Origin of the sequence: Haloarcula japonica DSM 6131, from assembly GCF_000336635.1 — an archaeon.
In the GTDB taxonomy this organism is placed as follows: domain Archaea; phylum Halobacteriota; class Halobacteria; order Halobacteriales; family Haloarculaceae; genus Haloarcula; species Haloarcula japonica.
This window is the reverse complement of sequence record NZ_AOLY01000037.1, coordinates 282,998-336,791: the sequence shown is the minus strand read 5'-3', so window position 1 is coordinate 336,791 and position 53,794 is coordinate 282,998. Positions and strand designations below refer to the sequence as shown.

Here is a 53,794-nt window from a genome sequence, read left to right as displayed (position 1 = left end):
TCGCCGTCGAACCCTGTCTCCACGACTTCGTTGCCGCCCGGACTGACGTCCCTGTTCCACGCATCCTCGTCTACGAGGACGACCCCGACGCCGACGTGCCGCCGTATTTTGTCACCGAACGCATCCACGGCGAGAACCTGGCCGAGGAGTTCGCCGGGCTTTCGACCGCGGACCGACAGCGGGTGCTCGCCCAGTCCGGTCGGATACTCGGCGACATGCATTCCGAAATCGGATTCGAGGCGTTCGGCCGACTCACACTCCACGACGACCGGATCATCGTGAGTGACTGGATGGGTAACTGGCGGGAGTACTTCGAGAGCCTCACCAGGTCCCACCTCTCTCACCTCGACGGGACACCATTCGAGGACATGGCGGGTCGGGCGCGGGACTGTATCGAACCGGCCCTGAGTATGGTGCCAGAGGACGGCGTTCCGCGACTGGTGCACGACGATTTCAGGCCGGCAAATCTGATGTTCGAGCAGACGGCGGACGCGCCGATCACGGCCGTTCTCGACTGGCAGGACGTGCTCGCGGCGCTGCCGGAGTACAATCTCGCACAGACCGAGTTCCTCTTCATCGACTCGTCGTTTCAGGACCCGGAACTCCGTGACTCGCTCCGAGCGACGTTCCGCGAGGGGTATCAGGAGATGCGCCCGATGGAGTTCGACGAGGGCTACGAGCAGCGACGGCCGCTCTATCAGCTATCGACGCTCCTGTGGCGGATGGCCGGCTTCGAGGCCGTCTTCGCCGACGAGTCCGGCCTCGCCGCCGCTCGCGCCGAAGCCCAGTACCGCCAGCAGTTCGAACGGCTCGTTGAGGAGATACAGGCGAACTAGGCCGGCGCTGGTGAGTGCCCGCTGTCGACGAGCGCCCACACTGACTCCCAGTCGAGCGTCGTCTGTGCGCCGGGCGACTGCGCCGCGAGTGCGCCACAGGCGTTGGCGACCGCGAGCGCTCGTTCCGGGTCGGTCTCCTGTGCGCTGGCGAGCAGATACCCGGCAGCGAACGCATCACCTGCGCCTGCAGTGTCGACAGAGTCTATGGGATACCCGTCGTTCGTGACTGTCCGGTCGTCGATATGTGCCGTCGCGCCGCAGTCCCCGTGTTTGACGACGACTGTCGGCACTGTGTCGAAAAGGCCGCTGTCCTCGGCGTGGTCAGCCTCCCGGTCGTTGCAAAACAGGATATCCGCGTGTGAAAGCACCGCCGAATAATCGCGGTACGGGAGCCGACGGCCGGGGTCGAAACTCACCGGGACGTCAGCTGCCGCAGCGTCGCGTGCAAGCGTTGCGGCAGTCACGGGATCCTGGCCGGTCAGGTGGAGATGGTCCGCCTCAGCCAGGGTTTCGACCGGGAGATCCGACGCACAGAACGCCTCGTTGGCCCCGTCGTTTCCAAGCACCGCGACGTCGCCGTTCTCGTCCACGATGAGGTATTTCACCGCCGTCGGTTCGTCCGACTCGATCAGTAGCGTCTCGACGCCGGCCGCCGCCAGTTGGCTCCGGGCCATAGTTCCGTGGTCGTCCCGGCCGACGCTACCGAGGACTAGCGGGTCCGCATCGAGCCCGGCGAGTGCGACGGCCGCATTCGATGCACTCCCTCCACTGGACTGTGACCGGTCAGTGATACGCCCCTCGCCGTCGGGTTTCGGGAGGTGGTCGACATGGAGCGTCACGTCCCAGTTGACGTGGCCGGCACAGATGACGCGCATATCCACCGCTGGGAGGGGCGCTGTGATAGCAGTTTCCCACTGATACGGGCTGTTGTCGTCCCGTCCAACTCCCGGTGAGGGACATAGCGACAACAGTCCGTACGAAAGATATGCAGCATATTTAACATTGACCGGAACGGACCGCTGCGTATGGTAACGGTCCCCGATAGCAGCCTCCCAATGAGTTGTTGGACTGGCATACGATTACTCCACCCAGAGGTGATTGCGTGATGCGTCACGGTGTGGCTGTACTCGCTTGCTTAGTCGTCGTCGGCTCGCTTCCGCTGTCAGTCGCCGGTGCGAGCGTCAACGCGTCGATATCGAACGTCGATGTGTCGCCGCCATCGCCAGCACCGGGCGAAACCGTCACGTTCGAAACGACGGTACGAAACCTCGAAAACAGCGACGCCCCACTCGAAATCAATGATATCGCGCTGCGGAAATCGGGTGGTCGTGGTGTCACCGAGTACGAGCGCGTCTCGAATCTCGGTTCGATCTCCCCGGGCAGCACGTTGGAAGTGCCCCTGACTGCCTCCTTTGATTCGGCTGGAACTAGGGACCTCCGCGTCATCGTGTACGGTCGTGACCGCGGGACAGGTGAGAACGTCGAACTCAGATATCCGGTGAAGCTAAACGTCGAAGAGCGGCACCCACAGGTGGATATCACGGCCAACGACTCCGTCGCCGGCGTTGAATCGACCGGCGAAGTCACCGTCGCAAACGGGCTCGATACCCAGATAACGAACGTCGAAGTCGTCGTCGAGGGCGACGGCGTCGAGATGACAAAGAGCCGGACGGTCCGGTCAAGCATCGCACAGAACGGGTCGATTACAGCCCCGTTCCGGTTCCGACCTGAATCCGCTGGCGAACACTCGCTGACCGCAACGATCAGCTACACGGTCGACGGAGATACCACCCGCACCACGACTCGGACGACAGTCATCGATTCAGACCCACTCCGGAACAGTGTGGAACTCGATACGACAGCAGTCGGTAGCGGCACCGACCGCGCGCTGCGAGTCGCCGTCTCTAACGGGGGCAACGCTCCCCTCTCGGATGTCATGGTCAGTGCAACGTCTGAGAACGCGTCGTTCCAGCGTGTGCTGCTTGAGAACATCTCTGCCAGCACGACCCGGCAGGTGCGACTGAACGCTACGATGGACGAACCTCGTGCGGACGTTACCGTCACCGCCGACTACGAACTCGGGACCGAAACGGAGCAGACGACCACCGAAACGACGCTCCGATCAGTCCCCGGAACGATAGACCTCACCGGTCTGGACGTGATCCGGCAGGGCGGACGCCTCCAGATTTCAGGGAGTGCGAGCAACGTCGGGTCGACGGATGCGGATAGCGTCCTCGTCAGCGTCGTCGACACGGAGAACGTCACTCCAGCAACCCCGAACCGCGATTACTTCGTCGGCACGGTCCCGGCCAGTGACTTCGTCTCCTTCGACGTGTACGCCCGGACGACGGGCAACGTCACGTCGGTACCACTGGAGGTGACCTACATCGTCGACGACACGCGGAAGCGACAGACGTTCGATGTCGACACCAACCAGATGGGCGGTTCGGTATCGCAGCCGGAGCAGGATGGCGACAGTGAGGGCGGTGACCAGAACAGCATGCTGCCGGTGTTCGTCGCCGGTGGTTTGGCGCTACTGGTCGTCGTCGGTGTCCTCGTGCGCCGCTACCGCCGCGGTGACGACGATATCGAGGTATGACGGTCATCGACGCACAGGGACTGGTCAAGCGCTACCGGACCGGCGGCCAGACCCTCTATGCACTGGCAGGTATCGACTTCGCCCTCGAAGCCGGCGAGTTCGTCTCGATTATGGGTCCCAGCGGCAGTGGCAAGACGACCCTGCTGAACATCCTCGGACTGCTGGATACGCCGACCGAGGGAACAGTCCTGCTGGAGGGCCAGGACGTGACCGGACTCGGCGACAGCAAGCGGACCGCTCTCCGCAAGCGAACGATCGGGTTCGTGTTCCAGCACTTCTATCTCCTGCCGACGCTGACCGCCGTCGAGAACGTCGAAGTACCGCTGCTGCTGGACAGTGATCCACAAGTCAAAAAACGGGCTCGAACGCTCCTGGAGCGACTCGGACTCGGTGAGCGACTCGACCACAAGCCCGACGAACTCTCCGGCGGGCAAAAGCAACGCGTCGCCATCGCGCGCTCGCTCATCAACAGCCCGAAGGTCGTGCTCGCCGACGAACCGACGGGCAATCTCGACAGCGAAACCGGGCGGCAGATACTCGACGAGTTCCGCCGCATCGCCGACGAGGACGACGTGGCCATCGTCGCCGTCACTCACGACGACTTGGTCAACGAATACGTCGACCGGACCGTCCATCTGGTCGACGGCACCATCGGGAGGGAACGGAAGAATGGCGGGTAGGTTCTTCCCGGCCGCGCTGATGGCGCGGCGCAACCTCACGCGGACGAAGATGCGGTCGTTGCTGGCGTCGCTGGGTATCGTCATCGGCGTCGTCGCCATCGCTTCGCTGGGGATGTTCGGCGTCGCGCTCCAGTACTCGTTCACACAGAACCTGGGCAATGTCGGAAACCAGCTCACGGTGTATCCGAATTCCGGCGAAAACATCACTGAACTCACCGAACGCGATATGCGTACGATCCGCAGAGAGGCGAGCCCGACGGCGACTGTCTCGCCGGTAAAGACACGTGTGGAGCCAGTGTCGTACAACCGCGAGGACGCAGTCAGGGAAACGATATACGGCATTGAGAACCCGGGAGAGTTGTACGAGGCAAAAGAGGGTCGGGTATCGCCGTTCCGATCCGGAGCACTTGTCGGTTCAAGTGTTGCTGAGACACACGACCTGCATCCCGGGAGCCAGATCACTATCAACGGAACCAGTGTCCGTATCCGTGCAGTTCTTGAAGAGGGCGATGCGTTCTCCTCGACGAACCCCGACAACCGAGTCATCGTACCAGCCACTTCGTTCAGCCAGAGTGGCTACTCGGAAGCGTACGTAATCGAATCCACTGGGACGCAGGCTAACGAAACGGCCATGGGGATACGCGACTCGCTCAACGACCGCGAGCAGCGGGTCTTCGTGCAGGAACTGGGTTCGCTCGTCGACACCATCGAAGAGCAGTTCCAGATCATCAACACCGTCCTCGCCGGTATCGCATCGATCTCGCTGCTCGTGGCTGGCATCTCGATTCTCAACGTCATGCTGATGTCCACTGTCGAACGCCGGGAGGAGATCGGCGTTCTCAGAGCGGTCGGCTACCAGAAGCGGGATGTCCTCAAAGTGATGTTGATGGAAGCGACGCTGCTCGGGTTCCTCGGTGGGATCGCCGGTGTCATTCTGAGCCTCGGTGCCGGGCTGGCGATAAACCACTACGCCGTCGGTGACGCGATGGCCGTCTTCAGGCTACCGAACGCCTGGTACGTCGGTGCGGCGTTCGCCTTTGGGGTGCTGACGAGTATCGTCAGCGGGCTGTATCCGGCCTGGAAAGCAGCGAGCGAAGAACCAGTCGACGCGCTACGTGGCTAAATCGTCGCGTCGACGCCCGGTTCCAGCAGCGGGTCGGTCCGGTCGACCGACAGGGAGTCGAACTGCGCGAGCCAGTCCTCGTCGCCGCGCTCAAAGGCCTCCAGCGCGTCGCCGACGGTGTAGGTCCGTTCCTCGTCCGAGCACGGGAACACACCCTCTAGGTCGTCGCCGTCATAGATAGCCAGCGAGACGACCGGGAACACGACCACGTCGTCGACGCGGTCCATCCCGACGTAGCTCCGATTCCGTCGCTCGAATGCCGGTTCGAGCGAGTGATCATTCTCGCTCGCCCAGTCTTTGAATTCCTCGTAGGTCTGGATGGCTTCCGACCGCTTGTCCTCTGCCATCGTTCTGATCCGTTGCCACTCACCGGCGACCATCGACTCACTGAACACGCCGTTGGCCTCCAGTCGTTTCACCCGATTGAGTACCTGCTGTTGTGCGTCGAACGTGCCGTAGGTATCTCCACGAAGATACAGTTCCGCCCGAAGATGTGTGTCCCCTGTCATAGCTTTCTCATCGCTAGCTTCTGCAGAAGCCCTCAAAACTCTTTCCCAGATAACCATGCTAACACATCACGCATAACGGAACACAAGAATTTACCGTATGAAGTCCTCTATATGGATAATATGGAGTATTTGCCTGTATATGAAAGTCCCTTATATTATTAGTACGGCAACAGTTATTTTCCTCTTGGGTCGATGTTAGTTTCGATAGTTGTCGAACAAACGCCCAGTAGATATTTTCCAGTTTAGACGGGAAATTCGCCAATTCATAAGCAAATGAATAGTTGTTTGTTGGAGGCTTTGGTGCTCACACATCCCTGTGACTCCCTGTTCAAGAGCTTGTTAGCCAGAGGAACCACAGGTCTTGCTTGCTCCTGCACCCGGTATGGCCGCTGTCCCTGTCCGCTACATTTGCCGGTTCCGGGACCGGTGCGCCCGAGGATATTCGATAGCTGCCGAAATTGTAGCCACCTTTCGTCGAAAATACGGTCAGTTCTGCCCACCACGAGCGGACTCTTATCGGTCACCCACATCACGCTGTTCGCGGGGCGTTTCGTTCACTTTGGAGCGCAGGACACATCGCACTTCCCGCCCGCTAACCGTCCGCTACAAAAACGGCGGACAGCTCGTGGCCAAGCCCCCTCGCCGATTTAATCGTCTGCGTGTGCTTGCGTACCACTCGCAACAATATCGATCTCGCCGGCGTCCAGCTCTTCTTCGATTTCGCGGGCGGCCTGCACCATGTTCTCCATCTTGCCGTAGGCGACTTCCCGCGGCAGGAGCTTCACGCCGCAGTCCGGAGACACGGTGAGGCGCTCCGGGGGTACGACTTCCAGCCCTTTCTTGATGTTCTCCTTGATCTCCTCGACGGACTCGACCTCCGCGGTGTGTGCGTCCAGTACGCCCATCGCGAAGTCCTTCGTGAACTCGTGTTCCTTGAACACGTCGAGCTGGTCGTAGTCGCCGTTGGCGAGTTCCAGGTCGTACTCGTGGACCGGATAGTCCAGAATCTCGGGGTAGATGCGTGAGTAGTCGCCGTAACAGACGTGCAGGCCGAGGCGCACGTCGTCGGGGATCTCGTCAACGATGCGTTCCAGACACTCGCCGACGATGGCGTGGTCGTCCGGCGTCGTGGCGAGGGCCGGCTCGTCGATCTGGATGTAGCGCGCGCCGGCCTCGACCAGCGCCTCGATCTCCTCGTTGACGAGGTCGGCCAGTTCGTAGGCTAGCTGCTCCTCGTTGTCGTACACTTCGTTGAACGACCAGTTGGCGAGGGTGTACGGGCCCGTGATGGGGACCTTGACGGGTCGCTCGGCGACCTCGTCGGTGAACTCGAACTCCTCGACAAGCCACTGCTCGCCGTACTCGACCTCGTCGGCGACGCTGGGCTTGTCGAAGTAGTTGTGGCCCCACACCTTCACGCGGCCGTTGAACTCGTAGCCGTCGATGCGATGGGCGAAGTACTCCACCATCTCATTGCGGCGCATCTCACCGTCACAGATGACGTCGAGGCCCGCCCGTTCGTGCTCGTGGGTGATGAGTCGCGAGGCGTCGTCTTTCGATTCCTCCCACTCGTCCTCGCCGAAGTCGGCGTCCTCGTCCGCGAACAGCTCGCGGGCACGGTCGTGCCACTTGGGCTTTGGGTAGGAGCCGACGACGGTCGTCAGCAGGAAGTGGTCGTTCGGGTGGTCCGCCGGTTTGAACTGGTCTCGTGGTCCTGTCATCGTTATGCCTCCGCCGCCTCCAGATCCGCGGCGTTTGCGAGCGCTCTGAGCTTGTCTTCGAACTTGTTCACCGGGAGATAGAACGTTTCCGTGTTCGCCGTCGCGTACACGGTGTCGTAGGTGGAGTTCGTCTGCTGTTCGAACCAGTCGATGCGGTCCCGGATCGTCTCCGGGGACTCGACGAGCGTGTTCTGCCCGTCGACGACGCCCAGTGCCACGTCGTCTTTCGTGCCGTACTCCTGGACGTTGTAGACGGTCTGGTCGTGGTTCGCCACGAGGTCGAAGCCGATGGCGTCCACGTCGGCGTCCATCAGGTGCGCGTAGGCCTTCTCCTCGATTGCGCCCCAGTAGGTGTGGGCAACGACCTCGGCGTCGGCGGCCGAGGCGACAGCATCGATAGCGTCGGCGGCACGCTCGTCCTCGCCGTCCTCAGGCGCATTCTCGACGAGCGACGGTTCGAGCAGGAACAGCGTCTCCACGTCGGGGAAGGACTTCACTTCCTCGACGAGGAAGTCAGCGATGGCATCGAGGAACGCGGCGTCGTCGCCGTAGTGCTCGTCCGTAGCGAGGTCCGCAAGCGAGTACGGTCCGGGGAGGACCGCCTGCAGTCCCGAATCGACGTGGTCGGCGGCCGCGGCACCGAGGTCCGCGGCGACGTCGCCGCCGTCAGCACTGAGGGCACCTTGCACGACCGGCTCTCGGTAGAAGTTGTTGTTGTCGTAGTAGCGGACGATACCTTTCGTCTCTACGCTGTCGTGGACCGCGAGTGGGTGCGCGAGCATGTCGTCCCAGCGAAGTTGCCCCTCGACGACGCGGTCGAGTCCGGCGTCCTGCTGGACCGAGATGACCTCTTCGCGTGCTTCGTCGTAGGCCGCGACGACCTCGCCGGACTCGTCGCCCGAGATGAGGTCGGTCTTCTGATGGCCCTTCAGATCTGCCAGTTCGTCCTTGGCCCAGTCCGGAAGCGGAAAGAGTCCAGGGGTCGTGGCGATTACCTGTGTCATTGCCCTGCAGTAGGAAATGACGGGCTTTAATATTTCCTATTCGATAAAATGCTCAGTAGTAATCAAACTCGATAGAATCGCAGGACGACGAGCGCTTCGTATGGGTGTTTCTCACTCGCAAGCTGCTCGCTCGCCAGCCCCTGTTCGCTTGCGTACGCCCGCACCGCATCCGGGTCCGTGAGACTGCTGACGAGCATGAGCCCTTCGCCGCCCGGGGCCAACACGCGCTCGACGGTTTCGAGGAACGGGTCGACGAGCCGGCGACCGTCGTCGCCGCCCGACAGCGCGTGTTCCATCCAGTCGTCCCACTCCTGTTCGGATGGTGTCGGCAAATAGGGCGGATTGAACGTCACGATATCGAACGCGTCCCTTTGGAACGGTTCGACGAGGTCGCCGCGGACGACTGGGACACCGTTGTCGGCCGCCTCTCGACAGGCCAGCGGGCTCACGTCGACCCCGACTGCCCGTCGTGCCCCAGCGTCGGCGAGCGTCGCGGCGACGTAACCGGAGCCGGTCCCGACATCGAGGACGGTATCGCCCGCCTCGACTCGCTCACGGGCTGTCCGGGCCAGCAGGTCCGAGTCCTCTGCCGGCTGGTACACCGACTCTACGCCCCGCTGGTCAGCTAGCGAGGGGCGGTCCTCACCGTCACCCATCTCAGGCCTCCGGCTGGCCGACTTCGTAAGCCAGTGTCGCCAGCGTGGCGAAATCGGCCGGTGTGAGCTTGCCGGCGCGGGCGCTCATGAGGTCCTCGTCGGCGGCCTCGACCACTGCGTCGGGGTCGCCCAGCCCGGAGATGTGGGCCGTATTGCGGACGGCGTTGCGCATGGTCTTCCGGCGCTGGGTGAACACTGCCTTCAGGAAATCCATGAAGAACTCGTCGCTGGGAACGGTGTAGTCCGGCGTCCGCGGTGTCGTCCGGACGAGTGCGCTCGTGACGCGCGGCTGCGGGTCGAACGCCTCTGGTGGGACCGTCTCGACTATCTCCACGTCGGCGTAGTGGCCCGCCGTGACTGACAGCCGGCCGTAGTCGTCCGTCGCTGGCTCGGCGGCCATCCGCTCGGCGAACTCCTGCTGGAACATCAACAGGAGCGGGCGCTGTTCCGGCAGGAGCCGGAAGGCGATCTCCGAGGACGCGCCGTAGGGCAGGTTCGAGATGCTGGCGGTGAACTCGGGCAGGTCGACGTCGAGCGCATCATCCTCCACCACAGTGAGGCGGTCCGCCGAGATTTCCTCGGCGAACTCCTCGCGGAGGTGCGCCGCGAACTTCGGGTCGCGTTCGACTGCGGTCACTTTCTCGGCCGCCGCGAGCAAGCGGTCCGTCAGTGCGCCTGGACCTGCGCCGATTTCCAGAACGTGCGAGAGGTCGACACCCGCGTCCGTTGCGTACTCCGGGATTCGGTCGAGTACCCGGTCGTCGACGAGGAAGTGCTGGTCCTGCCGGGTGTCGGCCCGTTTGCCGGCCCGTCGGACAAGCGCGTCGGGGTCCCGAGTCCCTGTTTCGGTCGTAGTCATTAGCGAGTCGTAGCGGGTCGCGGTAGAAAAGGGTCGCCTTATGCTGGTGGCTGTACGCTTAGCTGCTTACAGCCGACAGCGTTACGAGGACTGTTCCTCGCGGCGGACGAACAGTCGGTACTTCAGGTCGTCGTCCTGTAGCTCTTCGAGTATCCGCTCGACCAGGGTCTCTTTGGGGCTGTGGAGGCCGCTGACGCGTTCTTCGAGGTCGTCGAAGCTCTCGAAGGGCTTTCGCTTTCGCTCGTCGAGAATCGTGTTCCTGAGCTTCTTCCCGATGCCCGGCAGGAGGTTCAGCTGGTGGAGCCGTAGCGTGATCGGCTGGGCATCGTTGTAGAAGTCGACAAATCGCTGTTCGTTAGCCTCGACGATTTCCTCGACGGCGTAGTCGAGTTCCGAGCGGGCACCACTTGGGATGTCCTCGAACTCGACTTCCGCCACGCGGCCGAACTCCGTCAGGTCGACGCGGTCGCCGAAGGCGATATCAGCGTCCTTGTCCGCAAGCTGCAGCTCGTAAATGTAGAACTCACCAATATCGAGCGCGTACGCAAGCGGCTCCTTCTGGTGCTGTGGCCGGTCGTCCCCGGGCCGTCCGTGCGGGAGGACATCGAGGACAGCCGCCATCATAGTGTCGCCGCCGCTCTCCGATTCAGTCATGACAGGCAGTACGAGTACAGCACACTTAATGCCGGTGGATGCCCCGAACCGCTTCACGGGACGCCGTCGCTAGCTTCGTGTTCGGTTCGACGGCGGCGGAAACGAATACCGTTGGCGTAGCTGGTCGCCGGCGAAATCAGAGAAAGAGCGGCGGTAGCCGAACTGACGGCGTCGTTACGCGTACTGCTTGACGATATTGATGATCTCGTCGAGTTCGTCGCCGTCGAGCGTGTACCGCTCCTGAGCGAACACGGCGCGGAGCTCGTCGCGGTCCAGCGGCCGCAGGTTCGCGATCTTGTAGGCCGTCGGCGTATCGACCTTCTCGAGTTCTTCGAGTTCTTCGACCAGCTGCAGCGACTCCTCGGGGTCGAGGAGGGCGAAGCGGTTGACGTGCTCGATTGCCCGCTTGAGCTCGTAGCGCATCTCGCGGTCCTCGTCGGCGGCCCGCTCCATCTCGAGGTCTTGGAGTATCTCCTTGGTCTCCGCGACCGTCAGGAACTCCTCACTGACTTTCTCTTTGAATATCGTCATTCTTGCCGGCGCAGGTGCGCAGCGGTGACGATGATGGTCTTCGCCTTGCCACCGTCGACGATATCGACCTTGTACGCGTCACCCTGCTTCCCCTCGACGGTTCCGGTCTGGCCGTCGAACCGCGGGTGGAAGCGCCCGTTCGGCACGGACGGGTCGATCTTGAGGTGGACTTTCTCACCGTCGTCGAACTCTTCGACGGCGCGCTGGGGCGGCGAGGTGCCGCGGTCGCGGGGCTTGTTCTTGAGCTTGTCTCGTGTTCCTTCGAGAGGTCCGTTTGAACTAGGCATTCTTGCTCTCCGCTAATCCGGTCGCCCTAATAAAACGTGCGTTCCGCGGCCGTCACTGCTCACGCGCTTGCGGCCGCTACGGAATCCGCGGAGAAAACGACAGCGACGAGTCGATTACAGGCGACCGGTGCTCTCGACGGAGACCGACTCGACGTCATCGACGTTCGCAAAGGCCTCTTCGACGGCTTCCGTGCCGCCAGTGTCGTCAGGGACGATGACCGTCGGCGTCAGCGCGACGAGGCCGAAGGCGACGTCCTCGCGCTCGAACCCGTTGATCTTCGTTCCTTCGGGAAGCACGCCCTCGAGACGCTCCTGCAGGTCGTCGAGGTCGACTTCGGGGCTCTCCGGCATGACCTTGATCTTGGCTGCTACTTTCCCCATTGTTATGGCCCCATGAAGCCGCAGTCCGGGCATTTGTAGAGATTGCTTTGCTTCCGGCAGGTGGCACAGCGGTAGATCTGCTGGCCACAGTCCGGGCACTTGAACGCGGCGGCGTTCGTGCCGGCGATGTTGATGCCACACGAGACGCACTTGCGCGCCTGTTTCTGTTGGCTCTCGCTCATACCACTCCGTATCCGACCGCGGCTTTTAACGATTGCCAAACGCGACCGCCACCGCGAGTGACTGCCATGGCCCTAGTTCCCGGGCAGAATGTCCCCGAGCGCAGCGCCGATTGCCATCGGAACGAACGCGACAGCACAGATGCAGGCCGATTCGTAGACGACTGCGGGGTCCGCCGACCACTCGACCAGTCCCCAGCCCGTAAGCAGGGCGATGGAGACGACTAGCGCCGTTCCGGTGACGCCGACGAGTCGCCGGGGAATCAGCCCGAAAATCGGGTTCGCCACCCGCACGTCCTGGAAGTCGGCGACGTACAGAATCGAGACGACCAGGCCGATGGCGATGACGATAGTCGCCGCAAGATACAGCGGGTGCTGGGCGATGTGGCGGCCGGCGTCAACTGTCCCGCCCTCGACAGCCATGGGAATCCCGAACAACAGCGAGCCAAGCAGCGCCTCCGCGAGGTCGGACCGGCCAAAGCCCCAGACGACCCGGCCGAAGGTCGCAGGCTCGTGGTCCTGAGAGTCTGCGGCCGCACGCATTGCGTCCCGAACCTGCTGTCGCTCGTCCTCTGAGTCGACGAGCTGTTCCAGTTCTTGGAGTTCGTCGAACAGGTTCGCGAACTCGTCGTCTTCCACGTCCATGTCGGCCGGCGGGCGGTTTGACTGGCTCATTTGAGATCGGGCTCGCTGTCTCGCGTCGGTACGTCCGGGTCCGGGTCGGCGCCGGTCGTCGGCTCGCCGTCCTCCCAGACGTAGAACCCCTCGCCCGTGACGGCACCGAGCTGTCCGTCCTCGACTTTCTGTCGGAGCAGCGCTGGCGGCTCGAACCGCTCGTCGAGCCGGTCGGCGAGGTCCGAAAACGCCGCCAGCACCGTCTCCAGGCCGTGTTTGTCGGCGCGGACGAGCGGCCCATCGCGGTCTGACTCTCCGCGCTCGAAGGTCCGGTCGATGTCGCGAACCCCGGCGACGCCGTCCTCGACCATCCGGACCGCCTCGGCGATGGTGGCGAGTTCGAGGCGGAGCGCGGCGAACCCCGGCGTGTCGCGCACGACGATCGGCGACGCGTCCAGACTCTCGACGAAGTCGGTGACTCGGTCACGGGTCGCCACCGTTGTCTGCTCGGCGATGACGACCTCGACGATAGCGCCGTCCGGCGGATCGACGGGGTTGAGGCCGACTGCGCGGTCCGGGCTCCGCAGGCCAGTGGCGACGGCAGTCACCGACAGCGACGTGTCGCTGACGGCGATGAGCGTCTCGTCCTCGATCATCGTCTCCGTTTCGGCGACCACATCTCGATGGCTCTCCGTCCCGCCATCGGTTGCGTCGATGACGATATCGCTGCCGCTGACGGCGCTTTCGAGCCCGGTGGTTCCGTCGATACCGGCCGAGACATCCCGGTTGAGTGCACGCCGGATCTCGTCGACCCGGTCCATCACGTCCGTCGCATCCGTCCCCCGAAGACGCACCTCGTGGCCCGCACGGACACATCGCTGTGCGATATCCCGCCCCCGTCGTCCGGTTCCGAGTACGGCCACAATCATGACTAAACCACTGTACGCTCCGGGTTAAGCCTTTACGCCACCGTCTGTCATTGTCCCGTCTCCGGTCCGTGTCGCTTGCTGGTCAGACAGATGGACGGTGGGGCCAGCGGTACGTTTTTTTACAACACCGGTTGTATCGCCGGGCATGGACATCGGTGTACTGACAGTTCCACTCGGTGGACAGTCGCTCGACGAAGCACTGGCGTATCTCGACGACCTGGGCGTCGATGCGGTCGAACTGGGGTGTGGTGGCTTCCCCGGCGACGACCACCTCGACCGGCAGGCGTACCTCGACGACGAGGAGAAGCAGGCCGAACTGCAGTCGCTCTTGGACGAACACGACCTCCGAGTGAGTGCGCTGGCGACTCACAACAATCCGCTCCACCCGGACGACGAGCGCGCTGCCGAGGCAGATCGGGAACTCCGGGAGGCGATCCGGCTGGCCGACCAGCTCGACGTGAACACCGTCACGGGGTTCTCGGGCCTGCCCGCCGGCGGCCCGAACGACGAGGTCCCGAACTGGATCACCGCCCCGTGGCCGACCGAACACGCCGACGCCCACGAGTACCAGTGGCGCGTCGCCGACGAGTACTGGTTGGACCTCGCGGCCCACGCGGGCGCACACGACGTAAATGTCGGTATCGAGATGCATCCCAACATGTTGGTGTATGAACCCCGCGGGCTGCTGGAACTCCGCCGGCGGACGAACGACCGCATCGGGGCGAACTTCGACCCCTCGCACCTGTACTGGCAAGGCATCGACGTGACCGAGGCCATTCGCCTACTCGGTGAGCACGACGCCATCCACCACTTCCACGCCAAGGACACGAAAGTGTACGACTCAAACGCCCGCGAGAAGGGCGTACTGGACACCGCGCCGTATACGGACGAGGCAGACCGGTCGTGGCTGTTCCGCTCAATCGGCTACGGCCACGACGAGTCTCACTGGAAAGACGTCGTGTCGACGCTGCGGATGGTCGGCTACGACGGCGCGCTCTCTATCGAACACGAGGACTCGCTCACCAGCGCCCGTGAGGGGCTGGAGAAAGCAGTCGATGTGCTTGATCGCGCCGTCTTCGAGACCCAGCCCGGTGACGCCTACTGGGCTGAGTAAGCAATAGAACCATCGAAGCGGCTTTTTCCGACACTTACGCTTATATAGTGTCTGTGAGATACTACGACTGGATTATTCGATCCAGTGATACTATATGGACATCGAACTCACACACAAGCCCTCGTACACGCACGTCCGCGCTGCCCTCGACAGCGGCGAATCGATACTCGCCGAACCCGGCGCGATGGTCAGTCACTCGCCGACTATCGAAATCGAAACGACGACCAGCCGGGACGGCCTCCTCAGCTCCGCGAAGTCGATGCTCGGCGGCGAGTCGCTGCTCGCAAACGAGTTCACTGCCAGGGGCGGCCCCGGAACCGTAACCCTCGCGCCGCCGACGCCAGGCGACGTCCACCACCACGAACTCACTGGCGAGACGCTATACGCGGTAGACGGGGCGTTTCTCGCGGCCGACCCTGACATCGATATCGACTCCGAGTTCGGCGGTATCAAGTCGATGCTGGCCGGCGCGAGCATCACGCCGCTAGCGCTGAAAGGGACCGGAAACGTCCTCATCGAGGCCTTCGGCGGGCTGGAGACCGTTGAACTCGACGCCGGCGAGTCCTATACAATCGACAACGACCACGTCGTCGCTTGGGACGAGTCAGTTTCATTTGATGCTCACCGCGTCGGCGGACTGAAGTCGACGTTGCTCAGCGGCGAAGGACTCGTGATGGATTTCACCGGTCCCGGAACGGTCTGGTACCAAACCCGCGGCCTCGACTCGTTCACGTCGGCCATCGCCGACGCACTGCCCGGAACGGGCGACAACGACGGCGACGCGTCCGGCCTGGACGACTTCATCTGAACAGCCGACGGGAGTCGGCCGGAAAACAGCCGCGTTCAGGAGAGCGCTTGCGTGATGTCCGTCGACGACACCATGCCGACGTAGTCCTGGTGTTTGTCGATGACGGGGAGGTGCTTGATGTCGTAGGTCGTCATCATCGCGGCGGCCTCGCCCAGTTCGAGCGAGGTCGTCACCCGCTCGACCGGCGACGTCATCACCTCACCGACGGTCGCCGACGAGAGGTCCTTCCCGGCCGCGACGGCGTCGACGATATCAGTGGTCGTGATGATACCCGCCTGCGCCCCCGGCACGAAGATGCCGTTGATGTTCTGCGCTTGCATCTGCGTCGCGGCCGCTTTGACGGTTTCGTCGGCAGATATCGTCTCTAACGGCGTCGACATGATGTCCTCGATACGAACGGTCGTTTCAGTGGCCATGCAGGAGCAACGCGCGCATCCGGTTTCGTCTTTTCCCTCGCGGCGGCCCGCCGTCCTGCCGTCACCCTGAGCGTTATTTCGCCCCCGAGTGAACAGCCAGGTATGACCCTCGATATCGGCATGCTCGGCTACCGCTTCATGGGCAAGGCCCACGCGAACGCGCTGGACCGCCTGCCCATGTTCTTCCCCGAAGCACCGGCCGTCAACAAGGACGTGCTCGTCGGCCGCGACGAGGACGCGTTGGCCGACGCGGCCGACCAGTTCGGCTTCGACCGGACCGCGACGGACTGGGAGGCTGTCATCGACGAGGTGGACGTGTTCTACAACCTCGGCCCGAACCACGTCCACGCCGAGCCGTCAATCGCGGCGCTGGAAGCCGGCACGCCGACGTTCTGTGAGAAGCCGCTCGCGCCGACGCTGGATACGGCCGAGGAAATGGCCGAGGCCGCCGCCGACGCTGATGTCCCCGCGGGCGCGGCGTTCAACTATCGCTTCGTCCCGGCGATCCAGTACGCCAAGGGGCTCATCGACGACGGGGAACTGGGCGAGATTCACCACTTCCGCGGACAGTACCTCCAGGACTGGCTGGTCGACCCCGACGCACCGTGGTCCTGGCGCAACGACGCGGAGATGGCCGGCAGCGGGGCGCTGGGCGACCTCGGGTCGCACACGGTCGACCTGGCCCGGTTCCTGCTGGGCGACACCGCCGGCGAGATAACCGATGTGAGCGGGCATCTCCGAACGTTCACCGAGGAGCGCCCCGTGGAGGGGAGCGACGAGACGCGCCCGGTGACCGTCGACGACGCCTACAGCGCCCAGATTGCCTTCGACAGCGGTGTGATGGGAACGCTCGAAGCGTCACGGGTCGCCAACGGCCACAAGAACGCCCACACTATCGAAATCGAGGGGTCGAAAGGCGCAATCAAGTTCGACCTCGAACGGCTGAACGAACTACAGGTGCTCACCGAGGGCGACCGCGGCTTCCAGCAGGTGCTCGTCACCGACGCTGACGACCCCTACGTCGACCACTGGTGGCCCCCCGGCCACGTCATCGGCTGGGAACACACGTTCGTCCACGAGAACTACGAGTTCCTCTCGGCCGTGGCAGACGGCGGCGAACAGGAGCCGTCCTTCGCTGACGGCCTCGCCGCACAGCAGGTCCTCGACGCTATCGAACGCAGCGACGAGCGCGGCGAGTGGATCAGCCTGTAGGTCCGAACCGAAACCCCCTTTCGGCGGCTACTGGTAGAGTCTGCCATGCTCTCTATCGCGCTGGCCGGCAAACCGAACGCCGGCAAGTCTACTTTCTACAAGGCGGCGACGATGGCCGACGTGGACGTGGGGAACTACCCGTTCACGACCATCGACGCCAACCGCGGGGTCAGCCACGTCCGCACGGACTGTCCCTGTCTCGACTTAGAGGAGCGCTGTGGCGACGACAACTGCCGGGACGGCAAGCGCTACGTCCCGGTGGAACTCATCGACGTGGCCGGCCTCGTCCCCGGCGCACACGAGGGCCGCGGCCTCGGGAACCAGTTCCTCGACGAGCTGTCGACCGCCGACGTGATCCTCAACGTCGTCGACGCCTCCGGCGGGACCGACGCCGAGGGAGAACCCGTTGAAGTCGGCGAGCACGACCCCGTCGAAGACGTCCACTTCATCGAGGAGGAGATGGACCTGTGGCTCGCCAGCATCGTCGAACGCAACTGGGAGTCCATCGAACGCCAGTCCCGCTCGCCGGACTTCAAACTCGACGAGTCGCTCGTTGACATGTTGGCCGGCGTCGGGGCCTCGGAGCTCGACGTGGCACGGACGCTCCGTGACCTGGAGTACCCCGAGGACCCCATCGCCTGGACCGACGAACACCGCGAGGCGCTGGCGACGGAGATCCGCCAGCGGACGAAGCCGCTCGTCGTCGTCGCGAACAAAGCCGATATCGCCCCGGAGGGGAACATAGAGGCCCTGCAGGAAGCCGCCGACGTGGTCGTGCCAGCGACGGCCGACGGCGAACTCGCGCTGCGAAACGCCGCGCAGGCCGGCGTCATCGACTACGACCCGGGCGATCCGGACTTCGACATCGTCGGCGACGTAAGCGACCAGCAACGCGAGGGGCTGAACCGCATCCGCGGCGTGATGGACGAGTGGGGTGGCACCGGCGTTCAGGGCTCCCTTGACACTGCTGTTTACGACCTGCTGGACCACCTGACGGCCTACCCCGTCCAGAATGAAACACACTGGACCGACGGCCAGGAGAACGTCCTCCCCGACGCGTTCCTGCTGCGACGGGGTGCAACCCCCAAAGACCTCGCCTACGCCGTCCACTCGGACATCGGCGACGGCTACATCCACGCCGTCGACGCTCGCGAGAACCGGCGTATCAGCGACGAGACGGAACTCGAAGAGGGAGCGGTCATCAAAATCGTCAGCGACGCGAACTGAGTACACGCTGACGGCGCTACAACCGACTTCTCGGCCACCTATTTCGGCAGCAAATCCTGTAGCGTTGCCCGGATATTCTCACTTCCGGGACTCTGTGGCACCTGCCCGAGCACGTCTCGTCCGAGTCGTTCCGTCGCCGCACCGACCGAAAGCTCGTCCAGCAGACCGCCGTACTTCAGCGCTAGCCGCGGTGACACGTCGAACAGCAGGTCGCGCTTCCCGATGAGCGAGTGGGTTATCGACAGAACTTCGACGGCGTTGTCGACGTACTGCTGTCTGGCGTCGTTGTCACCGTAGTCAGCTATCGCGGCCAGCAGGAACTGTTCCAGTTCGGCCTCACGGTCGTGAAGCGCCGGCGGGTCCGAGAGCATCGTCGTTCCATCAGGCCGTTCCGGGACCATACTCCGGCGAGGGGCATATGAAAGGACAGCGCCGGTGGTGGGCGTGGTTGCAGCGGGCAGTGGTGCTTCCAGTCGCTTCGACGGGTTCGTATCGGTGAAGACGACGTGGAGGTTCGCCGGTTCGCCGCGCACCGGCTCGTCCCAGCCGTCAGGGCTGTGCTCATAGCCGCGCCGGAGCGCCTCTCGGAGCGTCCGTGGAATCCGCCCGCCTTCGCCCTGTAGGTCCAGATGGAGCACGACGGGGCCGTTGCCGCTCTCGTCGATGAGCGACCACAGGGCCGGAATCGCATCCGCAGCGCCGGCCGAGAGTTCGTAGCAGGCCGCGTCCCGTTCTGCCGCCAGCAGTCGGGCGAGTGTGCTGCCACGCCAGCCGGTCAGGTCAGCCACGTAGAACCACGGGAGCGTGTGTATCGGGCCGACTGCGGCGTCGCCGGCCGCCGTATCGATGGTCGGCGGGACCGTTTCGAGATAGCTCTCAATGGTCGCTAGTTCGGGCGCAAAATATTCTACCGTCGCTGGGGACAGATCGGTCGTCCGGCGACGATGGTCGTCGACTGAATCCATACCGGGTGTAGGCCCGAGTGCCGGAAAACGGTGACGAGGGAGTGACCGGCCGTTAGTCGCGATATCGCGACTGGGCCCTATCCCGGCGCGCCTCAGTTCCGGAGCACCTGCTGCTCGACGGCTACGGTGTGTTGCTCCCTCAGTCCGATTTATTGCCGTTGCCGGCCGACGAAGGGAAACCCGTTTTTTGCCCCGTCCCGAATCAGGCGTATGAACGTACGGACGATAGCCGACCTGGGTCCCGATGAACGGGCCGCTTTCTTCGACCGCGACGCCGGTGTCGACGCCGTCAGAGACGACGTGCGCGATATCGTCTCACAGGTCCACGAGGAGGGCGACGTGGCACTGCGGCGCTTCGCTGAGGAATTCGACGATGTCTCGGTGGGCAACATCGATATCACGGATGCCGCCGAGCGAGCCTACGAGGAGATTGACGACGACGTGCGCGAGGCCATCGAGGACGCCGCGGCGAACATCCGCGCGTTCCACGAACGACAGGTCCCAGAGGACTGGCGTGACGACTTCGACGGGCGCGAACTGGGTCGCCGGTTCCGCCCGCTCGACAGCGCTGGTGTGTACGCGCCCGGTGGCACGGCGGCCTACCCCTCCAGCGCGCTGATGGGCGTCATCCCGGCGAAGGTCGCCGGCGTCGAACACGTCGCTGTCGCCACCCCACCGGCCGATGAGGTCAACCCAGTCACACTGGCCGCCATCCACGTCGCTGGGGCCGACGCCGTCTACCAGGTCGGCGGCGCACAGGCTATTGCAGCGCTGGCCTACGGGACCGAAACCGTCAGCGCGACGGACATCGTCGTCGGCCCGGGCAACCGCTGGGTCACGGCGGCGAAGGCCGAGGTCCGCGGCGACGTGGCAATCGACTTCCTCGCCGGCCCCTCCGAGATCATGGTCGTCGCCGACAGCGACGCGGACCCGGAACTGGTCGCGGCCGACCTCGTCGCGCAGGCCGAACACGACGAGAACGCCTCGGTCGTCGCCGTCACCGATGACGAGGACCTCGCTGAGCAGGTCACAGTCGCCATCGACGAGCAGGCAGACGGCCGGGAACGCGAGGCGGTCATCCGCGCCGCACTGGACAACGACGCGTCCGGCGTTCTTCTCGCTCGCTCGATGAGCGAAGCCGTCCTCTTCGCCGAAGAGTACGCCGCCGAACACCTCTCGATTCAGGCCGCTGACGACGAATCGCTCCTCGAACGGATTCCCTCCGCCGGCTCCGTGTTCCTTGGCCCGTACAGCCCCGTTGCGGCCGGCGACTACGCGACAGGGACGAACCACGTCCTGCCGACCGGCGGCAGCGCACGGGTCACCGGCGGTCTCGCCGTGGATACGTTCGTTCGGTCGACGACGGTCCAGCGCCTCTCCGAGGATTCGTTGGACGACATCGCGGACACGATCACGACCCTCGCCGACGCCGAAGGGCTGGAGGCTCACGCCGAGAGCGTCCGCAAACGGTTCGAGGAGTAACGCGGTTCCCCCGGCGTACCGGTGGGACATAGCTGACATTCTTGGCGCTGTCCCACCGGCGTCACTGTTAACACGTTCGGGCGTCCACGTAAGTGTATGAGCAGCACAGCGGACGACGGCGATCCGAACCTCGGGGGCGAGGACGTAGCCGTTACCGAGCAGGCAGCGGGAGAGGCACTGGACCTCCTCGAAAGCGAGGGAATGGACGTCGACGAATCCGGGCTCCGCCTGTACGTCCAGCAGGGCGGCTGTGCCGGTCTCTCCTACGGGATGCGGTTCGAACACGAACCCGAGGATGACGACGAGGTGTTCGAGCGCAACGGACTCCGCGTGTTCGTCGACGACGCCAGTATCGACTACATCGAGGGGTCAGTACTCGACTACGAGGGCGGCCTGCAAGGGGCCGGGTTCCACGTCCAGAACCCGAACGTGGTCAGCGAATGCGGCTGTGGCGAGTCCTTCCGGACGTAGCTACTCTTCGAGTTCGAACGCCACGACGACCTCAGCTTGGTACTCGCGGCCCTCGACGCCGGCGATCTCGACGCCGAGTTCCTCCACTTCGACCCACTTGAGATTGTCAAGTGTCGCCTCTGCGCGCTCGATGGCGTCGTCAGCGGCTTTGTCGAAGCTTTCCGAACTGGTCCCGATGAGCGTGATCTTCTTGAAAACCATTTGCATGAGGTTTGTTCACACAGCCGTGTCATAAAAGTACGGACAGGTCACTGCATCGTGTTCAGATTAGCTGATTCCATGCGAAGCTGAATGACCTGAGCCAATCGTCAGCTGTTTCCGCTTCGGCGTTGCTGNGCATCGTGTTCAGATTAGCTGATTCCATGCGAAGCTGAATGACCTGAGCCAATCGTCAGCTGTTTCCGCTTCGGCGTTGCTGAAACAGTTTGAGAAGCAGGCAGTTCGTCGTTTTATTTCTCTGAAGACACGTTCGACAGCATTCCGATTTCCGTGTTTTTCGTATCTGAAATCGAAGCCGTGTCGGTGACACGCAGCTTGTAACGATCTAGAGCCATCAACGAGAAACACAGCGCCGTCGATGTCGTGTTTCTCACTAAGTTCGGTGAGAAACGAACGAGCTAGAGCCGTTGTTGTAGTTGGTCTAAGCTTCGTATGGAGCAATTTGTTCGTTTGTGGATCGACAGCGGCGTACAGCCAATATTTCTCGTCATTGAGTTGGATCACAGTTTCGTCAACCGCAACGTGATCTGGAGACCGCCCATTTTCGGGCTGTAAATCTGCCTTGTGAACCCAATTATGTACGGTTGATCGAGCGCGTTGGACACCAAATATTTCAAGAACTGAAACAGTATTCGAAAGTGACAGCCCAGCCAGATGCAACTGAATACTCAGCTTCATCAGCAACTCCGGTGTCGCTTCTCGCTCCACAAAATCTAAGTTAATCTGGTCGAGACTACCGCTGAGGCCGGCGTTTTTGGGCATAGACACTTCAAAACCGCCGTGCCTCACTCTTCAATCCTNATCTAAGTTAATCTGGTCGAGACTACCGCTGAGGCCGGCGTTTTTGGGCATAGACACTTCAAAACCGCCGTGCCTCACTCTTCAATCCTCATCTGAACACTACGGGTCACTGAGACTGCCGGTCGAGCAACGTCTCGACGTGACCGACCACGCCGGTGAGGTGTGCAGTCCCCCAGATCGCCACGATAATCGCACCGATAGCGTCGAACACGAGATCGAGCATCGTGTCGCTGAGCCCGAACTGTGTCAGAATCGTGTCGTTCCCGGTTGCCGACGCGGCGAGCGTGATCGAGAACTCGATGACCTCCCAGAACACGCCGAAGGCCATCACGAACAGGAGGAGGAACACGAACATGAACCGCGAGGGGATCGAAATCTCGTCGGTGTGCTCGTCGAGCGCACGAACCGTCGTGTACCCGACCGCGGCGACGACCGACGACGAGAGGGCGTGGGTGAAGTGGTCCCACCACCAGATGGTGACGTAAAAGTTCTCCTCTGCACCCGGGAGGCCAACAGTTCCGAGTGCGTGAAAGAATGCCGCTGACGTAATCCACAGCGTCAGTGCGGGGTCGAGTGTGATGCCGTAGTCCCGCTCCAGCAGCGCCGGGAGTTGCGTGACGAGGATGGCGACGCCCGAGTTGACGATGATGCCGACGTTGCCCCGCTCGACACCGACCGCGAACAGGCCGATGAGTGCGAGTGACAGGACCCGCGAAAGCAGTTGTTGGGTCGCCGTGCTGATCCGGAGGTGGTCACGGACCCTCATACGTCCGGCTGGACCTCCTCGGGGACGCGGTTGGTGCCGACCTGCTGGCGCACGTAGTACGCGAAGACTACGCCGGCCCCGATACCGGCGATAGTCGACGCGACGAACTCCCACATCAGCGCCTCCTCGATGACGTGTTCGGACACCGTCGGGTCGAGGATGAAGGAGGTCCCGAGGAACTGGTCGGCCACCCAGCGGACGACAGCCCAGACGCCGGCGGTGGCCATCGTGGTGATGGCGACGAAGACGACGGCGAACCGGGGGGTCATCCGGACGGGCGTAAAGAGCTGGAGTTCGACGGCGAGAATGAGCGCGATGGCGGCGACTGAGAGGTAGGTGGCGAGATTACCGGTCATCGAGAGCGTCGCAAACAGGCGGCCGACAACAGGCGACGCCGCCAGTAGCAGAATTTCCCAGGGAAGCATCGCATAGCGGTTGAGCAACAGGACCGGCGGGAGCAGCGCCAGCGCCGCGACGGCGGCCGCGAACCCGGCCCACAACAGGTCGCCTTTACCGGCGCTCGTTACCGAGACAGCGGCGAGCATGGCGACGATGCACCACGCCGCCAGCGCGTTGACGCGCCTGTCTCGGACCAACTGCGTTACGTCTCGGCTCATACTGTCTGGTGAATCGCGACTCGAAAAACCCTATCGACCGATGGTATGGACTGTTCAGATAGCCCCATACGCCATGGCGTACGCGAGCGCAGCGATGGTCACTGCTGCCAGCCCCGTCACGACCGTCTCCAGCCAGTCGACGCCATCACTGAACGGCCGGGTCGGCGCGCCGACGACGCCCAGCGCAAGGACGCTGAACACGAAGTGCGCCGACTGTTCGAGCGTCGGTGCGGGCATGAACAGAACGGCCGCTGCATACCCTAGCCCCAGTGCTGCCCGGGGGCGGACGAGTTCCGTCAGCGTGTACCCGCGGAGGTGAACGTACGTCCACACGGCGAGCCACACCGTCGCAAGTTCGATAGCGAACGCCGCCAGGAGGTGCGTGGTCGGGTCGGGGTGGAGTAGCACCCGTTCGGCGACGAGGCTCACGTCGAAGGGATAGAAGAACGGGGGCGGGCCGCCGGTGAAGAGGTCGCCAAACGGGTGGCTAAGCAGTCCCAGTAGCGCCAGCCCGGTCACCGTCCGGGGGCTGATATCGCGGGACTGTGCGACTGTGGCGACACCAAGCACGGCCAAGACGAACACGAGCATCACGAGTCCCGCGATGGGGCCGCTGATTGCGGCCGTAAGCACGGTCAGTGCGACGCCGATGGACAGCGCGCCGGCTCGGGCAGTGCGTGAGTTACTTGCCCAGAGGCCGGCCGCGATGGCGAGTGCGGCCCCCAGCAGGAGTGAGTGTGTCGGTCCGCGGTGGACGACGTCCGCAACCTCCCAGAAGCCATCCGCGGTCAGGTTCTCGGCGGCCCCGACGAGTAGCCCGAAAGGGGCGTAGACGATGTCAACGTCGGGAACTGCGGCGAACAGGCCGGCGACGACGCCTAGCTGGACCGCTCGCTCACGGGAGAGCCCGAGCCACCACGCGGCGAGGGCTCCAAGGGAGAACGCGAGCAGCGCGTGCCCGACGAACATACCTCAAATATGGTGCCGATAGGCTTAAACACCACGTGTGAACGGGTAGCGCGGCGCTTGGCCCCGCTCAGGACTCGGATCCGACTTTCGTCCAGCGTTCTTCGATGGCCGCGTTGGCCCTGACGACGGTGTCATCGTCGACACGGAACCGCGTCTTCCGGAGTTCGATTGCGACCACCTCACCGGTGGTATCGCCGGCTTTGACGGTATCGCCGGGATTAAAGTCGGGGTCACGGAGGAGGTAGACACCGGCAACGGCGTCTTTGATCATCTCCGAGAGCGCGTAGGAGACGCCGAGTGCAAGGAATCCGGTCGCGGTTCCGAGCGACGCGGCGATGGCGGTCAGGCCGACGATAGAGAGAAACGACAGCGCGACGCCGAACCACAGGAACACGAGTACGATCACCGATAGAAACTGTCGGTACACGGGCGATTCGCCGGGCAGCGACCGCTTCAGAACCGCTCGGACGACGACCATGATGGCTTTGATGCCGACTGCAGCGACGGCGAGAAAGACGAACCCGGTTATGAGCTGAGGGAGTGCGTCGACAACGTTCGTGACTAGCTGTTCGAGCGCTCGATTGATGACACCGACTTGCACGCCGGATGGTGGACGGAGAGCCCCCTAAGTGTTGGCGTCAGTCGACATGGCTGTGTCGCCGGGGTGACGGACTACCTCGTAATCACCGTCTTCGGTAATGCCGATGACAGCCCAGTCATACGAGACGTCTCGTCGAGTGAGACGGCGGCTGAGATGCATTGCCTCGCCCGTTCGTGTGACGAAACAGCGCAAGTCGCCGCCGTCGGGTATCGGGTCCTGCGAGTCGAGCACTGAGACAGTGACGACGCGCCAGTCGCGTTCCGCTCGCAGTTCGGTGCCAGTGCGCGACACGGTGTATCCGAGGTCGTCGAATATCGACCGAGCCTGCTCGTCGAGTGATGTGGTAACGGCCCCCATCTGAGAACCAGTACCACTGGCTGTCTGATAAACGTTCCCACTAACTACTTAGCTGATATTTCTTGCGGGGAAACTGACAGGGAGACGAACGGATGAGGGCGGCACCGCTGGGCCGTCTACACAGAGCGTTACTCGTGGGCGGCGTCCCACTCCTCGGCTTTGCGAAGGTTCGAGCAGTCGTTACAGCGGATGCGCCCCATCGAGTCCATCGCGTTGTTGAATGTCTCGCAGTTGCCACAGAAGTAGCCCCAGCGACGCTCGCGGTCGGTGTCGCGATAGACGACGTGAAACGCGCCCTTTGTGCCGATGTCGCCGTCGCTCTTGTCGACATACAGCGTCTCTCCGTCGGGACCTTCGAGTGCGTCCATACGTGGTCATGACGGGCCAGCGGCTAAATCACTGCGGAAACCATTAGTGGCTGGTTCCCTTGCACTGTGGGTGTGAGTCCCCGGATCATTCAGTACTCCGACGTGGAGAAAGCGTACGATACACCCGAGCGAATCGGGCGGTTTGCGGGGACGGTGGCCGCCGTCGACGGCCGAGATGCGCTGGTAGTCGGCACCGGAGACAACACCGGTCCGGGGGTGTTGTCGCTGGTCACCGACGGCGAGCAGTCGCTCGACCTTTTTACCGCGATGACGCCCGCGTTCGAGACGCTGGGGAACCACGATTTCGACCACGGACTCGACGCGACGCGGGAGATTATCGCGAGGTCGCCACAGACGTGGCTGACTGCGAACGTCGAACAGGACGGTAAGCGGTTCGCCCGACGGTTGACCCGACCGTGGGCGAGTCGAACCGTCGACGGGGTACAGGTCGGCTTTGTCGGCGTCACTAGCCCGGATACGGCTTCGGCTAATCCACAGGCGACGACGCTGACGTTCACTGATCCTGTCGAAGCCGTTGCCGAGGCGACCACAGCGCTTCGGGATGACGGGGCAGAGGTTGTTGTCGTGCTCTCACACCTGGGGCGGAGTGACGAGAAACTGGCTCGCGCCTGCGACGTGGACGTGATCCTCGGCGGGCACGTCCACGAGCGCCGCATCGACCGCGTCGCCGGCACGCTGCTCACGAGACCAGGAGCCAACGGCCGGGCCGTCGTCGAGGTCGATCTCGGCGGGACCGTACCCACCGCGCAGTTCCGAGAGACGGCCGACGGCCCCGTCGACGACCGGGTCAAAAGGGCTGTCGCTGACCGGCTGTCGGCGGCGGGACTGGACGAAGTCGTCGGGCACGTCGACGACCCTATCGACCGGCGGCAGGCGACGACCTATGGCGGCGAGTGCCGGCTCGGCAACCTCGTCGCGGACGCGTACCGGTGGGCGACGGGCGCAGATGTTGCCCTCCAGAACAGCGGCGGCCTCCGGAACGACACGGTCCCGCTCGACGGGGCGTTGACGGTCGCCGATCTGATGTCCGTCGTCCCATTCGAGGAACCCCTCACCGTCGCCGAGCTAACGGGTGCAGAGCTCCGGACGCTGTGTCGACAGGGAAGCGGGCAACAGGTCGCGTTCGGGGAACCGCACTGGTGGCACGCCCACCTCAGCGGCGTCAAACTGGTCTGGAACGATGACATGCAGACTATCGAGCGACTGCGGGTCGACGGGCGACCGGTCCGTGACACCGAGACGTACACGCTCGCGACGAGCAACTACCTCTACCATACCGAGCTGGAGTTTCCGGTTCTCACCGAGTCCCACCGGGTCAGCGTCGCCGACGTACAGTACGATGCGCTGTCCGACTACGTCCGCGAGACCGATATCACCCCGACCGTCGACGGACGACTCACCCGTCGCTAGCGATTTAAACCTCGATACGGTACATCTCGCCGATGCCACAGGTCGTCGTCCCAGTCAGATACCCGCTCTCGGAGAACTCCCGAGCCACGCTTGCGGAGGCCATTCAGATCGCCGACGAGGAGGACGCGGACCTCACCGTTCTCCACGTAAACCTATACCAGAACAGCCACCATGTCGACCGGACAGAGCTCAAACGCGCCGTCGAGCAGTCGTTCGGCCACGTCCCGCGGACGCGGTACGTCGTCCGGTCGGGAATGCTCGTCGAAGAGACGATTCTCGACGAGGTCGCCGCACAGGACGCCGACATCGTCGTCATCGGGAGCAAACAGGCGAGTCGCTGGCGACAGATGATCCGTCGGTTGGTTGACGACCCCGATGTCGAACAGTTTCTCCGCGAAGAACTCGACTGCGAAATCGTCACCGTCGAGCCGGATGCCCGGCCCAGCCGTCACTCGTCAGCAAGGTCGTCGGGGTCCTGACGCGGCGGGACGGGTGAGTCACCGGAGGCCGCGTGTGTCCGGTCAACGCCGTTCAATCCGCTCAGTCCGTCATTGAGTGAGACGTTCATCTCCCCGCTAGTGTCGTCGAAGTACAGGTGTGAGTGGGGGTATGCTATCTCGACGTTTGCGTCCTCGAGCCGCCGCCAAACGTTCGTCTGGACCTTCGAGCGTGCAGCGAGCAGTTTGTACGGTTCGGTCACCCAGTACCGGAGCGTCAGCAATACACCGTGGTCGGCGAACTCGTTGATATACACCGTCGGCGAGGCGGGATACCGAGCCGCGCCGACGCGGATGTCCGGCCCGCCGGCGATGACGTTGTCCACTTCTCGGGCCGCGGCTTCGATGAGGCTCCGCGCGGCGGCGATGTCGCTCTCGTATGTGACCAGTACGTCGAGCGAGAGCCGTGTCCGTGAGTCCTCCGCCGAGTAGTTGACGACGTCCCGCTGGCGAATCTCCCCGTTGGGGATGACGAGAAACGTGTTGTCGAGGGTGAACATCTTCGTGTGTCTGAGCGTGATGTCCTCGACGAACCCCTGCTGGCCGGTGTCGACGAGTTCGATCATATCCCCGATCTCGAAGGGCTGGTCGGCCAGCAGGAACACGCCGGAGATCAGGCTCCCGAGAATCGGGGCCAGTACGACACCAACCACGGCCGTGAACACGGTTACAGAGAGGGCGATGTCACCCAGTTGCAGGCCGTAGATGTTCAGAATGGCTAGCAACGCGAAGATGAACACCCCGACGCGGATACCCCGCAACGCCGTTCGAGTGAGGCTTGGCCGCCGGAACTGCTGAGCGACGCGCCGGCCGAGAAGGCGGACGAGAACGCGGGAAACAACGATTGCCAGCCCGATGACAATCAGAGATTCCCCGATGTTGGCCACCCACCTCGGAATAGCGAAGGGGAGCAATCCACCAATATCGGTGGCCACTTCTGTCGCCACTTCCGTCGCGGCTTCGGTCGGTACCGGAGTGGGTGTCTGCAACGGCCAGACAGGGCCAAAACGCATGACAGGGATTCAACCCCGCCACGAGAAAAGGATTCCCCTCCCGAACTACTTAATCTTCTCACTCCATCTACATGGATATGTCTTCCGACGACATCTCCGTGGTCCTCTCGGACGGCCGACCACCGGTCGATACCTTGGCAGTCGGCGTCTCTGAGTACGGTCTAGCCGGCCTCACAGCCGTCGATTATCTGGCCGACCAGGAGTCGATGCGCGAAATCGGCCATCTGCGGACGCCGGGGCCGCCGTTTATTACTCCCTTCGAGAACGGAACCCCGAGACATCACACGCGGCTGTACACCGACGAGGCGGCGTCGTTTGCCGTGTTGGTGGGCGAGCGGTTCGTGCCGCCGGCCCAGGCCGGGTCGCTCGCCGAGGCAATCGCGACCGCCGGGAGAGAACTGGACGTTTCGAACATTACGATGCTTACCGGCGTCCCCATCGCCCACGGCCCGGACGACCACGCCCCGTTCTACATTGCAACGCCAGCGTATCAGGAAGCGTATCTCGACGACACCGACATCAGACCGATGGGGAACGGGTTCCTCGAAGGACTGAGTGCAGAGCTTGTCACCCGAGGTATCGATGAGTCGCTTCCGACAGGCGTGTTCACGACGCCGACACATCCGCAAGCCCCCGACGCCGCGGCCGCAATCAGACTGCTCACCGCGCTGAAAGAGACCCATGCGATCCAGATTGACACCGGCCCGCTGGAGGCCTTCGCCGCAAACATCGAGGCCCACTACCAGGCGCTCGCAGAACGGATGGACGCTGCCGATACCGACTCACTCCCAGATGACCGAATGTATATGTAATTGCGAAAATGTGGGACGCCCATCCATGTTTTCGGGAATTAAAACTATATCAATTCCACATTATGGGTGAACAATCAAACATTCTGCCGACACATTTTTGAGCGTACAGCGCGTTCTTTTCTTTGATGACCTCCACCGAAATCTACACGACCAGCACGGTCGACTCAGACCCACCACCGCAGACGCGGTCCAAGACATCGCTGTTCTGCCCCGACTGCGGTCACGAGAGTGCAGTCACGGGCGACTGGACCACTGAAGCAACCGAGAACAGTTTACAGCTCCGGTGTCCCAACTGCGACACCGTCGTCCAACAGCGGTAGACTACGTACTTACCTCTCGTCCTCTGTAGACGCGGACCTTTCAGGGTTTTTCAGCAGACGGATTCACGTTGATGAACTCCACAACGAGATACACCACTGAGGCGGTGGCCAGTATGAGCAAGAAACCCGCTTCTGAAGAGCCCTGCAGACTCACACCAACAGTGGCAAGCGTTGCAACAAGTACGGCGGTACACCGACGGATGGTTTGACGAAGGAGGGCGGTATCGTCCATACAGGGCTTCTTCACTGCCAGCAACAAGAATCTTCGACCCTGCCTTCCGTTACCGGGACCCGTCCTGCTGCCCAGCGATACCGGAACGTACGGCAGTCCGTCTCAGTACTCGTGGACTCCGTCGTCAGTGACAACCGTATCCAGCAGGTGCGTCGGCGTGGCGTCGTAGGCCGGGTTCGCGATCTTGAATCCGTCTGCGGGCTCTCGGAGCACCTCCGACGGTGACCGAATCTCGTTTTCGAAGGCGAAGGCCCCGTCGACGTACTTCGCGGCGGCCCCGACGACCGTCACCGGAACGTCGTTGTCCGCTGCCGCCGTCGCAATCGGATACGTACCGATGCGGTTGTACAGCGTGTCGTCGACGATGCAGTCCATGCCGACGAGTACGCGGTCGACCTCTGGCATGAAGTGCCCGGCCGCGCTGTCGACGATGAGCGTCACGTCGACCCCGTCCCGGTCGGAGAGGTGGCGCGTCATCTTTCGACCGAGGAAGCGCGGCCGGGACTCCGTAACGTACACCTCGAAACTGTGGCCGGCCTCGATGGCGTCGTCGATGGCTGCAAGGACCGTCGAGGAGAAGTCATGCGTCAACAGCACGTCGTCGTCGGCGATCTCCGACACGGCGCGGGCAGCAGCGCGGTCTTTCGACGACTCGACCGAGTCGATAACGTCATCGATAGCCTCGTTCGTCAGTTCCTTGGCGGCCGCTACGTTGTCGGGCTCCGCATCCGAGACGGTGTTCACGATTCGGTGCTGGGTCGTATGGAGGGAGGCGTGCGAGGGGTTCGCCCGCCGGAGGGCGCTGCTGTTGCGGCTGAGCGAGCGGAGGTAGTCCTCGACCGTCGGGTACTCCCTGTCAGTCAGGTCCCGGAGCGCCTGAGCGGCTTTGACTGCGACCACGGAGGAACTGTGGGTCTGCATCTCCGAGATCTCCTCGACAGTCTCGTCTATCATACCGGTGGCTGTGAGTTGAACCGATATGTGTCTTCCCCTCGCCGTCGAACAGCATTTAACGCCGTCTCACATTAGGGGTGATAGACGGCTATGGGACGGTTCAGTACTGATACGGTCGGGATGACGGAGGGCATCGGCGTCGCCGTACTCGTCGGACTGACGCTCCTGGTGACTGGTATCGTCGGGCTGAACGTCCTCGTCATCGAGGAGGACGACGGGGGCGGCCCGCAGGCGAATTTCAGCTACGACTACGTCGAGGACAACGAACTGCTCATCGTCACACACGCCCGCGGCGACGAGTTCGAAGCGGGGAACGTCGAATTTGAAGGGCCGAGCAGAACTGTCACCTGGGCACAGGTGGCAAACCGGGAGCCCGACGCGATGATTGGGCCGGGCGATATCGCACAGTTGAGCAGCGGTAACGCCTACGAGCGGCGTGTAGGTGCCCGTGACACGATCACGATATACCACAACGCGAGCGGGAACCGGACCCAGTTGGACCAGTGGGACGGCGCGAACTGACCTGCAAGACTGCTGTGGCCTGCTCAGTCCGCCGAAGCGACCGTTTCACGGTCACTCCGTGCCGGCCGACCAAACCAGTCATCGAACGAGAGCGGTCCGGCACCCATCGTGAACACCGCCGAGGCCATTCCGAACAGCGTGATGTGGGCGAGTACCGGATCGTCCGGAAGTCCGAACAGCGTCGTGGTGAACAGGACGAAGGAGACGGCCGCAGCCCCGCGAGTCATGAAGCCGAAGATCAACACCAGCCCGACCAGCATCTCTGTCAGGCCGGCCCCGAGCACCCACATCCCGGCGTCGACGGGGACGACGGCGGTGAGGTCGTACTTTTCGACGACTAGAAGCGCCTGGCCGGGTTCGGCGAGCTTCTGGAACAGTCCGAGATAGATGAACGTCACGCCCATGCCGACCCGGACGATGACCGGGACGTACTCACGGTACGGGGCCGTCGTTGCGTCCAGAAAGCGCTTGAGATGGTGGACCGGGTCGATACGGCCGTAGTAGGTCCCGTCGGTGCTGGCGACCTGCTGGAGCATGTGGTCGGCGCTCGGGCGGCCACCACCCAGTATCAGCAGTGCCAGAAACGCCGGGATGTACTCCATGGCGAGAACGACGCCTGGGTCGATGGTCAGTGCCCATCCGTAGGTCACCAGCCCAATCGTCGTGACGATACGGGTCGCGAGTCCGAACAGGAGCGTGAACCCCAGCCCGATAAACAGGGCACGGACGAGCGGATTCGCGGTCGCGTCAAACGTCACCGTCGGGGCGAACAGATATCCCTGAAAGCCGGCACCAACGAGCGGCAACCCCACGCTGAGCCGGAGCATCCACGGGACGAGGTCCGAGTAGCCGACGAGTACGTCCCGGAGAATGACGATATCCGTGATCGTCGGCCGAACCCAGAGGTACGCGGCGAGGCCGCCGGTCACGGCCAGTCCCGAGATGCCGAAAACGGCCGCGTTCAACGGGTTCGACAGCACGGATATCGCAAACGCCACCGCGTCTAGGGCCTCCCCCGGCCCCTCGGTCACGTAATCGACGTGTGCCGCCGCGGGTCGCGAGAGGAGGGTGAGCGCGAGCGCGACAGTGCCGGCTGTACTCGGTATGCGCGTGTCCATGCCTGAGAATTCGTGGGCTAGCCACCTAATGTTTCGTCCGTTCCGCGTCACTGTGCGGTCCGATACCCCCACCGGCGGCCCATCTCTATAGGCGGTGGAATTATATCCACGCCTCCACTACTTATACGGCAGTGAGCGTCAACATCGAGACACAGATCGTCGAACGCGGGGACGACGAACACGTCGACGCGGCGTGGCGGCTCAAGGAGGACATCCGCGAGTCCGACGGCGTCCTTCGGCAGCGACGGGGGTTCTTTCGCGACGCCTACCGACGGTCGACCACCTATCTCTACATCGACCGGTCGGAGGACCGCCTCATCGGCTTCGCCGCGGTTCGGCGCGACGGCTACGTTCTCTTTCTCGCAGTCGACGACGAGTATAGAGGCCACGGCTTCGGCAAGCGACTCGTTGCCCGCGTCGCCGAAGACTATGGCAGCGTGACCTGCCACGCCCGAGCGACGAATCGAGAGGCAATCGGCTTCTACAAACATATCGGCTTCGAGATCCGACGACGCATCGACAACTACTACGAGGACGGCGGCGACGCCTACTACCTCAAGCTCGGCGAGGACTCGATCACGGACAAACTGTCGAAGTTCCTGCGCGGCTAAGCGAACGCTTTTCAAGGGACCTCCCCAACGAGGTAGCCGATGGAAGAGCGGACCCGCGCGTACCTCCGTGGCCGGTTCGGCGACCACTACCGACAGGCATCCGTAACGCCGCCACCGGCCGCGAACGAACGTGAATGGGGGTTCATCCCATGGACCGAGGGCCCCGGCGAGACGATGGTCCGGCATCGCTCGCTGCTGGACCTCGGCGAGATCGAGGACTTCCTCGGCCGCCGGAAGCCCCGCCACGTCTACTTCTCCGCGGGCCGCTACGACGAACCGAGCGCCTCCACGATGTCGGACAAGGGCTGGCGCTCCTCGGACCTCGTGTTCGACCTCGACGCCGATCACCTGCCCTCCGTCGTGCTCGGCGAGGACAGCTACGCCGAGATGCTCGCCAAATGCAAGGACGCACTGCTCAGGCTGCTCGACTTTCTGGAGGACGACTTCGGCTTCGATGATCTTACTATCGTCTTCTCCGGCGGCCGCGGCTACCATGTCCACGTCCGCGACGAGCGCATCCGCCACCTGGAACGGGACGCGCGCCGGGAGGTCGTCGATTACGTCCGCGGCATCGGCCTGGAGTTCGACGAACTCGTCGACGAGGAGTCCGTCGCCGGCACGGCCGGCCGGTCGAGTCCGGCCCAGAAACGGACGCTCTCGACGGAAGGCGGCTGGAGCGCCCGCGCACACCGCCACATGCTCGCCGTTGTCGATGACCTGCTTGCGATGGAGGAAGCGGACGCCCTCGACCGACTGCAGGAGTACGACGGCATCGGCGAGGGGAAGGCGACGGCGGCACTGAACGCCGCCCGGTCGAACTACGAGCAACTGGAAGCCGGCAACATCGACGTCCATCCGGCGTTCTACCAACTGGCGAAGATTCTGCTCCACGAGGTCGTCGCGGCGGATAACGCGCCGATAGACGAGCCGGTGACGACGGACACGAACCGGCTCATTCGCCTTCCGGGCTCGCTGCACGGCGGCAGCGGCCTGGAAGTCCAGCGTATCGACCGCGACGAGCTGGATTCCTTCGACCCGTTGGTCGACCCCGTCCCGGAGACCTTCCGGGGCCACGACATCACCGTCGAGGTGACCGACGGAGGCCTCGTCGAGCTAGATGGCGATAGCTTTACACTGGAGGCGGGTAATCAGACTGTACCAGAGCACGTGGGCGTGTTTCTCATGGCCCGCGGGCGTGCCGAGAAGGGGAAGGAATGAACGTAGACGAGCTCCAGTCCGTCCAATCGCGGGAACGCCAGACCGACCAGCTCCAGCAGCTGCGCGAGACGTTCTACGAGGACGCCGGGCAGTTCATTCAACAGCTCCGGTCGGAGCGCGACCGCGCGGCCGAGCGCGCCGAGGACCCGTTCGACTCGCCCGAGGTCAACCGCCTGACCGACGACATCAAGACCGCGGAGCAGACCGTCGAAGCCGTGTACGAGCGGCGCGTCGGCAAAATCGTCAAGATGGCGTCGCTGGCCGCGGCGGACATGCCGACTGAGGACGACGGCCTCACACAGGAGGAACGGGACCTGTTCGAGACGATGGTCGACGCCATCGAATCCAATCGGAGCCACGTCCTCGATGTGATCGCGGGCGAGGCTCCGACCGGCGCGGTCGGCGACGAACCGAACTCGGACGACCGAGAGGTCCCGGACCCGGAACCGGACCAAGCAGCAAACGACGCGACAGGTGCGCCCGAGCCGCCATCGACGCCGGATTCGGGCGTCGACGCAGCGGACATGATGGGCAGCGGCGGCGATCAGTCGCCGCCAGCGCCACCGGAGGACACCGACGCGCCCGCGCCGCCGGCCGACCTCGATACGGAGAGCAGTCCCGCCGCCGGACAGTCCGAGCCGGCAGACGTGCCGGGCGGCGATAGTCCGGTACCGCCGGCCGAACAGAGCGCTGAGTCCCCCGCCGGCCCGGCGGCGGACCCGACGCAGACCGACGGCGGTACGCAATCATTAGCCAGTTCTGACACGGCTGGGGCCGCCGACGTGGACCGGCGGACGGTCCGCATCACGGACGACGTGGGCGAGATATTCGGCGTCGACCAGCGCGAGTACGACCTCTCGACGGACGACGTGGTGACACTGCCGGCCGACAACGCCGACCCACTGGTCGAACAGGACGCCGCTGAGCCGTTAGAATAAGCCGACCAGCGGGGAACTGGCCGCTGTGTGAAACGCCGCTGGATACCCCGTTCCGCGGCAGCGACGGACTATTTATATACAGTCGCTCAGTTGATACGTATGAACACGTACGTCCGCATCGTTGTCGCCCTGCTTCTGGGCGCGTTCACGTTCGCCGTCACGACCCTCGTGGTGACCGCTGGCTTCGAACCGGGGATAGAGTTCTCGCTGCTGATCGGTCTTCCCGTGGGCGTGTCGGCCGGTCTGACCGCGCTGTTCGCCGGCTACGTCCTGTTGTGGCACCGCGACCAAGCGGCGGTGGGTGAGGTCCCCGACCGCGTGGTCCGCCTTCGACTGGCCGCGCTGGCGACCATCGCAGACTTCTTCGTCGTCACTGTGGCTGGCGTTATCCTCTACACGCTCGCCGATGGGAGCATGGGTATCGGTCTGCTGGTCGCGGGCCTTCCGGTGACGCTGCCGCTGGCCGCCGTCGTCGGGTATCTCGCAGCCGGTGGTAGCCACCGCGGGCAGGGCGGGCCCCGAACGCAGTGACACACGCTCTGGCAACCACTGGACTACGGTTCCGGTCTGGTCCCGAGCGTGAGTTCGACCGTTTCCTGTGTGCCGTCTCGCTCGACCAGTACGTCAACGGTCTCGCCGGGGCTGGTCTCCAGCGCGAGAAAGCTTCCCAGCGCCTGCCGCGTCGGCGTCGGGGTGTCGTTCATCTGCCTGACCACGTCACCGCCAGTTGGGATCGCGGTCCCTGAAATCATCGTCTCCCCGTCGCTTCCCTGCAGAACGCCCGCCGCTGGACCATCGCTGACGACACGGGTGATGTACACCCCCGACCCGGGGTCCAGATTGTTCGCCTCGGCGACCCGCGGCGTCACGCTCTGGAGGCCGACACCCATGTACGGGTGGTCGTAGTCGCCGGTCTGGATGAGCGACGGCACGACGCGCTGGGTGAGCGGGGCGGAGATGGCGAACGCGACGTTGTCGCCGCCGCCAGAGTTGATGACACCGACCACGTCGCCATCAAGCGTGACTAGCGGCCCGCCGCTGTTGCCCGGATTGACCGGTGCGTCGGTCTGGACTGCGTCCGCGATGGAGAAGTTGTTTGCGCTCTGGAGCGTGCGGTCGACGCCGCTGACGATGCCCGCGGACACTGAGCCGGACAGTCCGAAAGGGTTCCCGATAGCGACGACTTCGGTTCCGACGATAGGTTCGGTCTCGACAAACGACAGGGGTGTCACGTCCGGCGTCGCACCGATGCGGAGAACCGCCAGGTCGCTGTACACGTCTGCGCCGACGACGGAGGCAGCACGCCAGCCGGTGTCAGCAAAGCGGACGTAGTATTCGTCCCCGCCCGCGACGACGTGTTCGTTCGTGACGATGTGTTCGTCGTCGATGAGGAAGCCGCTCCCTTGCCCACCACGGGAGTCTTCGGCGTACACTCTGATCGAGACGACGGCGTCAGCCACCTCTTGATAGACGTCGGTGTAGACGCTGTCGGACTGCGCGCCCGCGTCGGCCGACGCCGACTGATCCGCGCTGCTGCCGTCCGAATCGCTGCTGGTCCCAGGGCTCTGACAGCCAGCCGTGGTCGCGACGGCTGTCCCGAGGGCCCCTAACATCGCCCGGCGAGTGAGAGATTGCTTCATACTGGGGCGTAGGCCTGGGCCGCGAAAAAGGCACGGACAGGACGCTTTGCCGCAACCGGATCGCGCGATTGCTGTGCGCTCTGGCTTTCAGTTCGCCCTCGAAAACGGGCATAAACTACAATCGTCCCGATAGCATATCGGGGGGCATGGCAGAGGATTCATCGGGAACGAAAACACCGACACCGGGGTTCGTGTTGCCCGGTCTGCGATGTGGTGTCGAGATGGCACTCGTCGGGACAATCGTGTTGCTCATCGGCCTCCCGACCGAGGAACCGATACGGCTGGGAATCGTCTTCCTGTCGGCGCTACTGGCGATGACAGTGATACTGTTCTGGGCGGTCGGCAGGCATATGCGGCGCTGGATTCGGTACGCACAGGGCAAGCCGACGCGGACGACACCGTTCGACTGAGGGGGCGGCTGACCCAGCCGGCTCCACGGTCGATATCGGCTGAGTTAATAACAAAACTGGATATGCTTATTAATCAATCCCAGATGGAGCGGTAGTTTTAGCAGTTGAATTAATAAGAACGGGTGGCCTAGCACTGGTAATGACGGAGTCCGACGGCTGTTCGGATGGCAATGGCTGTGGCTGCTCGAACCCTGATGGTCACCCGACAGCGACGGACTCACACGATGGGGTCCACGTCGCACAGCTATCCGTCCCGGAGATGGACTGCCCCTCCTGTGCGGGAAAGGTGGAGACGAGTGTCCGCGAACTGGCGGGCATCGTGGCCGTCGACCCACAGGTAGCAACGGGCCGGCTCACCGTCGAGTACGACGAGGCCGAGACGGATATGGACGCGATAGCGGCGCGCGTCGACGCGGCGGGCTACACCGTCGCGGACGACGGCAGCGAGACGCTTCAGTTCGGGGTCCCGGAGATGGACTGTGCATCCTGTGCCGGCAAGGTCGAAAGCGCGCTCGGCGGGGTCGACGGCATCAGAAGCGTCGAAACACGCCCGACTACCGGAACAGTCGTTGTCACGTACGACCGGAACGCGACGACGGAGGGAGACATCGTGGCGGCAATCGAGAGCGCCGGCTACGAGGTGACGGAGACGACGGGCGAGGACGACACGGGGACCGGACAGCCGGACGAGGACGGCTCGCTCTGGACCAGTTCGCGGGCGCTGAAGACGTGGGTCAGCGGCGTGTTCGTGGCCTTCGGCCTCCTCTTCGAGTTCCTACTGTCCGGGGCGAACTCGCAGGTCGGGAGCGTCTTCGGGTCGCCGCTGCACGTCGCCGACATGCTCTTTCTCATCGCGGTAGCGACGGGCGGCCAGGAAATCCTGCGTGGCGGCTACTACTCCCTGCGTAACCGGAACCTGGACATCGACCTGTTGATGTCCATCGCCATCCTGGGCGCGCTCACCGCCAGTCTGGCCTTCGGTGAGGCACTGTACTTCGAAGCCGCGACGCTGGCGTTCCTGTTCAGCGTCGCGGAACTGCTGGAACGCTACTCGATGGACCGCGCGCGGAACTCGCTTGCGGAGCTGATGGACCTGTCGCCAGACGAAGCGACGGTCAAGCGCGACGGAGCCGAGGAGGTAGTACCTGTCGACGACGTGCAGATCGGCGATATCGTCGTCGTCAGGCCCGGCGAGAAGATTCCGATGGACGGCGAGGTCGTCGACGGAACTAGCGCGGTGAATCAGGCCCCGATCACCGGCGAGAGCGTCCCGGTCGACAAGACCGAAGGTGACGAGGTGTACGCGGGAACGATCAACGAAGAGGGGTATCTGGAAGTGCAGGTCACAGCGGCGGTCAGCGATAACACGCTCTCGCGAATTGTCCAGATGGTAGAGGACGCCCAGTCCAACAAGACCGAGCGCGAGCAGTTCGTCGAGCGCTTCTCGGCGTACTACACGCCGGTCGTCGTCGCCTTCGCCGTCCTCGTGACGCTTTCGTCCCCCGCCGGATTCGGGGTGGCGTGGTCGACTGCCGTCGTGTATGGCCTGACGCTGCTGGTGCTGGCCTGTCCTTGCGCGTTCGTCATCTCGACGCCGGTCTCGGTCGTCTCGGGCATCACCAGCGCCGCGAAGAACGGCGTGCTCATCAAGGGCGGAAACCACCTCGAAGCGATGGGCGCGGTCGACGTGGTCGCCTTCGATAAGACGGGCACGCTGACGAAAGGCGAACTGACCGTCACCGACGTAATTCCACTGAACGGGAACACCGAAGCGGAGGTCCTGCAGTGCGCCCGCGGCCTCGAACAGCGGAGCGAACACCCCATCGGCGAGGCCATCGTCGCTAGGGCGGGAGCTGCCGACGTCGAGAGCGCCGAAATCGACGACTTCGAGAGCATTACCGGCAAGGGCGTCCGGGCAGACCTCGACGGGACGCCACACTACGCCGGGAAGCCGGGGCTGTTCGAGGAGATCGGTTTCGACCTCTCACACGTCCACGCCACCACCGATGGCGGCGGCGTCACGAAAACGGCCCAGCAACTCTGTGAGCGCAACAACTGTCTGGACCTGCTGGACGACGCTGTCCCTGAGCTTCAGGCCGAAGGGAAGACGGTCGTCATCGTCGGGACAGAAGACGAGATAGAGGGTATCATCGCCGTCGCCGACGAGGTGCGCCCGGAAGCGAAAGCCGCCATCTCCCGGCTCCGCGAGCTGGGCATCGAGCGGACGGTGATGCTTACCGGCGACAACGAACGCACTGCGGGAGCCATCGCCCGAGAGGTCGGTGTCGACGACTACAAGGCCGAACTCCTGCCCGACGAGAAAGTCGCCGCTATCGACGATCTCGTCGAAGAGTACGACGGCGTCGCGATGGTCGGTGACGGTATCAACGACGCGCCGGCGCTGGCGAGTGCAACCGTCGGCGTCGCGATGGGGGCCGCCGGCACGGATACGGCCCTCGAAACGGCCGATATCGCCCTTATGAGTGACGACCTCTCGAAGCTCCCGTACCTGTACGAACTGGCAAACGACGCCAACGGCGTCATCCGGCAGAACATCTGGGCCAGCCTGGCGGTCAAGGCCGGACTCGCACTTGCCGTGCCGTTCGGCGTCGTTCCCATCTGGGTCGCCGTGCTCGCGGGGGACGCCGGGATGACGACGGCCGTGACCGGGAACGCGATGCGCCTCTCGCGGGTCCGGCCGGAGAGCGACGACGGTTAGATATCGCCGGCGCGAATATCCGCGATTCGCTGGCGGTCATACAGCGTCTCTTCCTCGTCGAACTCGTCCGGGAACAGCTGTTTTGCGGCGCGTTCTGTCTTCGAGAGGTTGATAATCGGTCCCTGATACATCCCGCCAGCCGGGTACACAGCGCCGTTCTGTACGGCAGTGAGCTGGCTTGCCGTGTCGTGATCCTGCAGAAACGATCGGTACGTGTCCTCGAACGCCGAATCTGTCCGATGGGTGTCCGTGTACAGCAACAGCACTTCCGGATCGATCGCAAGGAGTGGCTCGTAATCGATCGTTCCCCGGTCGGATGTGAAGCTCTGGATTTCGCTCCCCGCGAGCGCGTCGCTCACACCGAGGTCGCGCCAGTGCTTGTACGCAGTCCGGTCCCCGAGTCGGTACGGATAGAACGTCTCCGGCTCAGTCGAGCCCGGCGAGAGAAGTGCGACCTCCGGGCGCTGGTCTTCCCGGGGAAGTCGTTCCTGCAATCGGTCGAGGAACTCTTCGTGGAGATTCGAGAGTGCCCGGAACCGGTCCTGTCGCTGGAACACCGCGGCTACCTTCTCGGTCGCTTCGTACAGGCTGTAGTACGGATAGTCCTCGTGCCAAGAGTACGTCGAGAAACTGGTGTTCCCACAGAACGGGCCGACGCGTTGGTGCATCTCCTCGACATCCGACCGATCCCAGTTCGGGATGAGGTTCGCCATGTAGTTGGGGTCGATGAAGTGAACACCGGCGTCGATTTCGAGTAGCAGTTCCTTCGAGATACCGTCCTGCCAGAGTGAAACCATGCCCTCTTTTGACGGTGAAAGTCCCGGCACGTCCTCGTAATGCCACGTACGGTACTCCCCGGTGAGAACGACTGCACTGGGTTTGGTCAGACCGAGTGCGACACCCATATCGGCCCAACTGGCGTTTTCTGCGACCCACGTCTGTGGTACTGTCTCGAACGCCACCTCTCCCACTGGTTCGACGGTGATGCGGTAGGGTTTGTCCGTGGCCGCCGTATCCACCGGTTCGGATTCCGTTGCTGTTGTTGCGGCCGTTTCCGTGGCGGTCCCCGAATCCGGCGAATCTGAGCCGCTGCTTCCAGTACATCCAGACAGCAGTCCACCAGCGATGACCGTGCCGCCGCAGGCGACGTATTCACGTCGTGTCAGCTCCGACTGGTCATCTGAATTACTTGGCATGGCTTTAGGCTAGCCTAAAAGTTATAAAACGGCTTCGGTTCCTGTCCCCAGAGCGTTCCCATTGAACTGCAGTTGCCTGTGGGCTCTGTACCAAACGGACAGACAGAGAATGCTCTGAAAGACCTTTCGGATACCCGTCATGACTGATTGCTGCCAGCGATGATCGCTGGGCACCGGTCTCTCGATTGAACACCTCCAGGTTCGTCCTACTGTAATATTAAGTAGACGCCCCGAGTAGCGTGTATCCGGTATGGAACTCACATGGTACGGCCATTCGACGTGGCACGTGACAGTCGACGACACCGAATTGCTCATCGACCCGTTTTTCGATAACCCACACACAGACACCGACCCCGAGGAACTGGACCCGGACTACGTGCTGTTGACCCACGGCCACGCGGACCACATCGGCGACGTGGACCGCTACGAGGGCAGCGGGCTCGTGGCGACGCCGGAAGTCGTCGAGTACTGCGAGGACAACTTCGGCGAGTTCGACGCCGTCGGCGGCATGGGGATGAACCTCGGCGGCACCGTCGAGATCGGCGACGCGTTCGTCACGATGCACCGGGCCGACCACACGAACGGCATGGACACCAGCTACGGCACGAGCGGTGGGATGCCGGGCGGGTTTATCATCTCCGATACGAAGCCAACCCAGGTCAGCGACGAGGAGTCGACGACGTTCTACCACGCCGGCGACACCGGCCTCATGACGGAGATGCGCGACGTCATCGGGCCGTTCCTCGAACCGGACGCCGCGGCGGTGCCGGTCGGTGACCACTTCACGATGGGGCCGATGCAGGCCGCCGTCGCCGTTGACTGGCTGGACGTCGACCACGCGTTCCCGATGCACTACGACACGTTCCCGCCCATCGAAATCGATACGCAGGACTTCGTGAACGAGGTCAAAGGCACCGGCAGCGACGCCGAGGTCCACGTCCTCGACGGCGACGAGAGCTTCGAGCTTTAATCCGGTCGTTCCACGTCGGTCACGGTAAATCGCGCGCCGCCGTCCTCGCTGTCATCGACGGACAGCGACCAGCCGTGTTCTTTTGCGATCCGGTTGGCGATGTAGAGGCCGAACCCGCTGTTTTGTTTCTCTGACGCGTACCCCGCCTCGAACACCCGCTCCCGGGGCGAAACATCGACGCCGGGGCCGTCGTCCGCGACGAAGAACCCCGTCGAGGTGGCCCCGACGCGAATTGCGACGTCTGTGCCGCCGTGTTCGACGGCGTTCGAGAGCAGGATCTCGAGAAACAGGCGCATCGACTCTGCGTCCGCCAGCAGTCGCCTGTCGGATGTCACTTCGAGCGATGCGGCTTCGAGCGATAGCGAACTCCACACGTCCCAGACGACCGTCGAGAGCCACTGTTGTTCGGGCTCGAACGCTGGCGAATCGCTCGATGCCAGCGAGACGACCTTGTCGACGATACCGGAGAGTCGGCCGATTGACTGCTCCACAGCGTCGATGTGCTCGTCGTCGGCCTCGACCTGTGAGAGATGGCCGGTCGACACCTGGAGTTCGTTTCGGAGTTCGTGTGCGGCCAGCAGCGCCACTTTCCGGAGGCGTTCGTTTTGCTGTCTGAGGAGCCGTTCGCGCTCCTTCTGTTCGGTGATGTCCTGTGTAATCCCGATGAGGCCGGCCAGCTCGTCGGTTTCGTCGTACCAGGGGACCTTCGACGTTCGGAGGTGTTTCCCCATGGACGGCGAGAACTCGTGGATGTCGAGAATGTCGGTCCCGTCGTTGATGACCTGTAAGTCGTCCCCGCGTGCCGCATCCAGGTACGTCGCCCCGGCGGGGAGCCCGTCTTCGTCCCGTCGGCCAAGCAGTTCCGGGGGTGCGTACGACGAATCGTTGAGCAACAGATAGTGCCTGTCAGTGTCTTTTACGTACAGGTGCTCGGAGTTCCGTTCGAACATCGTGGCGAGAATCGTCTCCGGCCGGGAAGCCGGTCGTGTGGCCATTGTCTCACTGTTTTCGAGTGCCGCACCGATTGCGGCTACCAGTTCCGGTGAGCCGAGATCGTCGTCAGCAACCGTCTGAATATGGTCTCCGCGGTCCGCCTCACTGCCGTACATTATAATCGGAAGGTTCGGGTAGAGGCCGGTGGCCGCCTCTGCCATATGTCCACCTGCCATGTCCCCACACGTCACCGGGACGACGAGGCAACCAACCGCGGTACGTAGCAGTGTCGTATCGACGCATTCGGGCTTGGTTGTCTCGACTGTTGCGTCGATTGCTGCCTGTTCAAGCGCCGCCTGTAACTGCTCTCCGGCAGCAGTCTCGACAGCGATGAGGAGGACGGTCGGCGGGGACATCAACACGCCCACGATTTGCACTGTGATTGTAAATAGGTTTAGTAGTCATGATAGAACTGGAACAGGATACAACAGCGGGACGAGCCCCTACAACTAATACTGGCCAGCGCCGTCCGCAGTGGCCGGTCGTCTTCTGGGTTGGCCCGCTAACTGGACTGACTGGTGGTTATAGGGCACGCTCGTATCCCAATGGTGATCCCCAGACCAGAGAACTGTGCGGTGATCGCCGATAGGAAGGGCCGTCAGCAGGACAGTCGATAGCCAATAATGATGCTCAGGTGAAAGGAGTCATAACATCCGAGTATCCGGACAGCGTATGGGCAGGTGTGTCCGAAACGTACGTGTGTGCCCGATGCCAGGACGCCATCGAGCGGGACTTCGAGGTTCGGTCGATTATCAGGACCTGCAGCGAGTGCGGCGAGAACGGACGGTTCCTCCACAGGTCGCTGGTCGAATCGCTCTCTGCAATCGCCGCTGAGAACCGGCCGGACGGCTGGGACCAGATGACACTGGACGAGCGGTTCGAAGCGGCGCTGAAAGAAGGGCTTATCACGGTCACACGGACGTGAGTCAGCGACTCACTTGACGATACTATCGGGGCTAGACGGCCTGTCCTGTGATTTGAGGCTGTGACCGGTTCGGCTTAGTCCCACTTCGCGCCGGGGTTCGTCACCGCACCGTTGGCCGCGGAACCGAAGTCGCTGTGGTACTTCGCTAGCACGCCGCTGTCGTACGTCGGTTCCGGATCGTAGTCTTCGAGGCGCTGTTCGATCTCGGCCTCGGTGAGATCGACCGACAATTCGGTGTTGTCGATGTCGATAGTGACGGTGTCGCCGTCTTCCAGCGCGGCGATTGGGCCGCCGACGAACGCCTCGGGGGCGACGTGACCGATAGAGAAACCTCGGGTCGCGCCGGAGAAACGGCCGTCGGTGAACAGCGCCACGTCCTCGGCGTGACCCTGGCCGGCGACAGCCGACGTCACGCCCAGCATCTCGCGCATGCCGGGGCCGCCCTGTGGCCCCTCGTTGCGGATACAGATCACGTCGCCGGACTCGACGTGGCCCTCCTGCACGTACTCCATGGCTCCTTCTTCCTGTTCGAACACGCGGACCGGTCCCTCGTGGTGGAGGTGGTCTTCGCCGGTGATCTTGATGACTGCACCGTCGGGCGCGAGGTTGCCCGAGAGAATGCGGATCGCGCCGCGCTCGTGGATCGGGTCGTCGACAGTGTTGAGATAGTCCACGTCGAGGTCCTCGACCGTTGGCGGATCGATCTGTTCGAGTTCCTCCGCAATCGTGTTGCCCGTGACGGTGAGCGCGTCGCCGTGGAGCAGGCCGGCGTCGTTCAGGGCCCGCAACACGACCGGGACGCCGCCGACCTCGTGGAGGTCGTTCATGACCCGCTCGCCGCCGGGCTGGAGGTCGGCGATCTTGGGCGTCCGGGCGCTGATCTCGTTGAACGTCTCGATGTCGAGGTCGATGCCGGCCTCCGCCGCGAGCGCGAGCAGGTGGAGGACGGCGTTGGTCGAGCCGCCGACCGCGACCTGCAGTGCGATGGCGTTCTCGAAGGATTCGCGGGTGAGGAAATCGGAGGGGGTGCGGCGCTCCTGTACCACTTCGACGGCAAGTTCGCCGGCCCGACGGGCCTCCTCGTAGCGGGACTCGTGTTCGGCCGGCGGGGAGGCTGACCCGAGCGGCGCGAACCCGAGCGCCTCGGAGATAGAGGCCATTGTGTTGGCGGTGAACATCCCACCACAGGAGCCCGCACCGGGGCAGGCGTGTCGCTCCATCTCGTCCAGTTCGCCCTCGCTCATCTCGCCGTCGGCGACCGCACCGACGCCCTCGAAGACGTTCTGGATAGTGACCTCACGCCCGTCGTGCTCGCCGGGCATGATCGACCCGCCATAGAGGAAGACGCTGGGCAGGTCCGTCCGGATAGCGGCCATCATCATCCCGGGCATGTTCTTGTCACAGCCGCCAATGGTGACGATGCCGTCCATGCGCTCGCCGAAGGTGACGAGTTCAACGGAATCGGCGATTATCTCGCGGGAGATGAGCGACGCCTTCATCCCCTCGGTCCCCATCGAGATGGCGTCGGAGATAGTGATGGTCCCGAACTCGATGGGCATCCCTTCGGTGTCGTCGATGCCGTCGTAGGCAGCGTCCGCAACGTCGTCGAGGTGGACGTTACACGGCGTGATGTCGGCGGCAGGGTTCGCGATGCCGATCATCGGCGAGGACAGGTCCTCGTCGTCGTACCCCATCGCGCGGAACATCGCGCGGTGGGGGGCCTTCTCGTACCCCTCCGTTACTTCAGTACTTCGGAGGTCCGGGTCTTTCTCCGGACGCTCTTGCCGTTCCTGCTTGCTCATATTTGAGCGATGCCGTGAGCAACCTTAAATAACTTGTAGTCGCGGTACCGTCCCACATGGAGCGCGGCGAAACCGACCGGTGGCAGTAGCTTCTTTTCTGTCGGGGACCTCCGCCGCCGTATGCCGACGGTCACGACCGCCGCGCGACTCCACTTCGGGTTTCAGAACCTCTCGCTCGCCCACGAGCGCCTCTACGGCGGCGTCGGGCTTGCCCTCGATGAGCCGCGGCTATCCGTCGAAGCGACACGGGCCGACACGGTCCAGTGTGACGATCCGGCGACCGAGCCGTACGTCCGGCGCGTCGTCGACGCGCTCGACGTACCGGGTGCTGCTGTTTCTGTCGAGGAGCGATTCCCGCGACACGTCGGCCTCGGGAGCGGTACACAGCTCTCGCTGGCGACACTCATCGCCGTCGTTCGGGCTTACGACCGGACCGCTGACGCACGGACGCACGCGCCACAACTGGGACGGGGTGGCCGGAGCGGCGTCGGCGTAGCTGCGTTCGAATCGGGCGGCTTCATCGTCGATGGCGGTCATCCGACCGAGCGGTTCACCGCCGAGCCGCCAGCCGAGGGCGACTGGGACGTGCCGCCGGTCTTGGCCCACCACGACGTGCCCGCACACTGGCGCTTCGTCATCGTCGTTCCGGACACCGACCCCGGCCAGAGCGGGGCGGCAGAGGACCAGAGCATGCGACAGGCCGTCGAACGCGCCGACCCAGGCATCGCCGACGAAATATCGACGTTACTGACTCGCCGGGTCCTCCCCGCGATTGCCACCAGAGACCACAGCGACTTCGGGCAGGCCGCGGCGCGGCTGGGCCGACTCAACGGCGCGTGGTACGCTGACGAACAGGGCGGGGTCTACCGCCCGCCCGCCGGCGCACTGGTCGATTCGCTGGCGAGCGCCCCGGTCATCTCCGGGGCTGGCCAGAGTTCCTGGGGACCGACCGTCTGGGGGCTGACGACAGCGGACTACGAGTCTGAGGCCCGTGATGCGGGTGTGCTCGCACTCGATACGGCCGATGTCGATGGAACGGTTCGTGTCGTCGCGCCCCGGAACACCGGTGCGTCGCTGACTGAATAGGGGCCGAGTCTTCGACTCTTGATCTTCGCCACCGCACAAGCGACGACTCTTGCAGCCGCCAGTGCGGTTATCCGTCTCGGCAGCAAACCCCCGTCGATGACTGCACTGTTCTCACCGCTGGAACTCCGCGAGACGACAGTCCCGAATCGCGTCATGGTCTCTCCCATGTGCCAGTACTCCTGTACGGCCCGCGACGGCCTCGCCACCGACTGGCACCGCACACATCTCGGTTCTCGTGCCGTTGGCGGCGCGGGGCTGGTCATGACTGAGGCGACCGCCGTCGAAGCCCGTGGCCGCATCTCCCCGGAAGACTTGGGGATCTGGAGCGACGAGCACGCGGCGACGCTAGAACCGATTACGGAGTTCATTAGCGAACAGGGCAGCGTGCCGGGCATTCAGCTGGCCCACGCTGGCCGGAAAGCCTCCATCGAACGACCGTGGGATGGACACGACCCGCTCCAGCCCGACGACGGCGGTTGGGAGGTCGTCGGCCCGAGCGACGACCTGTGGCCGTACGAGGACGAAGAGGCCCCACCGACGACAGCACTCGACCAGGACGGTATCGAGGCTGTCATCGATTCGTTCCGTGCCGCCGCCGAGCGTGCACTCGACGCCGGCTTCGAGGTTGCAGAGGTCCACACCGCTCACGGCTACCTCCTGCATCAGTTCCTCTCACCGGTGACGAACCACCGCGAGGACGACTACGGCGGCGACTTCGAGGGCCGCACGCGGCTGACACGAGAGGTCACCGCTGCTGTCCGCGACGTCTGGCCCGACGACAAGCCCGTGTTCGTCCGTATTTCGGCGACGGACTGGCTCCCCGACCGCGACGCATGGACCGTCGAGGACTCCGTACGACTCTCGGACCGACTCGCCGACATCGGTGCGGACTTCATCGACGTGAGCGGCGGCGGCATCCACCCCGAGTCCCGCCCCGACTACGCCGGCCCGAACTACCAGCTTCAGTACGCAGAGCGGATTCGAGAGGAAACCGAGTCGGACATCGCCGTCGGCGCTGTCGGCGGCATCACGACGCCCGAACAGGCCGAGGCCGTCATCGCCAACGACCGGGCCGATATGGCTATCGTCGGCCGCGAACACCTCCGGGACCCGTACTTCACGATGACTGCTGCGAAGGAACTCGACGCGACCGACGAAATCGAGGGGCCGCCACAGTACCGTCGCGCCTGGGGCTTCTGACTGCCCTACACCTTATCGAGGTCGAGGTCGACGGCGTACCAGTCGAGCACGAGCAGGAAGACAGCGCCGACGGCACCAGCGGCGACGAACGCGATGAGGACGTCTGTCGAAAAACCCACTTTTTCCTGAACTTCCACGACAGGGGCGCGCAGCGCGCCGACGACGAGCGCGACGAGAAACGCGAGCGTGGCCCGGCGGTTGTAGGCAAGCGCCCGACGGACGACGCGCGCGATGGTGAACAAGCCGACGAGCCCGCCGAGAATGAACGTCACGACCGGCACAGCGGTCGTAGTCACGTCTTCGGTTGGGCCGCCAGTAACGAGCGCGATGAGTGCGTCGACGAACTCGCTGAGGGCCGTCGACATGCGGGTGTACTGGCCGAGGATGATGAGCAACAGCGACCCCGAGATGCCGGGCAGAATCATCGCACTGACGCCGACCATGCCGGCGAAAAAGACCAGCGCGAGACCGCCACCGTTTGTAGCGGCTGTCGACACCCCGGACACGTAGAACGCGAGGAGAAAGCCGACGACCCCGGTCCCTATCTGGAACGGGGAGTCGACTGTGAGACTTCGCAGTAGCACTATCGCTGAGGCGGCAATGAGTCCGAAGAAGAATCCAAAGAGGAGCGCTGGTGTTTCCTGGCTAGCGATGTGGACGATTCGTGTCACGATGACGACGGCGGTGGCGACGCCAGCGACCAGCGCGAGAAGGAACCAGATATCTACTTCGAGGAGTTCGGAAAACGCGCCACGGATATCGACACCGCCGTCAACGGGAGCGAGTGCGCGTAAAAACCGAAGTATCCGGCCCGGGGTGAAGGCAGTAATCGCGGCGATGAGTCGCTCGTAGACTCCGGCGATAAGCGCGATTGTCCCGCCGGAGACGCCGGGGACGCCGTCGGCACTGCCCATACAGAGGCCGATGAGAAACGTTCGAAGCCACGCACGAAGCGGCGGCACCGAGCCCCGAATCGTCGGCAGGTCACTCGGGTTTCGGTCAGGACGGGTGGTCATCACTGAACGCTTCCACCATCACGCTGAAATCCCTTGTGGAGTCTCGTCGTGTCATGGAAGCATCACAACGATTGAAACGGGGCTGGACAGGCAGTCCGTGACAGCCTTAGCTCCGCTGGGATAGCGTGAGCACGCCGTTCCTGAGTGTCTTGGCTGCGTCAGCAGCCGGCAGGTCGATATCGAACTCCGTCTGGAGGTGCGGGGCGTCGACGGCAACGATCGCTTCCGTTCCAATGACGTCGACTGTCACGTGGTCGTCGCTAACCTGCAGTGAGTCGAGGTCGACGGCGACCGTCCAGCCGTCGTCGTGGTCGGTGTGCGAGACGTGTAGCGGCGACCGTTCAGTTTGTGCGTCCATTCGTCATCCATGCGTACGTGTTACATACATAAAGGTCCACGTTCGGCGCGCGCCAATCCCCACGCTGTTGCGGGCCCGGATAGGGCAGGCTTCTCACCACGGGCAGCGTCATGCGTACAGGCCGGTTTCCACCACGAGTCGGGTCAGCCCCACCCAGGCGACCTGAACGAGCGGGGCCGAGAGGAGGAGTGCCGTCGCTCGGAACGGTCGGTCAGCGGTACGGGCGGCCAGACCGTACATCGCCGTCAGCGCTGCCACGAACCAGAGGAACAGCCCGAGGTCGTAGCCAACCATCTCCGTGGCCGTCAATGACCGGGGAAGGTAGTAGTTGACCGTGCCGAGATACACCCCGAGTATCGCAGCTCCTGACCCGATAAATCCCCAGACGGCGAGCGCGGCTACCCGCTGATACGACGCCGGTTTGGCGTGGAGATACAGGAGTGTCGCAGTCACGGGTGCGGTCACGAGTATCGGAACCGGTCCGGCCCGAACGAACAGAAACTGGTCGACCATCTGACCGACGAGCCCAAGGCTGAGAGCGACCGCCGCAGGCACCAGCGATAGCCGCGCCTGTGTCCGCTGTCTGCGTTCACTCATACAGTAGTGCCGGATGACAGGAACAAATAGATAGGGTGTGGTGCTGACCCTGTCGGAAGTTCACCGGACGAACACAATGACCGCGGCGACGGCGATCTGTCCGAACGGTGCGAGCGCCAGCGGGACGACCGCCCGGACGCCTCGCTGTCTGGCGGCGACGGCTGCGAGACCGGCGGGCACGAGACAGAACCCGGCGTACAGCAGTCCCGCAAGCACCAGTGCGAACGCAGGGAATCGAGGCCGCGCTGGGAACCCCAGGGTGAGGACCACCAACACAGCGAGCGCGAGGACGGAAGTAATCAGGACCCAACTGCCGACAGCGAGGAGTCGAAGCGGCCCTGCGGTGGGGCGCTCGTGGGCGAAGGCGGCAACCGAGGACAGGGCTGGCGTGCCGGCGTAGATGACCGGATACCAGAGCCCGGACCCGAGGACGTCCAGTTCCAGCGCGAGCGCGAGAACGAACCCGAGACTGCCGACCACGACACCGGCGAGCAGTGCCCGGCGACGACCGACAGTCGAAGCCCCTTCTGTGACGGACATCATCGCGTCTCAATGTTGACCGTGACGTCGTCGATGTAGTGGGTCGCGTCCCCCTCCCAGATGACGCTCGTTCCGAGCGCGACGTACAGGGTGTCCGTCGAGAGTTCGGGCGTCGTCCACTCGAAGGTGTACTCCCGCCAGCCGTCGGTGAGCCACAGCGGTTCCCGGAGCCCGCCGTACGGCGTCTGCCCGAGGTCAGTGGTGTTCACGCCGGGGTGTGGGAAGTCCTCCTCGACAGCCGGCGGCTCCGGTCCGAGCCGCATCACCGCGTCCCGGAGCGTGTTGAACGACTCCGACTCGCTCCAGAACTGGGCGCTGACCGTCACCTGATAGGCCTGTCCGGACTCGACTGAGACCGGGTGGACGCCCCACGTCACGCCGTCGTCGTAATCGCCTTCGTTCCAGATGCGTAGCGACCGGTCGCCGGACGCTGCTTCGGTGTCGGAGACGCCGAACTCCCACTCGAACTCCGAGAGTTCGACCTCCGGGCCGATGGCCGCGCCGCTCTCCCAGTCGCCGAGGCCATCCTCGAACCCCTCCCCGAACGCGGGCCCCGTAGAGCCGCCGGTACACCCTGCAAGAGTCGTGGCACCGACCGCTGCGCCCACCCGAATCATGTCACGGCGTAGCATCGTCTTGCCTGTCATGTCGTGTGCTTATAATCGATGGGGTGGTCCGCATCCGGTCGCCGTCGGCAGTCCAGTGATGGCAATTCGGCCCGAGGCCCGGCGCGGCAAACTTGGTTTACGGTACCGAACCACAAGAAATAGCTCTCACCGCTTGCTATCGGTCGTATGGCGCTGGAGAGGCGGACTGTTCTCGCTGTACTGACCGGCGTACTCACTGCGGGCTGTTCGGCACCCAGCGGCGACGGGGAGCCACCGACACAGCCCGGTGAGGCCCCCCAATGTGACCCCGCTGACGTTTCGCGACCGCCGGTGGCGACGGGGACCAACATCCAGGGGCGAGCGTATCCACAGAAGCCCGAGACGCTGACAACGGATTCCATCCTGTTGTATCTGGACGACTTCGAGACCGCCTTCGCCTGGAACCGGGTGCTACAAACCGCAGAGACCGTGACGAGCGTGGGCGTCAACAATCTGGAGGGCTTCTGGCCCGACGAGACGGGCGACGGCTACCTCGCGTCCAGCGGCATTCGCGTGAGCTACAGCACTGCGGACGGCGACCGGAGCGAACGCGAGTACGTCGCCAACTACTTCGTCTCCCCCGGGCCGGTGTACCGGTACGAGTCGAGTAACGAACCGGTGACTCCCGAGACGGACGCCGAGGAAACCCTGCTCGTCCAGTGCGGTGCGGACAGCTAACTGGGATGCCTCGGCAGGCCAGGCCCGTGGGAGACGCATATAAGCGTGTTCGCTGAAGGAATCGTATGCGTCGAGGGCTCGCCACGCTGTTCACGTTGGACTGCTGTTCCCATTCCTGCTCGCCGTCGTGCTGGGACTGATGCTGTTCGTCGGCAGCGTCAGCCTCCCGGTCGCGGTGGCGACTGTCATCGTCGTCAACGTCGTGACGCTACTTGTCAGCCCGTGGCTCAACGACCTGATTTACGGCTGGCTGTACGGCGTAAAGTGGGTGTCACCGGAGCCGTTCCGCCGGCGGTCGCCGACATCGATGGACGTACCGCCCACCAGCGCCGAGGTTCCCGCCATGAGCGCGACCTACGCCTGTGGTCCGAGATAGCCCCAGGCCTGCAGTCTGTCTCCGTCGCCGTCGACCCATCGCTCGCCGATATCGTCACGGTAGTAGCGGTTCGGGATGAGGATGTCGTCGATACGCTCGTAAGCCTGCGCTCGCGCCGCCTGCATCGTTTCGCCCTTGCCCGTGACGACGAGCGGCATTCCACTTTCGCCGGCGACCCGCCACTGCCCGTCGACCCGCTTTGCGTCCTCGATGTGGATACCCTCGCGGCTGTCGGATTCGAAGACGACCGCGGCGTTGCGGGAGTTCTCGTCGTAAGTCGCCTCGTCGTCGAACGGGAACGGCGGGAGGACGACTCGAACCGCGATCTGATACCCACGGTGGACTTCCAGACCGGGGTCGCGTCCGTTCGCCAAGTCGAGGAAGAACTGACCCGTTTCTGACTCAAACGATTCCTCTTGCAGCGTGATTGTGGGATACCCGAACCGCGGTGTGAATTCCAGCGGATAGATGCCGTCCTCGTTGACGATACAGTTGATGTCGATGCTGCCGACGTAGCCCTCGTCGGCGAGCCAGCCTTCCACCTTGCCGAGTGTCTCCGCGAACAGTTCGTTCCGGCCGGCCCAGAACATCGAAGTCCCCATCTCGCCAGTCGAAGGACCGATGTTGCCCGGAAATAGCTTCTTGTGCTCGAAGTTGAAGTTGATCGGTTCGATGAACTCTTGCCCGTTGAAGAATCCGCAGATAGCGATTTCGACACCCTCGACTTTCCGCTGCAGCTGGAAGCCTTTCATCCGATGGCCCCACGCCTTCTTGTACGCCTTCAGCACGTCCACGATGTCGCTGCCGTCGTCCTCGTTTCCGACGTAGAGCAGTCGTTTGACGTTTTGGACTTCGCCCAGCGGTTTGATGACGTACGGCGCAGGGTTCTCTTGGACGTGTTTGATGCCGGCGTCGAAGTCCTCGAAGACGTGATGTTCGATAGTGTTGACACCGTGGTCTTCGAGGACCTCCATTGCGTAGCCGCGGTCCTCTTCGAGCGCGTCCGTGTTGGGCGTCCC

Annotated in this window: 64 protein-coding genes (2 of these 64 cut by a window edge); 27 read left to right on the top strand and 37 right to left on the bottom strand. The window is 63.6% G+C overall.

Going from position 1 to position 53,794, the window contains the following annotated elements; translation table 11 throughout:
* Positions 1 to 836, top strand: partial view of a phosphotransferase family protein gene (locus C444_RS12960; RefSeq protein WP_049909514.1) — the 3' portion only. It extends 181 nt beyond the left edge of the window; only the last 836 of its 1,017 coding nucleotides appear in the window; its start codon lies off the left edge, out of view; it ends in the stop codon at positions 834 to 836.
* Here C444_RS12960 and C444_RS12955 read toward each other — a convergent pair.
* Positions 833 to 1,711, bottom strand: coding sequence for a carbohydrate kinase family protein (locus C444_RS12955; protein ID WP_004593372.1), 879 nt, complete (start codon positions 1,709 to 1,711; stop codon positions 833 to 835). The two genes, C444_RS12960 and C444_RS12955, sit on opposite strands and share 4 nt — an antisense overlap.
* Positions 1,712 to 1,941: 230 nt before the next feature.
* Here C444_RS12955 and C444_RS12950 point away from each other — a divergent pair, with 230 nt between their 5' ends.
* The 3 genes from C444_RS12950 to C444_RS12940 are packed head-to-tail and all read left to right on the top strand — an operon-like array spanning position 1,942 to position 5,238.
* The gene (locus C444_RS12950) at positions 1,942 to 3,435 is read left to right on the top strand and encodes a COG1361 family protein (protein ID WP_004593371.1); all 1,494 of its coding nucleotides are present in this window, start codon (positions 1,942 to 1,944) and stop codon (positions 3,433 to 3,435) included.
* Positions 3,432 to 4,115, top strand: coding sequence for an ABC transporter ATP-binding protein (locus tag C444_RS12945; RefSeq protein ID WP_004593370.1), 684 nt, complete (start codon positions 3,432 to 3,434; stop codon positions 4,113 to 4,115). Before C444_RS12950 ends, C444_RS12945 begins: the two co-directional genes overlap by 4 nt.
* The gene (locus C444_RS12940; RefSeq protein WP_004593369.1) at positions 4,105 to 5,238 is read left to right on the top strand and encodes an ABC transporter permease; all 1,134 of its coding nucleotides are present in this window, start codon (positions 4,105 to 4,107) and stop codon (positions 5,236 to 5,238) included. Before C444_RS12945 ends, C444_RS12940 begins: the two co-directional genes overlap by 11 nt.
* Here the strand turns inward: C444_RS12940 and C444_RS12935 are convergent.
* From C444_RS12935 to C444_RS12880, 12 genes are all read right to left on the bottom strand, one after another.
* Complete coding sequence (locus C444_RS12935) at positions 5,235 to 5,747, bottom strand: HTH domain-containing protein (RefSeq protein WP_004593368.1); 513 nt, start codon at positions 5,745 to 5,747, stop codon at positions 5,235 to 5,237. The two genes, C444_RS12940 and C444_RS12935, sit on opposite strands and share 4 nt — an antisense overlap.
* A gap of 647 nt (positions 5,748 to 6,394) precedes the next feature.
* Positions 6,395 to 7,468 (bottom strand): methionine synthase, encoded by a 1,074-nt coding sequence (locus C444_RS12930; protein WP_004593367.1) that lies wholly within the window; start codon positions 7,466 to 7,468, stop codon positions 6,395 to 6,397.
* Positions 7,469 to 7,470: 2 nt separating this feature from the next.
* Entirely contained in the window at positions 7,471 to 8,472 is a 1,002-nt protein-coding gene (locus tag C444_RS12925; protein WP_004593366.1) for a methionine synthase vitamin-B12 independent, read from the bottom strand.
* Positions 8,473 to 8,534: 62 nt separating this feature from the next.
* Positions 8,535 to 9,128, bottom strand: coding sequence for a HemK2/MTQ2 family protein methyltransferase (locus tag C444_RS12920; RefSeq protein ID WP_004593364.1), 594 nt, complete (start codon positions 9,126 to 9,128; stop codon positions 8,535 to 8,537).
* A 1-nt stretch (position 9,129) separates the two neighbouring features.
* On the bottom strand, positions 9,130 to 9,987 hold the full coding sequence (locus C444_RS12915) for a 16S ribosomal RNA methyltransferase A (protein WP_004593362.1): 858 nt from the start codon (positions 9,985 to 9,987) through the stop codon (positions 9,130 to 9,132).
* An 81-nt stretch (positions 9,988 to 10,068) separates the two neighbouring features.
* On the bottom strand, positions 10,069 to 10,641 hold the full coding sequence (locus tag C444_RS12910; RefSeq protein ID WP_004593360.1) for a DUF655 domain-containing protein: 573 nt from the start codon (positions 10,639 to 10,641) through the stop codon (positions 10,069 to 10,071).
* Positions 10,642 to 10,815: 174 nt separating this feature from the next.
* Entirely contained in the window at positions 10,816 to 11,172 is a 357-nt protein-coding gene (locus C444_RS12905; RefSeq protein WP_004593358.1) for an RNA polymerase Rpb4 family protein, read from the bottom strand.
* Positions 11,169 to 11,459: a 50S ribosomal protein L21e gene (locus C444_RS12900; RefSeq protein ID WP_004593356.1), complete on the bottom strand. Its 291-nt coding sequence runs from the start codon at positions 11,457 to 11,459 to the stop codon at positions 11,169 to 11,171. The genes C444_RS12905 and C444_RS12900 overlap by 4 nt, the downstream gene beginning before the upstream one ends.
* A gap of 114 nt (positions 11,460 to 11,573) precedes the next feature.
* Positions 11,574 to 11,840 (bottom strand): elongation factor 1-beta, encoded by a 267-nt coding sequence (locus C444_RS12895; protein ID WP_004593354.1) that lies wholly within the window; start codon positions 11,838 to 11,840, stop codon positions 11,574 to 11,576.
* Positions 11,841 to 11,842: 2 nt separating this feature from the next.
* Positions 11,843 to 12,022 (bottom strand): HVO_2753 family zinc finger protein, encoded by a 180-nt coding sequence (locus tag C444_RS12890; RefSeq protein ID WP_004516620.1) that lies wholly within the window; start codon positions 12,020 to 12,022, stop codon positions 11,843 to 11,845.
* A gap of 72 nt (positions 12,023 to 12,094) precedes the next feature.
* Positions 12,095 to 12,694: a hypothetical protein gene (locus C444_RS12885; RefSeq protein ID WP_004593352.1), complete on the bottom strand. Its 600-nt coding sequence runs from the start codon at positions 12,692 to 12,694 to the stop codon at positions 12,095 to 12,097.
* Positions 12,691 to 13,563 (bottom strand): 3-hydroxyacyl-CoA dehydrogenase family protein, encoded by an 873-nt coding sequence (locus tag C444_RS12880; RefSeq protein ID WP_004593350.1) that lies wholly within the window; start codon positions 13,561 to 13,563, stop codon positions 12,691 to 12,693. The genes C444_RS12885 and C444_RS12880 overlap by 4 nt, the downstream gene beginning before the upstream one ends.
* 145 nt (positions 13,564 to 13,708) lie before the next feature.
* Between C444_RS12880 and C444_RS12875 the strand changes: the two genes are divergently transcribed.
* Complete coding sequence (locus tag C444_RS12875) at positions 13,709 to 14,677, top strand: sugar phosphate isomerase/epimerase family protein (RefSeq protein WP_004593348.1); 969 nt, start codon at positions 13,709 to 13,711, stop codon at positions 14,675 to 14,677.
* 94 nt (positions 14,678 to 14,771) lie between these two features.
* Positions 14,772 to 15,485 carry a TIGR00266 family protein gene (locus C444_RS12870; RefSeq protein ID WP_004593346.1) on the top strand — a complete coding sequence of 238 codons (714 nt, stop codon included), beginning with the start codon at positions 14,772 to 14,774 and terminating at the stop codon, positions 15,483 to 15,485.
* 35 nt (positions 15,486 to 15,520) lie between these two features.
* Here C444_RS12870 and C444_RS12865 read toward each other — a convergent pair whose 3' ends face one another.
* Positions 15,521 to 15,901, bottom strand: coding sequence for a CBS domain-containing protein (locus C444_RS12865; RefSeq protein ID WP_004593343.1), 381 nt, complete (start codon positions 15,899 to 15,901; stop codon positions 15,521 to 15,523).
* Between the two features lie 102 nt (positions 15,902 to 16,003).
* On the opposite strand from C444_RS12865, the gene C444_RS12860 reads away from it, so the two are divergent.
* Together C444_RS12860 and C444_RS12855 are read left to right on the top strand one after the other, a co-directional pair.
* Positions 16,004 to 17,113, top strand: coding sequence for a Gfo/Idh/MocA family protein (locus C444_RS12860; protein WP_004593341.1), 1,110 nt, complete (start codon positions 16,004 to 16,006; stop codon positions 17,111 to 17,113).
* Positions 17,114 to 17,158: 45 nt separating this feature from the next.
* A complete protein-coding gene (locus C444_RS12855; protein WP_004593339.1) occupies positions 17,159 to 18,340 on the top strand; it encodes a redox-regulated ATPase YchF in 1,182 nt (393 codons plus the stop codon).
* 38 nt (positions 18,341 to 18,378) lie between these two features.
* Here C444_RS12855 and C444_RS12850 read toward each other — a convergent pair whose 3' ends face one another.
* The gene (locus C444_RS12850; RefSeq protein WP_004593337.1) at positions 18,379 to 19,305 is read right to left on the bottom strand and encodes a hypothetical protein; all 927 of its coding nucleotides are present in this window, start codon (positions 19,303 to 19,305) and stop codon (positions 18,379 to 18,381) included.
* Between the two features lie 210 nt (positions 19,306 to 19,515).
* Here C444_RS12850 and hisD point away from each other — a divergent pair, with 210 nt between their 5' ends.
* A complete protein-coding gene (gene hisD / locus C444_RS12845) occupies positions 19,516 to 20,787 on the top strand; it encodes a histidinol dehydrogenase (RefSeq protein ID WP_004593335.1) in 1,272 nt (423 codons plus the stop codon).
* A 96-nt stretch (positions 20,788 to 20,883) separates the two neighbouring features.
* Positions 20,884 to 21,258 carry a HesB/IscA family protein gene (locus C444_RS12840; protein ID WP_004593334.1) on the top strand — a complete coding sequence of 125 codons (375 nt, stop codon included), beginning with the start codon at positions 20,884 to 20,886 and terminating at the stop codon, positions 21,256 to 21,258.
* Here the strand turns inward: C444_RS12840 and C444_RS12835 are convergent, their stop codons facing one another.
* The 8 genes from C444_RS12835 to C444_RS12805 form a co-directional block, all read right to left on the bottom strand.
* Entirely contained in the window at positions 21,259 to 21,459 is a 201-nt protein-coding gene (locus tag C444_RS12835) for a dodecin (protein ID WP_004593332.1), read from the bottom strand. It lies immediately after the preceding gene.
* 144 nt (positions 21,460 to 21,603) lie between these two features.
* The gene (locus C444_RS21295; RefSeq protein WP_080509708.1) at positions 21,604 to 22,239 is read right to left on the bottom strand and encodes an IS6 family transposase; all 636 of its coding nucleotides are present in this window, start codon (positions 22,237 to 22,239) and stop codon (positions 21,604 to 21,606) included.
* Between the two features lie 145 nt (positions 22,240 to 22,384).
* Positions 22,385 to 23,044, bottom strand: coding sequence for a hypothetical protein (locus C444_RS12830; protein ID WP_004593329.1), 660 nt, complete (start codon positions 23,042 to 23,044; stop codon positions 22,385 to 22,387).
* Positions 23,041 to 23,661 (bottom strand): hypothetical protein, encoded by a 621-nt coding sequence (locus C444_RS12825; RefSeq protein ID WP_049909483.1) that lies wholly within the window; start codon positions 23,659 to 23,661, stop codon positions 23,041 to 23,043. Before C444_RS12825 ends, C444_RS12830 begins: the two co-directional genes overlap by 4 nt.
* Positions 23,662 to 23,715: 54 nt before the next feature.
* Positions 23,716 to 24,630 carry a metal-dependent hydrolase gene (locus C444_RS12820; RefSeq protein WP_004593327.1) on the bottom strand — a complete coding sequence of 305 codons (915 nt, stop codon included), beginning with the start codon at positions 24,628 to 24,630 and terminating at the stop codon, positions 23,716 to 23,718.
* A 67-nt stretch (positions 24,631 to 24,697) separates the two neighbouring features.
* Positions 24,698 to 25,231, bottom strand: a complete 534-nt coding sequence (locus tag C444_RS12815; protein ID WP_004593326.1) for a mechanosensitive ion channel domain-containing protein — start codon at positions 25,229 to 25,231, stop codon at positions 24,698 to 24,700.
* A gap of 24 nt (positions 25,232 to 25,255) precedes the next feature.
* Positions 25,256 to 25,588 (bottom strand): DUF7116 family protein, encoded by a 333-nt coding sequence (locus tag C444_RS12810; RefSeq protein WP_004593325.1) that lies wholly within the window; start codon positions 25,586 to 25,588, stop codon positions 25,256 to 25,258.
* 128 nt (positions 25,589 to 25,716) lie between these two features.
* On the bottom strand, positions 25,717 to 25,956 hold the full coding sequence (locus C444_RS12805; RefSeq protein WP_004593324.1) for a DUF5816 domain-containing protein: 240 nt from the start codon (positions 25,954 to 25,956) through the stop codon (positions 25,717 to 25,719).
* A gap of 72 nt (positions 25,957 to 26,028) precedes the next feature.
* On the opposite strand from C444_RS12805, the gene C444_RS12800 reads away from it, so the two are divergent.
* On the top strand, positions 26,029 to 27,387 hold the full coding sequence (locus C444_RS12800; protein WP_004593323.1) for a bifunctional metallophosphatase/5'-nucleotidase: 1,359 nt from the start codon (positions 26,029 to 26,031) through the stop codon (positions 27,385 to 27,387).
* Positions 27,388 to 27,419: 32 nt separating this feature from the next.
* Positions 27,420 to 27,866, top strand: coding sequence for a universal stress protein (locus tag C444_RS12795; protein ID WP_004593322.1), 447 nt, complete (start codon positions 27,420 to 27,422; stop codon positions 27,864 to 27,866).
* Here the strand turns inward: C444_RS12795 and C444_RS12790 are convergent.
* Positions 27,836 to 28,897, bottom strand: a complete 1,062-nt coding sequence (locus C444_RS12790) for a mechanosensitive ion channel family protein (RefSeq protein WP_049909482.1) — start codon at positions 28,895 to 28,897, stop codon at positions 27,836 to 27,838. The genes C444_RS12795 and C444_RS12790 overlap by 31 nt on opposite strands.
* Before the next feature lie 77 nt (positions 28,898 to 28,974).
* Here C444_RS12790 and C444_RS12785 point away from each other — a divergent pair, with 77 nt between their 5' ends.
* Together C444_RS12785 and C444_RS12780 are read left to right on the top strand one after the other, a co-directional pair.
* Positions 28,975 to 29,709 (top strand): proteasome assembly chaperone family protein, encoded by a 735-nt coding sequence (locus C444_RS12785; RefSeq protein WP_049909512.1) that lies wholly within the window; start codon positions 28,975 to 28,977, stop codon positions 29,707 to 29,709.
* Between the two features lie 125 nt (positions 29,710 to 29,834).
* Positions 29,835 to 30,029, top strand: coding sequence for a hypothetical protein (locus C444_RS12780; RefSeq protein WP_004593319.1), 195 nt, complete (start codon positions 29,835 to 29,837; stop codon positions 30,027 to 30,029).
* A gap of 40 nt (positions 30,030 to 30,069) precedes the next feature.
* On the opposite strand, the gene C444_RS12775 is transcribed toward C444_RS12780, so the two are convergent.
* The gene (locus C444_RS12775; protein WP_239641302.1) at positions 30,070 to 30,261 is read right to left on the bottom strand and encodes a hypothetical protein; all 192 of its coding nucleotides are present in this window, start codon (positions 30,259 to 30,261) and stop codon (positions 30,070 to 30,072) included.
* A 102-nt stretch (positions 30,262 to 30,363) separates the two neighbouring features.
* Positions 30,364 to 31,215, bottom strand: coding sequence for a translation initiation factor eIF-2B (locus tag C444_RS12770; RefSeq protein ID WP_004593318.1), 852 nt, complete (start codon positions 31,213 to 31,215; stop codon positions 30,364 to 30,366).
* 90 nt (positions 31,216 to 31,305) lie between these two features.
* On the opposite strand from C444_RS12770, the gene C444_RS12765 reads away from it, so the two are divergent.
* Complete coding sequence (locus tag C444_RS12765) at positions 31,306 to 31,737, top strand: hypothetical protein (protein ID WP_004593317.1); 432 nt, start codon at positions 31,306 to 31,308, stop codon at positions 31,735 to 31,737.
* Positions 31,738 to 31,760: 23 nt separating this feature from the next.
* On the opposite strand, the gene C444_RS12760 is transcribed toward C444_RS12765, so the two are convergent.
* A complete protein-coding gene (locus C444_RS12760; protein WP_004593316.1) occupies positions 31,761 to 32,855 on the bottom strand; it encodes a DoxX family protein in 1,095 nt (364 codons plus the stop codon).
* Between the two features lie 131 nt (positions 32,856 to 32,986).
* Between C444_RS12760 and C444_RS12755 the strand changes: the two genes are divergently transcribed.
* The 4 genes from C444_RS12755 to C444_RS12740 all read left to right on the top strand — a co-directional run bounded on the left by C444_RS12755 (position 32,987) and on the right by C444_RS12740 (position 36,153).
* Complete coding sequence (locus tag C444_RS12755; RefSeq protein ID WP_004593315.1) at positions 32,987 to 33,466, top strand: GNAT family N-acetyltransferase; 480 nt, start codon at positions 32,987 to 32,989, stop codon at positions 33,464 to 33,466.
* 39 nt (positions 33,467 to 33,505) lie between these two features.
* Entirely contained in the window at positions 33,506 to 34,684 is a 1,179-nt protein-coding gene (gene priS, locus C444_RS12750; RefSeq protein WP_004593314.1) for a DNA primase small subunit PriS, read from the top strand.
* A complete protein-coding gene (locus C444_RS12745; RefSeq protein WP_004593313.1) occupies positions 34,681 to 35,622 on the top strand; it encodes a hypothetical protein in 942 nt (313 codons plus the stop codon). The genes priS and C444_RS12745 overlap by 4 nt, the downstream gene beginning before the upstream one ends.
* A gap of 99 nt (positions 35,623 to 35,721) precedes the next feature.
* Positions 35,722 to 36,153, top strand: coding sequence for a hypothetical protein (locus C444_RS12740; RefSeq protein WP_004593312.1), 432 nt, complete (start codon positions 35,722 to 35,724; stop codon positions 36,151 to 36,153).
* 23 nt (positions 36,154 to 36,176) lie between these two features.
* Here the strand turns inward: C444_RS12740 and C444_RS12735 are convergent, their stop codons facing one another.
* The gene (locus C444_RS12735) at positions 36,177 to 37,262 is read right to left on the bottom strand and encodes a S1C family serine protease (RefSeq protein WP_049909480.1); all 1,086 of its coding nucleotides are present in this window, start codon (positions 37,260 to 37,262) and stop codon (positions 36,177 to 36,179) included.
* Positions 37,263 to 37,408: 146 nt separating this feature from the next.
* Between C444_RS12735 and C444_RS12730 the strand changes: the two genes are divergently transcribed.
* Positions 37,409 to 37,672 carry a hypothetical protein gene (locus C444_RS12730; protein WP_004593310.1) on the top strand — a complete coding sequence of 88 codons (264 nt, stop codon included), beginning with the start codon at positions 37,409 to 37,411 and terminating at the stop codon, positions 37,670 to 37,672.
* 139 nt (positions 37,673 to 37,811) lie between these two features.
* Complete coding sequence (locus C444_RS12725) at positions 37,812 to 40,391, top strand: heavy metal translocating P-type ATPase (RefSeq protein ID WP_004593309.1); 2,580 nt, start codon at positions 37,812 to 37,814, stop codon at positions 40,389 to 40,391.
* On the opposite strand, the gene C444_RS12720 is transcribed toward C444_RS12725, so the two are convergent.
* Positions 40,388 to 41,587, bottom strand: coding sequence for an ABC transporter substrate-binding protein (locus C444_RS12720; RefSeq protein WP_004593308.1), 1,200 nt, complete (start codon positions 41,585 to 41,587; stop codon positions 40,388 to 40,390). The genes C444_RS12725 and C444_RS12720 overlap by 4 nt on opposite strands.
* Positions 41,588 to 41,837: 250 nt before the next feature.
* On the opposite strand from C444_RS12720, the gene C444_RS12715 reads away from it, so the two are divergent.
* A complete protein-coding gene (locus C444_RS12715; protein WP_004593307.1) occupies positions 41,838 to 42,557 on the top strand; it encodes a metal-dependent hydrolase in 720 nt (239 codons plus the stop codon).
* Here C444_RS12715 and C444_RS12710 read toward each other — a convergent pair.
* Positions 42,554 to 43,906: a sensor histidine kinase gene (locus C444_RS12710; protein WP_004593306.1), complete on the bottom strand. Its 1,353-nt coding sequence runs from the start codon at positions 43,904 to 43,906 to the stop codon at positions 42,554 to 42,556. The genes C444_RS12715 and C444_RS12710 overlap by 4 nt on opposite strands.
* A 326-nt stretch (positions 43,907 to 44,232) precedes the next feature.
* Between C444_RS12710 and C444_RS12705 the strand changes: the two genes are divergently transcribed.
* Positions 44,233 to 44,475, top strand: coding sequence for a hypothetical protein (locus tag C444_RS12705; RefSeq protein WP_004593305.1), 243 nt, complete (start codon positions 44,233 to 44,235; stop codon positions 44,473 to 44,475).
* Positions 44,476 to 44,549: 74 nt separating this feature from the next.
* Here C444_RS12705 and ilvD read toward each other — a convergent pair whose 3' ends face one another.
* Positions 44,550 to 46,277, bottom strand: coding sequence for a dihydroxy-acid dehydratase (gene ilvD, locus C444_RS12700; protein WP_004593304.1), 1,728 nt, complete (start codon positions 46,275 to 46,277; stop codon positions 44,550 to 44,552).
* A 120-nt stretch (positions 46,278 to 46,397) separates the two neighbouring features.
* On the opposite strand from ilvD, the gene C444_RS12695 reads away from it, so the two are divergent.
* Entirely contained in the window at positions 46,398 to 47,363 is a 966-nt protein-coding gene (locus C444_RS12695) for a beta-ribofuranosylaminobenzene 5'-phosphate synthase family protein (RefSeq protein WP_004593303.1), read from the top strand.
* A gap of 96 nt (positions 47,364 to 47,459) precedes the next feature.
* A complete protein-coding gene (locus tag C444_RS12690) occupies positions 47,460 to 48,563 on the top strand; it encodes an NADH:flavin oxidoreductase/NADH oxidase (protein WP_004593302.1) in 1,104 nt (367 codons plus the stop codon).
* A 5-nt stretch (positions 48,564 to 48,568) separates the two neighbouring features.
* Here C444_RS12690 and C444_RS12685 read toward each other — a convergent pair whose 3' ends face one another.
* The 5 genes from C444_RS12685 to C444_RS12665 form a co-directional block, all read right to left on the bottom strand.
* Entirely contained in the window at positions 48,569 to 49,579 is a 1,011-nt protein-coding gene (locus tag C444_RS12685) for a DUF368 domain-containing protein (RefSeq protein WP_004593301.1), read from the bottom strand.
* A 106-nt stretch (positions 49,580 to 49,685) separates the two neighbouring features.
* Positions 49,686 to 49,937 carry a DUF7127 family protein gene (locus C444_RS12680; protein ID WP_004593300.1) on the bottom strand — a complete coding sequence of 84 codons (252 nt, stop codon included), beginning with the start codon at positions 49,935 to 49,937 and terminating at the stop codon, positions 49,686 to 49,688.
* A gap of 108 nt (positions 49,938 to 50,045) precedes the next feature.
* On the bottom strand, positions 50,046 to 50,534 hold the full coding sequence (locus C444_RS12675) for a hypothetical protein (RefSeq protein WP_004593299.1): 489 nt from the start codon (positions 50,532 to 50,534) through the stop codon (positions 50,046 to 50,048).
* Between the two features lie 60 nt (positions 50,535 to 50,594).
* Complete coding sequence (locus tag C444_RS12670; RefSeq protein ID WP_152420811.1) at positions 50,595 to 51,074, bottom strand: hypothetical protein; 480 nt, start codon at positions 51,072 to 51,074, stop codon at positions 50,595 to 50,597.
* On the bottom strand, positions 51,074 to 51,706 hold the full coding sequence (locus C444_RS12665) for a hypothetical protein (protein WP_049909510.1): 633 nt from the start codon (positions 51,704 to 51,706) through the stop codon (positions 51,074 to 51,076). Before C444_RS12665 ends, C444_RS12670 begins: the two co-directional genes overlap by 1 nt.
* 162 nt (positions 51,707 to 51,868) lie before the next feature.
* Between C444_RS12665 and C444_RS12660 the strand changes: the two genes are divergently transcribed.
* Positions 51,869 to 52,399 carry a hypothetical protein gene (locus tag C444_RS12660; RefSeq protein WP_004593296.1) on the top strand — a complete coding sequence of 177 codons (531 nt, stop codon included), beginning with the start codon at positions 51,869 to 51,871 and terminating at the stop codon, positions 52,397 to 52,399.
* 139 nt (positions 52,400 to 52,538) lie between these two features.
* Positions 52,539 to 52,775 carry a hypothetical protein gene (locus C444_RS12655; protein ID WP_004593295.1) on the top strand — a complete coding sequence of 79 codons (237 nt, stop codon included), beginning with the start codon at positions 52,539 to 52,541 and terminating at the stop codon, positions 52,773 to 52,775.
* Here the strand turns inward: C444_RS12655 and C444_RS12650 are convergent.
* On the bottom strand, positions 52,754 to 53,794 hold the 3' portion of the coding sequence (locus tag C444_RS12650; protein WP_004593294.1) for a phosphoribosylamine--glycine ligase. Its footprint extends 270 nt past the window's final position; only the last 1,041 of its 1,311 coding nucleotides appear in the window; its start codon lies off the right edge, out of view; it ends in the stop codon at positions 52,754 to 52,756. The genes C444_RS12655 and C444_RS12650 overlap by 22 nt on opposite strands.

Bases quoted from the DNA above. Each gene is read 5' to 3' on its own strand.
- C444_RS12760 (WP_004593316.1), bottom strand. From the start codon at position 32,855: ATGGACACGCGCATACCGAGTACAGCCGGCACTGTCGCGCTCGCGCTC.
- C444_RS12675 (WP_004593299.1), bottom strand. From the start codon at position 50,534: ATGAGTGAACGCAGACAGCGGACACAGGCGCGGCTATCGCTGGTGCCT.
- C444_RS12660 (WP_004593296.1), top strand. From the start codon at position 51,869: ATGGCGCTGGAGAGGCGGACTGTTCTCGCTGTACTGACCGGCGTACTC.
- priS (WP_004593314.1), top strand. From the start codon at position 33,506: ATGGAAGAGCGGACCCGCGCGTACCTCCGTGGCCGGTTCGGCGACCAC.
- C444_RS12780 (WP_004593319.1), top strand. From the start codon at position 29,835: ATGACCTCCACCGAAATCTACACGACCAGCACGGTCGACTCAGACCCA.
- C444_RS12715 (WP_004593307.1), top strand. From the start codon at position 41,838: ATGGAACTCACATGGTACGGCCATTCGACGTGGCACGTGACAGTCGAC.
- C444_RS12765 (WP_004593317.1), top strand. From the start codon at position 31,306: ATGGGACGGTTCAGTACTGATACGGTCGGGATGACGGAGGGCATCGGC.
- C444_RS12930 (WP_004593367.1), bottom strand. From the start codon at position 7,468: ATGACAGGACCACGAGACCAGTTCAAACCGGCGGACCACCCGAACGAC.
- C444_RS12865 (WP_004593343.1), bottom strand. From the start codon at position 15,901: ATGGCCACTGAAACGACCGTTCGTATCGAGGACATCATGTCGACGCCG.
- C444_RS12825 (WP_049909483.1), bottom strand. From the start codon at position 23,661: ATGAGCCGAGACGTAACGCAGTTGGTCCGAGACAGGCGCGTCAACGCG.
- C444_RS12950 (WP_004593371.1), top strand. From the start codon at position 1,942: ATGCGTCACGGTGTGGCTGTACTCGCTTGCTTAGTCGTCGTCGGCTCG.
- C444_RS12710 (WP_004593306.1), bottom strand. From the start codon at position 43,906: ATGTCCCCGCCGACCGTCCTCCTCATCGCTGTCGAGACTGCTGCCGGA.
- C444_RS12790 (WP_049909482.1), bottom strand. From the start codon at position 28,897: ATGCGTTTTGGCCCTGTCTGGCCGTTGCAGACACCCACTCCGGTACCG.
- C444_RS12725 (WP_004593309.1), top strand. From the start codon at position 37,812: ATGACGGAGTCCGACGGCTGTTCGGATGGCAATGGCTGTGGCTGCTCG.
- C444_RS12940 (WP_004593369.1), top strand. From the start codon at position 4,105: ATGGCGGGTAGGTTCTTCCCGGCCGCGCTGATGGCGCGGCGCAACCTC.
- C444_RS12920 (WP_004593364.1), bottom strand. From the start codon at position 9,128: ATGGGTGACGGTGAGGACCGCCCCTCGCTAGCTGACCAGCGGGGCGTA.
- C444_RS12820 (WP_004593327.1), bottom strand. From the start codon at position 24,630: ATGTTCGTCGGGCACGCGCTGCTCGCGTTCTCCCTTGGAGCCCTCGCC.
- C444_RS12785 (WP_049909512.1), top strand. From the start codon at position 28,975: ATGTCTTCCGACGACATCTCCGTGGTCCTCTCGGACGGCCGACCACCG.
- C444_RS12835 (WP_004593332.1), bottom strand. From the start codon at position 21,459: ATGGTTTTCAAGAAGATCACGCTCATCGGGACCAGTTCGGAAAGCTTC.
- C444_RS12730 (WP_004593310.1), top strand. From the start codon at position 37,409: ATGGCAGAGGATTCATCGGGAACGAAAACACCGACACCGGGGTTCGTG.
- C444_RS12925 (WP_004593366.1), bottom strand. From the start codon at position 8,472: ATGACACAGGTAATCGCCACGACCCCTGGACTCTTTCCGCTTCCGGAC.
- C444_RS12810 (WP_004593325.1), bottom strand. From the start codon at position 25,588: ATGGGGGCCGTTACCACATCACTCGACGAGCAGGCTCGGTCGATATTC.
- C444_RS12880 (WP_004593350.1), bottom strand. From the start codon at position 13,563: ATGATTGTGGCCGTACTCGGAACCGGACGACGGGGGCGGGATATCGCA.
- C444_RS12850 (WP_004593337.1), bottom strand. From the start codon at position 19,305: ATGGATTCAGTCGACGACCATCGTCGCCGGACGACCGATCTGTCCCCA.
- hisD (WP_004593335.1), top strand. From the start codon at position 19,516: ATGAACGTACGGACGATAGCCGACCTGGGTCCCGATGAACGGGCCGCT.
- C444_RS12855 (WP_004593339.1), top strand. From the start codon at position 17,159: ATGCTCTCTATCGCGCTGGCCGGCAAACCGAACGCCGGCAAGTCTACT.
- C444_RS12695 (WP_004593303.1), top strand. From the start codon at position 46,398: ATGCCGACGGTCACGACCGCCGCGCGACTCCACTTCGGGTTTCAGAAC.
- C444_RS12685 (WP_004593301.1), bottom strand. From the start codon at position 49,579: ATGACCACCCGTCCTGACCGAAACCCGAGTGACCTGCCGACGATTCGG.
- C444_RS12955 (WP_004593372.1), bottom strand. From the start codon at position 1,711: ATGCGCGTCATCTGTGCCGGCCACGTCAACTGGGACGTGACGCTCCAT.
- C444_RS12770 (WP_004593318.1), bottom strand. From the start codon at position 31,215: ATGATAGACGAGACTGTCGAGGAGATCTCGGAGATGCAGACCCACAGT.
- C444_RS12775 (WP_239641302.1), bottom strand. From the start codon at position 30,261: ATGGACGATACCGCCCTCCTTCGTCAAACCATCCGTCGGTGTACCGCC.
- C444_RS21295 (WP_080509708.1), bottom strand. From the start codon at position 22,239: ATGCCCAAAAACGCCGGCCTCAGCGGTAGTCTCGACCAGATTAACTTA.
- C444_RS12915 (WP_004593362.1), bottom strand. From the start codon at position 9,987: ATGACTACGACCGAAACAGGGACTCGGGACCCCGACGCGCTTGTCCGA.
- C444_RS12860 (WP_004593341.1), top strand. From the start codon at position 16,004: ATGACCCTCGATATCGGCATGCTCGGCTACCGCTTCATGGGCAAGGCC.
- C444_RS12735 (WP_049909480.1), bottom strand. From the start codon at position 37,262: ATGAAGCAATCTCTCACTCGCCGGGCGATGTTAGGGGCCCTCGGGACA.
- C444_RS12670 (WP_152420811.1), bottom strand. From the start codon at position 51,074: ATGTCCGTCACAGAAGGGGCTTCGACTGTCGGTCGTCGCCGGGCACTG.
- C444_RS12910 (WP_004593360.1), bottom strand. From the start codon at position 10,641: ATGACTGAATCGGAGAGCGGCGGCGACACTATGATGGCGGCTGTCCTC.
- C444_RS12895 (WP_004593354.1), bottom strand. From the start codon at position 11,840: ATGGGGAAAGTAGCAGCCAAGATCAAGGTCATGCCGGAGAGCCCCGAA.
- C444_RS12935 (WP_004593368.1), bottom strand. From the start codon at position 5,747: ATGACAGGGGACACACATCTTCGGGCGGAACTGTATCTTCGTGGAGAT.
- C444_RS12875 (WP_004593348.1), top strand. From the start codon at position 13,709: ATGGACATCGGTGTACTGACAGTTCCACTCGGTGGACAGTCGCTCGAC.
- C444_RS12890 (WP_004516620.1), bottom strand. From the start codon at position 12,022: ATGAGCGAGAGCCAACAGAAACAGGCGCGCAAGTGCGTCTCGTGTGGC.
- C444_RS12665 (WP_049909510.1), bottom strand. From the start codon at position 51,706: ATGCTACGCCGTGACATGATTCGGGTGGGCGCAGCGGTCGGTGCCACG.
- C444_RS12830 (WP_004593329.1), bottom strand. From the start codon at position 23,044: ATGAGGGTCCGTGACCACCTCCGGATCAGCACGGCGACCCAACAACTG.
- C444_RS12720 (WP_004593308.1), bottom strand. From the start codon at position 41,587: ATGCCAAGTAATTCAGATGACCAGTCGGAGCTGACACGACGTGAATAC.
- C444_RS12795 (WP_004593322.1), top strand. From the start codon at position 27,420: ATGCCACAGGTCGTCGTCCCAGTCAGATACCCGCTCTCGGAGAACTCC.
- C444_RS12945 (WP_004593370.1), top strand. From the start codon at position 3,432: ATGACGGTCATCGACGCACAGGGACTGGTCAAGCGCTACCGGACCGGC.
- C444_RS12870 (WP_004593346.1), top strand. From the start codon at position 14,772: ATGGACATCGAACTCACACACAAGCCCTCGTACACGCACGTCCGCGCT.
- C444_RS12840 (WP_004593334.1), top strand. From the start codon at position 20,884: ATGAGCAGCACAGCGGACGACGGCGATCCGAACCTCGGGGGCGAGGAC.
- C444_RS12655 (WP_004593295.1), top strand. From the start codon at position 52,539: ATGCTGTTCGTCGGCAGCGTCAGCCTCCCGGTCGCGGTGGCGACTGTC.
- C444_RS12740 (WP_004593312.1), top strand. From the start codon at position 35,722: ATGAACACGTACGTCCGCATCGTTGTCGCCCTGCTTCTGGGCGCGTTC.
- C444_RS12900 (WP_004593356.1), bottom strand. From the start codon at position 11,459: ATGCCTAGTTCAAACGGACCTCTCGAAGGAACACGAGACAAGCTCAAG.
- C444_RS12885 (WP_004593352.1), bottom strand. From the start codon at position 12,694: ATGAGCCAGTCAAACCGCCCGCCGGCCGACATGGACGTGGAAGACGAC.
- C444_RS12745 (WP_004593313.1), top strand. From the start codon at position 34,681: ATGAACGTAGACGAGCTCCAGTCCGTCCAATCGCGGGAACGCCAGACC.
- C444_RS12680 (WP_004593300.1), bottom strand. From the start codon at position 49,937: ATGGACGCACAAACTGAACGGTCGCCGCTACACGTCTCGCACACCGAC.
- C444_RS12690 (WP_004593302.1), top strand. From the start codon at position 47,460: ATGACTGCACTGTTCTCACCGCTGGAACTCCGCGAGACGACAGTCCCG.
- C444_RS12805 (WP_004593324.1), bottom strand. From the start codon at position 25,956: ATGGACGCACTCGAAGGTCCCGACGGAGAGACGCTGTATGTCGACAAG.
- C444_RS12905 (WP_004593358.1), bottom strand. From the start codon at position 11,172: ATGACGATATTCAAAGAGAAAGTCAGTGAGGAGTTCCTGACGGTCGCG.
- ilvD (WP_004593304.1), bottom strand. From the start codon at position 46,277: ATGAGCAAGCAGGAACGGCAAGAGCGTCCGGAGAAAGACCCGGACCTC.